Origin of the sequence: Allobosea sp. RAF48, assembly GCF_052114025.1 — a bacterium.
Taxonomy (GTDB): domain Bacteria; phylum Pseudomonadota; class Alphaproteobacteria; order Rhizobiales; family Beijerinckiaceae; genus Allobosea.
Map to the genome: position 1 here is coordinate 450,539 of NZ_JBFRDZ010000002.1, position 55,932 is coordinate 506,470.

The following is a 55,932-nucleotide window of genomic DNA, read 5'->3' on the forward strand; positions in this document are numbered from 1 at the left end:
AGCCTTGAGATTGTCTGGAGCGGGCGAAGGGATTCGAACCCTCGACCCCAACCTTGGCAAGGTTGTGCTCTACCCCTGAGCTACACCCGCATCCGAGACAGCGGCGCCGTGGCGGCGCGGTCGGGTTATTGCCCCAAAGCGCGGCGGAGTGCAAGCACCTGACGAAAGTTTTTTGCCGGCCGTTGATAACCCGCTCTCTGACGCGACATCTTGCCGTCTGCGCAAGGTGAGGTTAGGCATCGCGAATGGCACGCTTTCCCCGGCCGACGTGGTGGAAACGTGCCATGCCAGACCGATTCCGACGCTTGCGATCACCGGCCTCCCCACGATGAACACGCCCGTCACTCCCGAACAGCTCTGCGAACATCTCTCCGCGCGCGGCATCGCCTTCCATCGGATGGACCATCCCGCGGTCTTCACCGTCGCCGAATCGACTGTTCATCGTGAGCCGCTGCAGGGCCTGCACACCAAGAACCTGTTCCTGAAGGACAAGAAGGGGCGGCTGTTCCTCGTCTCGGCCGAGGCCGATGCCCGGATCGATCTCAAGCGCCTGCATGAGCGGATCGGCGCCAGCGGCAGGCTCTCCTTCGGGTCGGCCGAGCTGCTGCTGGAGAAACTCGGCGTCACGCCGGGCTCGGTCACCGCCTTCGCCGTGATCAACGACCGCGCCGGCGACGTCACCATGGTGCTCGACGCCAATCTGGTGACGGGCGAGGACGTCAACTTCCACCCGCTGATCAATACGGCCACGCTCAGGGTCGGGCGCGACGATTTCCTCGCCTTCCTCAGGCAGACCGGCCATGAGCCGCTGATCGTCGATTTGCCCGTCCCACCCGATGGACAGAACAGCTAAAGCTCCCCATCTATGGGGCGACTGCGCAGGCGGCCGCATCGGCGCGCCGGCGCCTCTACGAAGCATCACGAAGGGCGACCCATGCTGGTCAATGGCGAGGCGGCCGAGCAATCCGGCCTGATCAAAGACACCACGACGCAGGCCTTCCGCCAGGACGTCATCGCTGAATCGATGAAGCAGCCGGTGCTGATCGATTTCTGGGCCCCCTGGTGCGGCCCTTGCAAGCAGCTTACCCCTGTCATTGAGAAGGTCGTCAAGGCCGCCGGCGGCAAGGTCAAGCTCGTCAAGATGAACATCGACGAACACCCGCAGATCCCCGGCCAGCTCGGCATCCAGTCGATCCCCGCCGTCATCGCCTTCAAGCAGGGCCAGCCGATCGACGGCTTCATGGGCGCCCAGCCGGAAAGCCAGGTGAAGGCCTTCATCGAACGCCTGGTCGGCCCGATGGGCCCCGGCGCGACGGAGGAACTGATTGCGGCCGCGCAGGCCGCCGCCGAGGCGGGCGACCCGGCCGGCGCGAGCGAGCTCTATGCCGGCGTGCTCCAGGCCGAGCCCGACAACCTCGCCGCCATCGCGGGGCTGGCACGGCTGCACCTCGACACCGGCGATACCGAAGGCGCCAAAGGCATCCTCGCCATGACGCCGCAGGACAAGGCCGGCGACCCGGCCATCACGGCCTTGCGCGCCGCGATCGAGCTCGCCGAGCAGGCTGCCTCCCTCGGCGACACGGCGGAGCTCGAGGCAAAGGTCGCTGCCGATCCGAAGGATCACCAGGCGCGTTTCGACCTGGCGCTGGCGCTCAATGCCCGTGACAGACGCGACGACGCGGTCGACCATCTGATCGCCATCATCAAGGCCGACAGGAAGTGGAACGACGACGGTGCACGCAAGCAGCTGCTCCAGCTCTTCGAGGCCTGGGGCCCGATGGACGATGCAAGCGTTACCGGCCGCCGCAAGCTGTCGACCCTGTTGTTCTCCTGACCGCCGAGAGGACGGAACCGCGCATGGGCATGAACGCCGTCTATGAGGGGGCCGGGGATTGCCCTGAGGTGATCCCGCTCTTCCCCTTGAGCGGCGCGCTGCTCCTGCCGCGCGGCCAGATGCCGCTCAACATCTTCGAGCCGCGCTATCTCGCCATGATCGACGACGCGCTGAAAGGCGAGCGCGTCATCGGGATGATCCAGCCCGAGCCCGAGGTTGGCCGCCAGCCGGAGATCCCTCCGTTGCTCAAGGTCGGCTGCCTGGGCCGCATCACCCAGCTCGCAGAGACCGGCGACGGGCGCTACATCGTCACCCTGACCGGGATCAGCCGGTTCCGGCTGCTGGACGAACTGTCGGTCACCACGGCCTATCGGCAGGCACGGGTCGACTACCAGCCCTTCGCCGCCGATTTTGTCGCCCGTACCGGCGAAGAGGAAGTCGACCGCAAGGGCCTGCTCAAGGCGCTCAAAGACTTCGCCAAGGCGAACGACCTCAAGATCGACTGGAAGGGCGTCAACGAGGCGCCGAACGAGGCCCTGGTCAACGCGCTCTCGATGATGTGTCCGTTCGGACCGCGGGAAAAGCAGGCCCTGCTCGAGGCGCGGACGCTGAAGGACCGGGCCGAGGTACTGGTCGCGATCACCGAGATCGAGCTTGCCCGCGGCGGCAGTGATCCGGACACCACCCTGCAGTGACCGTATCCACGCCGCCCGCCGAAGCCCCGCCGAAAGTTTGGCCGCCGCGCAGCGCGGTCACGGCGTGGCTGTTCTTCGACTGGGCGGCGCAGCCCTTCTTCACGCTGATCACCACCTTCGTCTTCGCGCCCTTCTTCGCCTCGGCGCTCGCGAAGGATGCGGCCGCCGGCCAGGCCCTCTGGGGCTATGCCACCGGCTTTGCCGGCTTCTGCATCGCCCTGCTCTCGCCCCTGCTCGGCGGCATCGCGGACAGGACCGGGCCGCGCAAGCCCTGGATCGCGGCTTTCGGCGCGCTGCTCGTCATCGGCTCGGCCATGCTCTGGTTCGCCGTGCCGGGCTCGGCTTCGGCGGTGCCGATCGCGCTCGCCGGCTTCATCGTCGCGACGGTCGGCGCGGAGTTCGCCACCACCTTCAACAACGCGATGATGACGCGGCTGGTGCCACCGGAGCGCCTCGGCTGGCTCTCCGGAACCGGCTGGGCCATCGGCTATCTCGGCGGGCTCTTGTCGCTCGCGATCACGCTCGGCCTTCTCGCGGCGGAACCTCAGACCGGCAAGACGCTGGCGGGCATCGCGCCGATCTTAGGGCTCGATGCGGCCGCGCGCGAGGGCGACCGCTTCTCCGGCCCGCTCACCGCACTATGGTTCGTGGTCTTCGTCACGCCGATGTTCCTGTTCACGCCGGATTCCAGCAAGACGGGCCTGAGCCTCGCCGAAGCGGCAAAAGGCGGCGTCGGGCGGCTGAAGGCTACGCTGGCCGAGTTGCCGAAGCTGCCTTCGCTCGGCCGCTTCCTGCTCGCCAACATGATCTACCAGGATGCGCTGGTCGCCCTCTTCGCCTTCGGCGGCATCTATGCGGCCGGCGTCTTCGGCTGGCAGACCATCGAGCTCGGCATCTTCGGGATACTGCTCACCGTCACCGGCACGCTTGGCGCCTGGCTCGGCGGCAAGCTCGACGACACCATCGGCGGCAAGCCGGTGATTCTGGGCTCGATCGCCTGCCTGCTCTTTGCCTGCCTGGGCATCCTCTCGCTCAGTGCAGACCATATCCTGTTCGTGATCCCGGCCGCCCCGCACGCACCCGGCGACGGGCTCTACGCAACGCTGCCGGAGCGGGTCTATCTCGGCCTCGGCTTGCTGATCGGCCTCGTTGCCGGACCATTGCAGGCCGCTTCGCGCAGCCTGATGGCGCGGCTCGCTCCACCCGGCCGCATCGGCGAGTTCTTCGGGCTGTTCGCCCTGTCAGGCAAGGTCACGTCCTTTATGGGCCCGACGCTGGTCGCGCTGGCGACAAGCGCCTTCTCCAGCCAGCGTGCCGGGCTTGCCGTCCTGATCGTCTTCTTCCTGGCGGGCGCGGCGTTGCTCGCCGGCGTCACAGTGAAACGGGCGCCGTAGCGCCCGTTTCGGTTCCTCAGCGAACCAGGATGTTCCGGAACTGCCAGGGATCGCTGGTATCGATATCCTCCGGGAACAGGCCCGGGCGGCCATCGAGCGGCGTCCAGTCGGTGTAGTAGCCCTTCACCGGCCCGAGATAAGGCTGCTGGATCTCGAGGCAGCGATTGTAATCGAGCTCCTCGACCTCGACGATGCCGGCGCGCGGGTTCTCCAGCGCCCAGACCATGCCGGCCAGCACGGAAGAGGTGACCTGCAGGCCGGTCGCGGTCTGATAGGGCGCGAGCGAACGCGCCTCCTCGGTCGAGAGCTGCGAGCCGAACCAGTAGGCGCCCTTGTCGTGGCCGTAGAGCAGCACGCCGAGCTCATCGATGCCGTCGACGACCTCCTTCTCCTCGAGGATGTGGTGCTCCTCCTGCGGCCGGCCGGCATTGCCGAACATCTCGTGCAGCGAGAGCACGGCATCGTTCGCCGGGTGGTAGGCGTAATGGCAGGTCGGCCGGTAGGTCGCCTTGCCGGTCTCGTCGCGCACGGTGAAATAATCCGCGATCGAAATCGACTCGTTATGCGTGACCAGGAAGCCGTACTGCGCGCCCGGTGTCGGGCACCAACTGCGGACCTTGGTCTCGGCGCCGGCCTGCATCAGATAGATCGCCGCTTGCGAGCCTGTCTCGTGACCATGGGCATTCGCCGGCATCCACTTCTCGTGGGTGCCCCAGCCGAGCTCGGCCGGCTGAACGGCCTCGGCGATGAAGCCCTCGACAGACCAGGTGTTGACGAAGACGTTCGGCGGCTTCGGGTTCCGCGAGCGCTGCGTGTCGCGCTCGGCGATGTGGATGCCCTTGACGCCGACGCGGTGCATCAGCGCCGCCCATTCCTCGCGGGTGATCGGCTGCGTCGCATTGAGGCGCATGTCGGCGGCGAGGTTCGTCAACGCCCGCTTCACCAGCGAGGAGACCATGCCGGGGTTGGCGCCGCAGCAGGAGACCGCCGTCGGCGTGCCGGCCGGCCGCGCTCGCTTGGCGGCAAGCGTCATCTCGCGCAGCGCATAGTTCGAGCGCTCGGCCGGCCCCTTGCTGTCGTCGAAATAGAAGCCGAGCCAGGGTTCGTTGACCGTATCGATATAGAGCGCGCCGAGGCTGGAGGCGAACTCCATCAGGTCGCGCGAGCCGGTGTCGCAGGACAGGTTCACGCAGAAGCCCTGCCCGCCGCCGGCGGTCAGCAGCGGCTCCAGGATTTCCTTGTAGTTAGCCGGCGTCAGCGCTTCCTGGATGAAGCGGATGCCACGCTCGTCGAGGAGATGGCGGTTGGAATCATCTGGAGCAATGACGACGAAGCGGCTCTTGTCGAACTTGAAGTGCCGTTCGAGCAGCGGCAGCGTACCGCGGCCGATCGAGCCGAAGCCGATCATCACGATCGGGCCGGTGATCTCGCCGTAGACGGGCCAATTCGTCATTCTCTGTAACTCCTGGGTTCTGGGGATAAAAAGGTCGAAAGGGTCGTATGAGCGCAAAATCGCGCCGTCAATCGCCTGGGACGCCTTCCACGCGGGTGAGCGCATGGAAAGCGCCGGGCGATGACGGCGCGATGACGAATGTCTGAAGCGTCAGGCGGCCTGCGCCACCTCTTGCACTTCGAAGGCCGCGGGAATGGCAACGCCAGTGGCGACCAGCACGCCGCTTGCACTGTCGAGCGCGCCATCGCGCAGCTCGATGGCGAGGAAGCGCTCGCGCTCGACCGGGCCGGGCATGGCGAGCCCGCGCGTCAGCGCCGGATCGAAGCCGAAGCGGGCGTAGTAGGGCGCGTCGCCGACAAGGATGACGGCGCCGTGCCCGCGGCAGGCGGCGCGCCAGAGCGCCTCGCGCATCATCGCCTTGCCCAGCCCTTCGCCCTGCAGCTCGGGCTTGACCGCCAGCGGGCCGAGCAGCAGCGCCGGCACGCCATTGGCCTCCACATGCCAGAGCCGGACGGTCGCCAGCAGTTCGCCGTCGCGTTCGGCGGTCAGGGCCAGGCCCTCGGCCGGCAGACGGCCCTCGCGCAGGCGCTCGCTGGACTTGGCGGTGCGGCGCTCGCCGAGGCAACGGTCGAGCAGCGCCTCGCGGGCGGGAATGTCGGTGGCGAGCTCGTCGCGGATCGTGATCATGACGCACCTCCTGCCGGAGCGCCTGCTTTCACGCAGACCTTCCCGGCGCCGCGCGAGCGCGGCCACAAGCGGATGGGTTGTGTGGAAGGGGGTCCGGCGGGAGCCACGCCCGCATCTCCGTTCTGGAGATACGAACGCTCCGCCCGTTTGACCGGGCAGCCTGCCGTCTCAGACAGGGCGCTTCGCCGGACCCGATAGTTGAGGAAGGAGCTCGCGCTCCTTCCGACGTCAGATGACGTACTGCTTCAGCGGCGGGAAGCCATTGAAGGCGACGGCCGAATAGGTCGTCGTATAGGCGCCCGTGCCCTCGATCAGCACCTTGTCGCCGATCTCCAGCGAGAAGGGCAGCATGTACGGGGTCTTCTCGTACATGACGTCGACCGAGTCGCAGGTCGGACCGGCGAGCACGCATGGGACGGTCGCATCGCCATCGCGCGTCGTGCGGATGGGGTAGCGGATCGCCTCGTCCATGGTCTCGGCGAGACCGTTGAACTTGCCGATGTCGAGATAGACCCAGCGGACCTCGTCCGACTCGGCCTTCTTCGAGATCAGCACGACCTCGGCCTCGATCAGGCCGGCCTCACCGACCATCCCGCGGCCCGGCTCGATGATCGTCTCGGGCAGCTGGTTGCCGAAATGCTTCGACAGCGCCCGGAAGATCGCGTCGCCATAGGACGGCACGCCCGGAATCGGCTTCAGGTAGCGCGCCGGGAAGCCGCCGCCGAGGTTGACCATCGACAGCGAGATGCCACGGGTAGCGCATTCCTTGAAGATCGCCGAGGCCGAGGCCAGGGCGGAATCCCAGGCATTCACATTCGCCTGCTGCGAGCCGACGTGGAACGAGATGCCATAGGCCAGCAGGCCGAGGCGATGGCCGTGCTCGAGCACGTCCGCGGCCATTTCGGGCACGCAGCCGAACTTGCGCGAAAGAGGCCAGTCGGCGCCGGCGCCGTCGCAGAGGATGCGGCAGAAAATGCGCGCATCCTTCGTGCCGGTCTTCTCGGCGGAACGGGCGACCTTCTCGACTTCGGCCGTGCAGTCGACGGCGAAGAGGCGCACGCCGAGCTCCATGGCGCGCGCGACGTCGCGCTCCTTCTTGATGGTGTTGCCGAAGGAGATGCGGTCGGCGGTAGCGCCGGCAGCCAGCGCGAGCTCGATCTCGACGACCGAAGCGCAGTCGAAGCAGGAGCCGAGCTTGGCCAGCAGGGCAAGCACCTCCGCCGCCGGGTTCGCCTTCACCGCGTAGAAGACGCGGGTGTCGGGCAGCGCACGGGCGAAGGCATGATAATTCTCGCGCACGACATCGGTGTCGATGACGACGCAGGGCCCGTCCTCACGTCGGGTGCGAAGAAACTCACGGATGCGGTCGGTCATGAGACGCGACTCCCCTACGACGCAAGCGGCGTCGATGCGATGTATCGCCGGAATGAGTCGTTCGCGGTCGCAAGGCGCTGTGGAGACGCCTGCTACAGCGGACGAAACGTCCGGACCCGAAACACCGTTCGATTGGGGAAAACCCCGCACGGCCGGCAATGAAGGACAAGCCTCTTCGGTGCCGGCCTGTGGAAAGCCGGCGAGACCAAAAAAGCCCGCTCCGTCGTTGCTTTAAGCTGCGTCCCCCGTGGAGATTCGGGGTTCGCCGGTTTTGCCTCCGGCTGCTGGTCTGTGTCGGGGAACAATCTCCTTGCGGAGACTGGGAGGCGTGATTTGAGGGATGTCCATCCCCTCCATCCGTCCTCCAACCCCTGGCGGCTGTCCGGCCTCTTGTCCGAATGCCCACCGACCAGCACGCGGCCACAGGCACGTGCGAATTGGGTGAAGGCGATATACGGACCGCGACTCCCGACTACAAGTGTTTTGTGAGCCCGGAGCCGCATTTTTTTGCAGGGCCGATCCGCACCCGGGCCAGAGCGGGTTCACGGCCGAAACCGCTTCGCTGGCTATGGGTTAGTCGCGCTTCTCGCAGAAGCGGATCCGGTTGCCGAACGGGTCCGGCACTTCAAGCGTCCGGCCACCCGGCCCGTCCTCCTGAATGCCCGGCCGCGAATAGGAATAGCGCTTGCCGATCAGCTCGGCGCGATAGGCGTCGACGCCCTGCATCCAGACGAAGACGGTCGAGCCGGGGCTCGCGTCGCCGTGATGCTCCGAGAGATGGAGCTGCAGCCCGGAGCGCGACACCTGCATATAGAGCGGCATGTCCGGCCCGAAGCGATGGTCCCAGTCCATCGAGAAGCCGAGGAAGTCGAGATAGAATTGCTTCGCCTTGGCCTCGTCGAAGATCCTGAGGACGGGAATCCCCATCTGCAGGCGCACCGCTTCATCCGTCGCCGCGGCCGACACATCGGGCGCAGCCTCGCCGATCTTTGCCGCCAGCACGTTCCAGTCGTCATAGCCGAACTGGCGCGCCACGATTTCCAGCGCTTCGGAATGGGAAAGCGGCACCTGCCTGGCGACCATGGTCTCGCGCAGGCTTTTCGCCATCAGCTTCGCATCGCGGAAGCTACGCATCGTCGTGATCCTTCTCGCTGCGGACGGTGGGATCGGGGCTCGCCTTGCCGATATCCGTCCACGAGTCGATCGGGATCAGGACAGGGACTTGAGGGATGCGTTCACCTTGCCCTTTAGGGCGCGAGCGGCTGGCCGCATCCGGCCGGTCGCGAAGGTTGCGATATCTTCATCTCCTGTCAATGGCGGATGCCCTAGACCGGCCCTATTTGATGGCCTTAAGTCTTGGCTGCCGCCTATTTTGCGCAGCCGACGCGACGGGGAAGACGGACCACGCATGACCACGACAGATCGCCGCCGGGTTTTGGGCGGACTCTCAGCCGCGCTCTGCCTCTCGGCAGCGCCCTCCGTCCTTTTGGCGCAGCAGCCGCGGCCTCAGACACCGCCGCCGCAAGGTCAGCCGCAGACGCCGCCTCCTCAGAACGCGGCGCCGCAGCCGCGCTTCAGCTTCGAGGACGTGCAGCGCCGGGCACGCGAGATCGCTGCCGTCGCCTATGAGCCGAGCGCGAGCCTGCCCGAGGCGCTGGCGAAGCTCGACTACGATTCCTGGCGCGACATCCGCTTCCGGCCGGAGCGGGCGCTGCTGGCGCAGAACGGCTCGCCCTTCCGCATGCAGATGTTCCATCCGGGCTTCCTGTTCACCCGGCCGGTCACGGTGAACGTGGTGCGCGACGGCGTGCCGACCCCTGTGCCCTATGCCGCCAACCTATTCGATTACGGCAAGGTCAAGTTCGACAAGCCTTTGCCGGTCAATCTCGGCTTCGCCGGCTTCCGCCTGCACTTTCCTCTCAACGACCCCCGCGTCTTCGACGAGCTGATCTCTTTCATCGGCGCGAGCTATTTCCGCGTGCTCGGTCGCGGCCAGCGCTACGGCCTCTCGGCACGCGGGCTGTCGATCGGCGCGGGCACCGCGAGCGAAGAGTTCCCGATCTTCCGTGAATTCTGGATCGAGCAGCCTGCCGCCGATGCCGAGCGCGTCATCATCCACACGCTGCTCGATTCCCCCTCGGTGACCGGCGCCTTCCGCTTCACCATCTATCCCGATCTCGACACGGTGATCGATGTCGCGGCAACACTTTATCCGCGCGTGCCGATCGAGAAGCTCGGACTCGCGCCGCTGACCTCGATGTTCTTCACGGGGGAGAACGACCGCCGCTTCTTCGACGACTTCCGCAGCGAACTGCACGATTCGGACGGGCTGATGATCCATTCCGGCAGCGGCGAATGGATCTGGCGCCCGCTGCGCAATCCCAAGCAGCAGGCCGTCTCCTCCTTCGTCGAGCGCAATGTCCGCGGCTTCGGCCTGATGCAGCGCGACCGCACCTTCGAGCATTATCAGGATCTCGACCTCGCCTATGAGCTGCGCCCGTCCTACTGGATCGAGCCGCAGGGCGACTGGGGCGAAGGCGTCGTCGAGCTGATCGAGATGGCGACCGCGGACGAGACCAACGACAATATCGTTGCGCTCTGGGCGCCGAAGACACCGCTCGAACCCGGCCGCGAATTCTCCTTCGCCTACAAGCTCACCGCCATGCTCGATTCCAGCGATCTGCATCCGGGCGGCCGGGTGATCAACACCTACCAGGCCAAGCCAAAGGCGCTGGGTTCGGGCGAGCCTGTGACGGAGGGCGCCCGGCGCTTCATTGTCGATTTCGCCGGTGGCGACCTCGATTATCACGTCAAGCAGCCCGAAAAGGTCGAGATCGTGCCATCGATCGCCTATGGCCGGATCGACCGCGCCTTCATTGTGCCGAACCAGAAGACCAAGGGTTTCCGCGCCTTCATCGACGTGGTGGTCGAGCCTGGCCAGCTGGCCGAGATGCGGGCCTTCCTAAGGAGCGGCGGCAAAGCGCTCACCGAAACCTGGAGCTACCCCTGGCGCTCCGAAGCGCAAGGCTGATCTGGAGGAGCCGACCATGGACGTCGTCGAGAATCCCGAACAGAACCGGTTCGAGCTGTCGCTCGACGGCGGCACGGCCATCGTCGCCTACCGGCAGGACGGCAACCGGCTCGTGCTGATCCATACCGAGGTGCCCGAGCAGTTCGCCGGGCAGGGCATCGGCTCGCGGCTCGCGAAGGGCGTCTTCGAGCTGATCCGGGCGAGCGGACGCAAGGCGGTGGTCCGCTGCGAGTTCCTCAAGGGCTGGATCGCGAAGCATCGCGAATACGACGACATCATCGACGGCTAAAAGCATCGGCCTAGGCCGCAGCGCGTCAGCTCTGCTTGCGGCTCTTGCGCACCGCCGGCGTCTTGGCCGGTTGCTTCTTGCGGCCATAAAGCTCCAGCCGGTGCCGGACGAGCTCATAGCCGAGCTCGGCGGCGATACGCCGCTGCAGCTCCTCGATCGCGTCCGAGGAGAATTCGATCACCTCGCCGGAATCGATGTCGATCAGATGGTCGTGATGCTCCTGGCCGGCATGCTCGTAGCGCGAGACGCCGTCCTCGAAAGCGTGGCGTTCGATCGCCCCTTGCGACTCCAGCACCTTCATCGTGCGGTAGACGGTCGAGAGCGAGAGCGTCGGATCGAGGGCGAAGGCACGGGTGAAAATGCCTTTCGCATCGGGGTGATCATCCGCCTCCGCCAACACGCGCAGGATCAGCCGCCGCTGCTGCGTCATGCGCAGCCCGGCTCCCTTGAGCTGGCTTTCGAAAACGGCAACGCGCCGGTCCACTTCGATCATGTCACGGAGATACCGCGAACGAGCGAATTTGCAAATTCGCCTATACGATAATCACTCTCATTTGCATTATTATTGCAAATGCTTTGCTATCGCAACGACTGTCGCGGCCGTCATGCTGCGCAACATCGCGCAGCATGACGGTGCCTTCGGCAGGCCTGCCGTTCTCAGGCTGCGCCCCGAACCGCGCCGAGATCGGCCGCGATTCCCGCCACCAACTCGAAGGAGCGCTTGCGCTTCTCGTGGTCGAAGATCGGCGCGGTGATCATGATTTCGTCGGCGCCGGTCTCGCGGATGAAGGCTCCGAGCGAACGCTTCAGCGTCTCCGGCGAGCCGATGAAGGCATAGCGCAGCATCTGCGAGACATGCGCCTTCTCCGCCGGCGACCAGTACTGCTCGATATCGTCGATCGGCGGCTGCAGCTTGCCGCGTGCGCCGCGGACCATGCCGACGAAGCGCTGCTGCAGCGAGGTCGCGAGATGGCGCGCCTCCTCATCGGTCTCTGCGGCGACGACATTGATGCCCGGCATGGCATAGGACGCCGCAAGCTGCTCCGACGGCTTGAAGCGCTCGCGATAGACGGCGAGCGCCTGCAGCAGCGCATCCGGCGCGAAATGCGAAGCAAAGGAATAGGGCAGGCCGAGCTCGGCGGCGAGCTGCGCGCCGAACAGGCTGGAACCGAGGATCCAGAGCGGGACGTTCAGCCCCTCCCCCGGCACGGCACGGATCGCCTGGTTGGGACCGGCCGGCGCGAACAGCGCCTGCAGCTCGAGCACGTCCTGCGGGAAGCTGTCGGAAGACATCGGGCTGCGCCGCAGCGCCCTGAGCGTGAGCTGGTCGGTGCCGGGCGCGCGGCCGAGACCGAGATCGATGCGGCCGGGGAAGAGCGCCTCCAGCGTGCCGAACTGCTCGGCGATGACGAGGGGCGCATGGTTCGGCAGCATGATGCCGCCGGCGCCGATCCGCATCGTGCTGGTCGCCGCCGCGAGCTGGCCGATGACGACCGAGGTCGCCGCACTCGCGATGCCGACCATGTTGTGGTGCTCGGCCACCCAGTAGCGGCTGTAGCCGAGCTTCTCGGCGTGACGCGCCAGATCGATCGACTTGAGCAGCGCCTGGCGCGGCCCCTCCCCTTCGACGACGGGAACGAGATCGAGGACGGAGATCGCGACCATGGCGGCCCTGCTGGCTGGCGCCGGACGACCGCCGGCGGGAAGGCTGAGCTTCACCAGATGGGAAGGCTGCGCGCCCTGGTCCAGAGGCAGGCCCGCTTCGTCATGGCGCGCCTGCGCTGGCGTTCTGGCGGAACGCCCATCGCCCTGCGGCGTTGATCTGCAAAGCCATCCGCGCCGAAGGAGAGACCATGAACACAACAGCCAATCCGGCCAAGGAAAGCCTGCGCAAGGAGCAGAAGGAACAGCGCAAGGCCGAGCGCGAGCACGGCAAGGACGCTGAGCTCGACCGGGCGCTGAGGGACACCTTCCCCGCCAGTGACCCCGTCGCGGTGGAAACGCCGACCAAACCGGGGGGGCGCGACTGAGATGCCTTCCCCGGCGCGTCAGTCGCGCTGATAGAGCAGCCGAGCGCGGATCGTGCCGTCGAGGGCACGGATCTCGCGCAGGATGTCCCGCGCCTCTGTGATCGAAACCTTGTCGGCCTCGATGACGACATAACCGACCTCGCCGTCGGTATGGTAGTTCTGCGCGGCAATGTTGACCTGCCGGTTCGCGAAGACGTCGTTGAGGCGCCGCAGCATGCCCGGCACGTTGCGCTGGACATGAATGAAGCGCGTGCCCACAGCGCGGACCGGAATCTGCACCTGCGGAAAGTTCACCGCGCCGACCGTCGAGCCGACATCGGAATAGTCGACGAGCTTGCGCGCAACCTCCGCGCCGATGCGCTCCTGCGCTTCCTCGGTCGAGCCGCCGATATGCGGCGTCAGGATCACGTTGGCGCAGCCTTGCAGCGGCGAGACGAAGCGTTCCGCGTTGGAGGCGGGTTCGACCGGGAAGACATCGACCGCGGCACCTGCCAGATGACCGCTGTTCAGCGCCGCCGCGACCGCGTCGAGATCGACGACGGTGCCGCGCGAGTTGTTGATGAGGTAGGCGCCCTTCTTCATCTTGGCGACCTGGGCGGCGCCGATCATGCCGGCGGTCTGCGGCGTCTCCGGCACATGCAGCGAAACGATGTCGGCTGCAGCGAGCAGGGCGTTCAGGCTCTTCGTCGGCTCGGTGTTGCCGTGCCGCAGCCTATCGGTGTGATCGTAGTAGATCACGCGCATGCCCATCGCCTCGGCGAGCGTCGAGAGCTGGCTGCCGATATTGCCGTAGCCGACGATGCCGAGCGTCTTGCCGCGCACCTCGAAGGAGCCGTTGGCCGACTTGTCCCAGCCGCCATCATGAGCCGAGCGCGAGCGGTCCGGAATACGCCGGAGCAGCATCACGATCTCGCCGATGGTGAGCTCCGCGACGCTGCGGGTGTTGGAGAACGGCGCGTTGAAGACCGGCACGCCCTGCTGGCGCGCCGCCTCGAGATCGACCTGATTGGTGCCGACCGAGAAGCAGCCGACGGCAAAGAGCCGGTCGGCAGCGGCGAAGACCTCCGGAGTGAGATGCGTGCGCGAGCGGATGCCGAGCACATGCACGCCCTGGATCGCCTTGAGCAGCGCCTCGCGGTCGAGCGCCTTGGGCAGCCGCTCCAGATTGGAGTAGCCGGCCTGCTCCAGCAGTTCGACGGCGGAATCGTTGATACCTTCCAGCAGCAGGACCTTGATGCGGTCCTTCGGAAGGGAAAGGCGTTCGCTGAGGCTGGTCATGGTGGCTGCGCTCGTGAAGGAGCGGTTGCTATAGTCCTCATGGCGCGCGAGGGAAACGCTTTCCGTGCAGGTCCGCGGCGAAAACGCTTGGCAGACTCACGCCTTCTCGACCACCAGCGTCGCGCCCTCGACCCGCACCACCTTGATCTCCGTGCCCGCCAGAAACTCCGGCCCGATCACGCGCCAGGAGGAATCGCCGACGCGGATGCGACCCTCGCCGCCGGTCATCGTCGCCTCCAGCCTGAAAACCTTGCCGATCAGCTGGCGGCCGCGATCGTTGAGCCCGGTCGCGGCGTCCGGTTCCTCGCTCCGGCGGCGCGTCAGCAACCGCCCCGCGGCGACGCAGGCGACGGCGAGGATCGCGAAAACGATGCAGGCCGCCTGCCAGCCGAAACCGAGGACGCCGACCACCGCGCCGGTGACCAGCGCGGCCACGCCGAGCCAGATCAGGAAGACGCCGGGTGCCAGCATCTCCCCGCCGATCAGCAGCAGGCCGAGGATCGCCCAGAGCCAGCCGCTATGTGTCATCAGCCAGTCCGGCATGACCACCTCAGACGCCCGTCCGGCCCGAAGCCGGCACCGAGCCGGAGCCGCGGCGCTCGGCCACCGCCTCCTCGCCGAAGACGGCCTTGGTGAGCTGGGCGATGCCGCCGACCGTGCCGGCGAGCGCGGCGGCCTCGATCGGTACGATCACCACCTTGCTGTTCTGGCTCGAGGCGATCGCCTTCAGCGCATCGGTGTAACGCTCGGCGATCAGGAAGTTGGCGGCCTGGATGTCGCCGCGGCCGATCGCCTCCGAGACCATGGCGGTCGCGGCCGCCTCGGCTTGCGCCAGCCTTTCGCGCGCCTCAGCATCGCGCAGAGCCGCCTCCTTGCGGCCCTCGGCGGCGAGGATCTGCGACTGCTTCTGGCCCTCGGCCTTGAGGATTTCGGCTTGTCGCAGGCCTTCGGCCTCCAGCACGGCGGCGCGCTTCTCGCGCTCCGCCTTCATCTGCCGGTTCATCGCGCCGGCGATATCGGCCGGCGGCAGGATGTCCCGGATTTCGATACGGGTCACTTTGACGCCCCAGGGCGAGGCGGCGGCGTCCATGACGCGCAGCAGCCGCTCGTTGATCTCGTCGCGATGCGACAGGAGCTGGTCGAGGTCCATCGAGCCGACCACGGTGCGGATATTGGTCATGGTCAGGACCATCAGCGCATCATTCAGCGACGAGACCTCGTAGCAGGCCTTGGCAGCGTCGAGCACCTGGAAGAAGGCGGCGGCATCGATGCGAACGCCGGCATTGTCCTTGGTGATCGCTTCCTGCGAGGGAATGTCGAGCACCTGCTCCATGACGTTCACCTTGTGCCCGATGCGGTCGATATAGGGCACGATCAGGCCAAGGCCCGCGCTCAGCGTGCGCGAATAGCGGCCGAAACGCTCGACGGTGTAGTTGTAGCCCTGTGGGACTGTGCGGACGCCGCGCGCGATCGTCAGGACGACCAGCGCCACGACGACGATGACGGCGATATTGTAGCCCGACAGTTCCATCCCACACCCCTTGCGGCGGCGACCGGCCCGGCCTCCGACGACGCCCAAACTGGCGGTTGCCGCGAGCGGATGCAAGCTGCGGGCGTGGTCAGGAGCTGCCTTGCGCTGGCTGGCCTTCGCCATCGGACGGGGCGACCGCGAACGTCATGCTCGCCCTGGTGGCGGACATCGGGTAGCATCAACCGGCCTGAGCATAACGGTTGCCCGGCACGAAGCGATGGCCGGGCCGCATCCCGCGCGGGAGGGCGCCATGCGATTCATCGCCGGTTTCATCACAGCCTTCATCGCCCTGGCCATCGCCGGACTCGCAGTTGTCTTCAGCGGCGTCGTCAATATTGCCGCCAGCGAGCCGCACAGCGCTCCGGTGTTCTTCCTGCTGCAGACCGCCATGCGTCAATCGGTGGCCCGCCAGGCGGCCAGGGTGCCGGCGCCGGCACCGTCCGCGGACATTGCCCGCGGGTTCCGTCTCTACAACGAGACCTGCGTTTACTGCCACGGCGGCCCCGGGAAAGACCCGGTCGATATCGGCAAGGGCCTCAATCCAGAGCCGCCGTTCCTGCCGGACACGATCCAGCGCTGGAGCGCCGCCGAGATCTTCTGGATCGTCAAGAACGGTGTTCGGATGACAGGCATGCCGGCCTTCGCGGAGTCCCACAGCGACGACGAGCTGCGGGCCGTCGTCGCCTTCGTGCAGAAACTGCCGGGCATGTCGGCGGAGCAATATGCCGCCTATGAGAAGGAGCAGTGAGCCTCATCCCCACGAAACCTTGATGATCTCAAACCGATGCGGCCGGCCCGCGCAAGCCATGGCCGCTCGGGACAAGGCAGGGCGCGAAGCCGCGCGCGCCCTTGCCGAAAGCTTAACGGCACCCGATCCTATCCGGACGCAATCATAACCCCCTGCTAAGCCGGCCGTGCGAGGCTCCGGTTGGAGGAACCGGCATCATGGCTGAAACGACTGCATCGCCCCAGCGCCCGGCCGGCGGCCGCATCGGCTGGGTCGATACGGGCAAGGGCATCTGCATCATCCTGGTCGTGCTGATGCATGTGGCCGGCGGGCTCGAAGGCGCCACGGGGCAGGAGAGCTGGATCGATCCGCTGATCGCCTGGGCGAAACAGTTCCGCATGCCCGGCCTGTTCCTGCTCTCGGGGCTGTTCGTGCCGCGCCTCGTCGGCCTCGGCTGGAGCGCCTTCGACGATCGCAAGATCGTGCCGCTCGCCTATTTCTATCTGCTCTGGTTCAGCATCAACACGTTGATGCGCTCCCCGCCCTGGGGTGAGGCAGGCCTCTCGGGCTTCGTGCAGAACTATGCGCTGGGCCTCGTCGACCCCTTCGGCGTGCTCTGGTTCATCTATCTGCTCGCCATCTTCTTCGTCGTCGCCAAGGCGGTGTGGCGCTGCCGCCGCGTCGCGCTGATGATGGCCGCGCTGCTGGCGATGGCACCGCTGAGCACCGGCTGGATGGTGCCCGACCAGTTCACCGCCTATTTCGTCTTTTTCCTCGCCGGCGCCGTGTTCTCGGCCGAGATCCGCGCCGCCGCCGACCGGGCCGCGGACCATAGTGGCAAGACCTTTCTGTTCTGGGCCGGCTGGTTCGCCGTCAGCGCCCTGGCCACGCCCTTCCTCGGCCACGACGTAGAGATGGCACCACTGGGCGTGCATCTGCTGCTGGGTGTCGCAGGCGTCGCCGGGATCCTGCTCAGCGCGGTGCTGCTGGCCGGGCGCCTGCCCTGGCTCGACTATTGCGGGCGCAACTCCCTGCCGATCTACCTCGCCTTCTTCCTGCCGATGGTGATCGGCCGGACCGTGCTGCTGCGCTCGGGCATCCCGCTCGATCCCGGCGTCGCCGCGCTGCTGCTGACGGCGATCTCCGTCGCCGTGCCGCTGCTGATGCACCGGCTTGTCAGGGGCACGCCCCTGGCCTTCCTGTTCGCGCGCCCGGCCTGGCTCGGCCTGCGGCCGCGCGCGGCCGGGCAGCGGGAGCTCGGCTCCTCGCTCTGACCGACGGCAGGTCGCCGCGATCTCCCGCGCACGCCCCGAAACGCAGCGCGCCCGGCACAAGGCCGGGCGCGAAGAGCGTGAGCGGGAGTGGCGGCCTCAGGCGAACTGGCCGTGGCAGTGCTTGAACTTCTTGCCGGAGCCGCAGGGGCAGGGCTCGTTGCGGCCGACCTTGCCCCAGGTCGCAGGATCGGCCGGGTTGCGGTCCAGCACCTCCGTATCGGCATCGACAGCGGCGAACTGCACACTGCCGCCGCCATAGTCACCGCCGCCGAAGCCCGAACCGGCGCCATCCTGCGCCAGCAGCGGTGCCTGCTCGTCTTCCGGCTGCTCGAAGCGGACCTCGACGCGCGAGAGATGGCCGGTGACCTGCTGCCGAAGCTGGCCGATCAGCCCGTCGAACAGTTCGAACGCCTCCTGCTTGTACTCCTGCAGCGGGTCGCGCTGGGCGAGGCCGCGCCAGCCGATGACCTGTCTGAGATGGTCGAGCGTAACCAGATGCTCGCGCCAGAGATGGTCGAGGGACTGCAGCAGCACCTGCTTCTCGACATAGGTCATGACCTCGTCGCTGTTGCGCTCGATGCGGCCGGCATAGTCCTCGTCGGCGAGCTTGCGGATGCGCTCGCGGATCTCGCTGTCGGCGATGCCCTCTTCCTTCGCCCAGTCCTCGACCGGCAGGTCGAGGTTGAGATACTGGATCACCTCCTGCTTGAGGCCGGCGGTATCCCACTGCTCGGGATAGGCCTCCTCCGGGATGTGGCGGGCGACGACATCCTCGACCACACCGTGGCGCATGTCGTCGATCGTCTCGCGCACGCTGGCTTGGCGCATGAAGTCGCGGCGCTGCTCGAACACGACCTTGCGCTGGTCGTTCATGACGTCGTCGTACTTCAGGATGTTCTTGCGGATGTCGAAGTTGCGTGCCTCGACCTTGCCCTGCGCCTTCTCGACCGCCTTGTTGATCCAGGGATGGACGATCGCCTCGTCCTCCTTGAGGCCGAGCTTCGTCAGCATGCCGTCCATCCGGTCGGAGCCGAAGATGCGCATCAGGTCGTCCTGCAGCGACAGGAAGAACTTCGAGCGACCGGGATCGCCCTGGCGGCCGGCGCGGCCACGCAGCTGGTTGTCGATGCGCCGGCTCTCATGGCGCTCGGTGCCGACGATGTAGAGGCCGCCGGACTTGAGCACGCGCTGCTTGAACTCGGCGACCTCGACGCGGATCGCCGCCGCCTTGGCGTCGCGCTCCGGGCCCGGCTCCATGCCGGCGAGGTCGTGGTTGATCCGCATCTCGGCATTGCCGCCGAGCTGGATGTCGGTGCCGCGGCCGGCCATGTTGGTGGCGATGGTGATCGCGCCGGGCACGCCGGCCTGGGCGACGATATAGGCCTCCTGCTCGTGGAAGCGGGCGTTCAGCACGGCGAAGGCCTTGGTGGTCTTGCCCTCGCGCGCCGCCTGGTAGACAGGCTCCAGCGCCGTCGGGTCGGTGAAGTCGAGCAGCTTGTAGCCCGCCTTCTCCAGCATGTCGGCGACGAGCTCGGAGCGCTCGATCGAGGTGGTGCCGACCAGGATCGGCTGGCCGTTGGCCTGCGCCGCCTGGATCTCGCGGATGATGGCGCGGACCTTCTCCTCGAAGGTGCGGTAGACCTCGTCATCCTCGTCCTTGCGGGCGACCGGGACGTTGGTCGGAATCTCGACGACCTCGAGCTTGTAGATCTGGAAGAACTCGTCGGCCTCGGTCGCCGCCGTTCCGGTCATGCCGGCGAGCTTCTTGTAGAGGCGGAAATAGTTCTGGAAGGTGATCGAGGCCAGCGTCGCGTTCTCGGGCTGGACGGTGACGTTCTCCTTGGCCTCCAGCGCCTGGTGCAGGCCTTCCGAATAGCGCCGGCCCGGCATCATACGGCCGGTGAACTCGTCGATGATGACGACCTCGTCGCCACGGACGATGTAGTCCTTGTCGCGGGTGAAGAGCGTGTGGGCGCGCAGCGCCTGGTTGACGTGGTGGACGAGCGTGACGTTGTGAGCGTCGTAGAGATCGCCCTCGGTCAGCAGGCCCGCCTCGCGCAGCAGCTCCTCGATATGCTCGTTGCCGGCCTCGGTCAGCGCAACCGTGCGCTGCTTCTCGTCGACCTCGTAATCACCGGCGACGAGCCCCGGCAGCACCTTGTCGATCGCGACATAGAGATCGGACTTGTCGTCGAGCGGGCCGGAGATGATCAGCGGCGTGCGAGCTTCGTCGACCAGGATTGAGTCGACCTCGTCGACGATGGAGAAGTGGTGGCCGCGCTGGCTCATCTGCGCGACGTCGTACTTCATGTTGTCGCGCAGATAATCGAAGCCGAACTCGTTGTTCGTGCCGTAGGTGATGTCGCAGGCATAGGCGCGCTGGCGTTCCTCGTCGTCGAGGCCGTGCACGATGATGCCGACCGTGAGGCCGAGGAAGTTGTAGAGCTTCGCCATCCACTCGGCGTCGCGCCGGGCGAGGTAGTCGTTGACGGTGACGACGTGGACGCCCTTGCCCTCGAGCGCGTTGAGATAGGTCGGCAGGGTCGCGACCAGCGTCTTGCCTTCGCCCGTCTTCATCTCGGCGATCGCACCCTCGTGCAGCACCATGCCGCCGATGAGCTGCACATCGTAGGGGCGCTGGCCGAGCACGCGCTTGGCGGCTTCGCGCACCGTGGCAAAAGCCGGAACGAGCAGGTCGTCGAGCTTGGCCCCGTTGGCGAGCTGCTGCCTGAACTCGTCGGTGCGCGCCTTCAGCGCCTCGTCGCTCAGCGCCGACAGCTCGTTCTCGAGGGCATTGATTGCAGCGACGCGGGGCTGGTAGCCCTTGACGCGGCGGTCATTCGACGAGCCGAAGAGTTTCTTTGCGAGCGCGCCAAGCATGTTGGGCCTTTCAGGTGATGCTTGGGCCCCCGGCCGCGCGGTCTGGTCCGCGCTCGGGTCGGAGGCCCGGTATTCTCGAATGCGACCGCGTGTTTAGACGCGTGCGCGGGCAGGGTCCAGCGTGCGTTTCGTCCAATCGGCAGCGAAACGGCAAGTGAATTCGGGTGTGGATGTGGGGTTTTTCCCGGCCGCTTCCAAGGGCGGAACCCTGAGATCGCGCGACGTCGCGGCACCATGCCCCTCGGCCGGGTGGCGCAAAGCTGCGTGATCGACCTCCGCAATCGCTTGAACCGCCTTGCCTTTGCCGCGTTCAACTGGCAGTGCAGCCGCCAAAGCGTCTCGGGTTTTCCGACGAAAGGCCGTCACTCATGAACTCAGCCCGTTTCATCGCCGTCCTCGGCTTCGCGCTGCTGGCGGGACCGGCCTTCGCGCAGGCCGACAAGGTCGTTGCCAAGGTCGACGGCATCGCGATCACCGAGAAGGACATCCAGCTCGCCAGCGAGGATCTCGGCGAGCGCCTTGCCCAGCTCCCCGAGGACCGCAAGCGCGACGAGGTCATCAACTACCTCGTCGACCTCAAGCTCGGCGCCAAGGCGGCGGCCGATGCCAAGATCACGGATTCGCCGGACTTCACGGCCCGCCTCGCCTATTACCGCGAGAAGGTGCTGCTCGACGAGTACCTGACCCGCGAGGGCAAGAAGGCCGTCACCGCCGACGCCGCCAAGAAGCTCTTTGACGAAACCACCAAGGCGATGACGCCCGAGGAAGAGGCTCATGCCCGCCACATCCTCGTCGAGGACGAGGCCCAGGCCAAGGCCGTGGTCGAGCGACTGAAGAAGGGCGAGGATTTCGCCAAGGTCGCCGCCGACGTTTCGAAGGATCCGGGCTCGGGCAAGGAGGGCGGCGATCTCGGCTGGTTCACCAAGGACCGCATGGTTCCGGAATTCGCCGAGGCCGCCTTCAAGCTGAAGAAGGGCGAGGTCTCGGAACCGGTGAAGAGCCAGTTCGGCTGGCACATCATCAAGCTGGAGGACAAGCGCACCAAGCCGCTGCCGGACTTCGCCGCGGTGAAGCCGCAGATCGACCAGTACCTCGAGCGCAAGGCCCAGCAGGACCTTGTGGTGGCGCTGCGCGAGAAGGCCAAGATCGAGCGCCTCGACAAGCCGGCCGCTCCGGCAGCTCCTGCGCCCGCCGCTCCGGCTGCCCCGGCCGCGCCGAAGAAGAACTGATCCAGCCTCGTCATTTTCGGGCGAAGCGTGGCGCAGACCCGAGAATCTCCGGCGAGGGATGCTCGGGTCGAGCCCGCGCATGACGCAGACCCTCAATTTCGCGGGCGGCCCTTGCGGCCGCCCTTCTTGTTTTCGTCACCGGCCTGCGGCAGAGGGACTCTCGAACGAGACGCACTGCCCGGCGAGCGAACGATTCGCCGGTCTTCGAGCAGTGCTCCGCAGGAGGAGCTCCGATGGCCGGCAAGGATGTCCCCGTTTCCCCGCTCGCGCCGAAGCGCCAGCCCAAGGTCCCGCCGGTTCCGGGCGTGCGCTTCGCCACCGCCGAGGCCGGCATCCGCTACAAGGGCCGCACCGATGTCTGGTTCGCGCTGCTCGATGCGGGCACGCAGGTCGCCGGCGTTTTCACACGCTCGAAATGCCCGTCGGCTCCGGTCGACTGGTGCCGCGATAATCTGAGCCAAGGCTCCGCCCGCGCCGTCGTCGTCAATTCCGGCAATGCCAATGCTTTCACCGGCGTGAAGGGCCGTGATTCCGTCAAGCTGACGGCCGAGATCGCGGCCAAGGCGGCAGGGTGCAAGCCGCAGGAGGTGTTCATCGCCTCGACCGGTGTGATCGGCGAGCCGCTCGACGCGACCAAGTTCAAGGGTGTGCTCGACGATTGCGCCAAACGCGCCGCCGACGGTCCCTGGATCGACGCCGCCAAGGCGATCATGACCACCGACACCTTCCCGAAGGCGCTGACCCGCAAGGCGAAGATCGACGGCAAGGAGGTCGTGATCGCCGGCATCGCCAAGGGCGCCGGCATGATCGCGCCGGATATGGCGACGATGCTCTCCTTCGTCTTCACCGATGCCCCGATCGCTGCGCCCGTGCTGCAGGCCCTGCTCTCCAAGGGTGTGAAGGGCTCGTTCAACGCGGTGACCGTCGACAGCGACACGTCGACCTCGGACACGCTGATGCTCTTCGCCACCGGCAAGGCGGCCGAGCGCGGCGTCCCCGCGATCACCGAGGTCAACGACCTCAGACTCTCCGGCTTCAAGCGGGCGCTGAACTCGATCCTGCTCGAGCTCGCCCATCTCGTCTGCAAGGACGGCGAAGGCGCCCGCAAATTCGTCGAGGTGCGGGTTACCGGCGCGGCTTCCGCCCGCTCAGCCAAGCGCGTCGCGCTCTCGATCGCCAATTCGCCGCTGGTCAAGACCGCCGTCGCCGGCGAGGACGCCAACTGGGGCCGCGTCGTCATGGCCGTCGGCAAGGCCGGCGAGCCGGCCGACCGCGACAGGCTCGACATCGGGTTCGGCGACATCGTCGTGGCCAAGCAGGGTGCGCGTGCTCCGTCCTATGACGAGGTCGCGGTCTCCGACTACATGAAGGGCGATAACATCGTCATCACCGCCGATCTCGGCATCGGACGCGGCAAGGCCACGGTCTGGACCTGCGACCTGACCAAGGCCTATGTCGAGATCAATGGCGACTATCGCTCCTGAGGGCGCGCCGTCGCAGGAGCCCAGCCGCAGCTTCATCGCCGTCAACCTGCTCATCTGCTCCCTGCTCTGGGGGTCGAGCTACCTGTTCATCAAGCTGATGAGCGGGGAGGTTTCGGCGCTGGCGATCGCCGCCAGCCGGGGCCTGCTGGGCACCGCCGTGCTGTCGCTCTGGAGCCTGGGGCGCGGCCGCAGCCCGCTGCCACGGCGCGCCGAGATCCTGCCCTGGATCGTGCTCGGCACCACCAATGGCTGGCTGCCGAACGTGCTCGTCGGCTACGCGCTGGTCCAGCTCGCCAGCGGGCCGGCAGCGATGATCCAGGCGGCGGGGCCGCTCGTCACCGCGCTTGCGGCCCATCTCATCTTCTCCGAGGAGCGGCTGAGCCCGCGTCGCTTCGGCGGCATCCTCCTCGGCATGGCCGGCGTTGCCCTGCTGATCGGCCCGCGCCTGTTCGAGGGCGGCGGCACCGCGCTCAGCGTGCTCGCCATGATCGGCGCAACGCTGAGCTACGCCACCGCCAACCTTTATGTCCGCACCGTGCCGGCCGCGACGGGCGATCCCGCCCGGCTGGCATTGGGCCAGCAGATGTTTTCCGGCACCATCGCCACGACGCTGACGCTCGCTGTGCTCGGTCCTGCGGCCTTCCTGCCGCTCGGCGACCATCTGCCGGCGATGCTGGCGCTCGGCATCTTCGCCACCGCGATCCCGGTCACCGTCTTCATGCGGCTGATCCGGGCGGCAGGGCCGACGCGGGCCGCGATGACCGGGTATCTCGTGCCGACGGTAGCCGTTATCCTCGGCGTGGTCGTCCTCCATGAAAACCTGGGGTTGCATCAAATCCTCGGCGGTTGCATCATCCTGGCCGGCGTCTTCCTCGTCACGACGGCGCCGCGCAGGGTGGGGGCCATATGAGGATCGAGACTATCGCGGCGGTCATTCTGGCCGGCGCCGTTATGGCCGGTTGCGTCGAGCGCAAACCGGCAACGGTGGCCTTTTCCGCCGAGGAGGCCGCCTACATCAAGAAACCGGGAACCGGCGTCATCGTCGGCCACGCCTTCCGCACCAAGCCGAGCGGCGTGGTGGTCAATGCAGCCGGCCAGGTCGTGCGCCTCATCCCGGCCACCGGCTTCGCCCGCGAGCGCTTCGCCAATTTGTACGGCAACGGCAAATTTGTCCCGTACCGCAACTTTCCGGCCAGTGACGTGGTCGACCCCGACTATGCCGAATACACGCGCACGACCAAGGCCGAGTCCAATGGCCGCTTCGCCTTCGACAAGGTCGCGCCCGGCAGCTATCTCATCACCACCCAGGTCATCTGGGGCGATGAGAACGCCTTCACGCGGGAGGGCGGCTTGGTCTATGACAGCGTCACGGTGACGGGCAAGGAAACCGAGCCCGTCCAGGTCATCCTTTCCGGCAACTGAGTCACGTCCCCTTGAAGCTGCTCCTCGTCGTCGCCTGCGCCCTGATCGATGCCGACAACCGCGTGCTCGTCACCCAGCGTCCGGAAGGCAAGGCGCTGGCCGGGCTCTGGGAATTCCCGGGCGGCAAGCTCGAAACCGGCGAGCGGCCCGAGCCGGCGCTCATCCGCGAGCTTCAGGAAGAACTCGGCATCACCGTGAAGGAGGATTGCCTCGCGCCGCTGACCTTCGCCAGCTACGCCTATCCCGAGTTCCATCTGCTGATGCCGCTCTATATCTGCCGGCGCTGGGAGGGAACGGTGATCTCCGGCGAAGGGCAGGCGCTGAAATGGGTCCGCCCCGGCAAGCTGCGCGACCTCGCCATGCCCCCGGCCGACGAACCGCTGATCCCGTCGCTGATCGATCTGCTGGGCGCCTAGAGCCTACCGGGATTTGACGGAACAACGCCGTCAAATCAGCATGCTCCAAGTCACCCGCTCAATGCACGGCCGGCAGGCCGAGCGTCTGCCAGCGGGCCTGCGGTATGGGGTCCCCGACCTGGAAGGCGAAGGCCGTCACCCGCTTGAGATCGACGGAAATCGTGCATTCGAAACGCAGCCCATACCAGCGCCGCCGGCTGCGGAAGGCAGCGCCCTCCGCCTGCAGGATATGGCCGGCATAGCGGATGTCGGCCGTGGCGTAGGCGGTGACCCGGTCGGGTTCGTAGCTGCGCTGCCAGGCATGGATCTGGCCCATCGCCTCCAGCCCGCAGAGCTGCTCGACGCGCTCATCCGGTGCCAGGCGCGGCAGCATCGCCAATGTCTCGCGGCTGCGCGGATCGGCGAGAACCTGCTGCGACAGCAGGCGCCGCGGCCGGACGAGCCCGTCCGGCTCGGCAGAAACCGGGGGTTGCGCGGGTATCGGCGCGGTTGGCACGGAGGGCGGCGGTGCCGGCTCCGGCACAGGAGCGGACTCGGCCGGCGGCGCGAGTGGCGGCGGTGGCGGCGGGCGGATCATCGCCTCGAACTGCTCGGGCGTCTGCAGCTCGACATCGACGCTCTGCTCGACGAAGGCCGGCATCTCGTCAAACTGCTGGATGGCGACGGAAGCGAGCCAGGCCAGCAGCGCCGCATGGATGAGCGATGCGACCGGCAGGCCGGGATCGGGCATCGCCCAGCGCGTACGGCTCGCGGCCGGCACGGCTCAGGCCGCATCCTGCAGCGGCACGAAGGCACCGGTCCGGAATTTCGCTGCCATCGGCTCGTTTCGCGCCCTTCGCCCCTGAAGAGCGCAACAGCGCCGATCAAGCCGACATTTTTGTGATCTCGGGCAGCGGCTCCAGCTCGGCTTCGCCCCGCCCGAGCTGGAAGCGCTCGAAGCGCTGCAGCTCCTCCTCGATCGCCGCCTTGAGTGGCGGTGCCTCATGGCCGTCGAGCCAGCTCCATTGCTGCAACAGCAGCTTGCCGGCGGCCCGGTCTGTCTTGAGGTCGAGCACCGCGACGATCCGGTCCCCCGCCAGCACCGGGAGGCCGAAATAGCCGTAGACGCGCTTCTCCTTCGGCAGATAGGCCTCGAAGATATGGGCGTAATCGAAGAAGAGCTTCGCCCGCTTGCGTTGGATCATCAGCGGATCGAAGGGCGAGAGGATGTGGATCAGCGTCTCCTCCGGTGCTTGCAACAGCTCCAGCGATGCCGGCGTCGCCCAATGCTGCGTCTTGCCGGCCCCCTCCACCGCGACCTCGACCAGTTCCTTGCGCTTGGCGCGGGCGGCGATCAGCTCCGCCACCGCCTTCTTGCTCGGCGCATCGAGATGGCAGGCGGAATCGAGGCTGACGAGCCCCTGCGCGCGCAGCGCCCGGTCGAGCTTGTAGGCCGTGACCTGCCGCTCGCTCGCGGGTGTCGGCTTCTTCTCCCACTGGAAGTGCCGGTCGAACAGCTCATAGGTCTTGAGCATGCCCGCGCGCGCCGCGATCGCAAGTTCGCCATCGTAGAAGGCGCGTTCCAGCAGACCCTTGGACGGCTTCTTGCTGGCCCAGAGATGCGCCTTCTCGATCAACTCCTCCTCGATGTCGCGGATCGTCAGCGCCCCGTCCCTGCGGATGCGGCGCAGGAGCTTGCGCGTCTCCTCGCGGGCGCCGACCGCCGACCAGCGCTTCGGCTCCTCGCGATGCGCCTTCATCTCGGGCAGGAAATAGCGGATGTCGCGGGTCGGCACATATGACAGCGCATGCGTCCAGTATTCGAAGACGCTCTTCTCGGCCGCTTGCAGATGGGCGAGGTCGGCCCGGCGATAGCCGGGGATGCGGGCATAGAGAATGTGATGGTGGCAGCGCTCGATCACGTTGATCGTGTCGATCTGCACATAGCCGAGTTGCTCGACCGCCTTCCGCGCCGCGGCAGGCCCGGCCCCGAAGGGCTCGCGCGTGTCGAGGCGCTGGGCGTGGAGCCAGATGCGCCGGGCCTGTTCGGTCGTCAGAGAATGGGGCTTGCGGGGTCGCGGAGGCATGACCCGCAGGCTAGCCCCGTCCGCGCCGCGCCGTAAGGGGCGCAGCTCGCGGCCGCTGACAGCCCATGGCGGGAGCGCGAGAGCCTCGGCCGCACGCCCTCACGGCGCGACGATCAGCGCCCAGTAGACCTGATATTTCGAGCCCGGTGCATAGGCGGTCGCGATGCCCATGCGCTTGGCCCTGGCATCCTTCATGACGCGGTCATGCTGGGGCGAATCCCGCCAGCCGGAGAAGGCCTCGGCAAGGCGCCGGTAGCCGGCGGAGAGATTGGCCTCAGCCCCCGGCTGGCCTTCCTTGGCAAGCCGCGCCTTGACCGCATCGGCCTGCACCGGCTTGTCGGACGCCGCCATCGCCGCGGCCTCGCGCTGCGCGGCCTCGACCAGCGCCGGGTCGAGCGTCAGCGTGCCGAGCCCGGCATTGAGGCGATAGGCCGAGATCATCGCCCGCGCCTGCTCGGCATCGACCTGGGCCGAGGCCGAGCCGAGATCGCGATAAAAGGCGGGCTGGCCCTGGCGCTGCGGCTCGGTGCAGCCCGCGACACCGAGAAGGGCGAGCGCGCCGACCAGCGCAGCCGGGCAGGTCATCGCGCGCGAACCCGCGGCGCGGCGCAAAAAGCTGGGCATCCGATCATTCCTTGCTGTCTTCTTTGGCGGGCTCGAGCGCCGGGAGCGGTGCGGGCTTCGCCGCTTCGGCGGCCTCCTCGGTCTCGTCAGCCTCGACCGGCTTGCGGGAACGGCGAGCAGCGGCAGACGCGGCCGGCTTCGTAGCCGCCCGCTTCGCCCGCCCGCCTGCATCTCCCCGCCCGACTGCCGTAGCGATGCTGTCGAGGGAGTGCTCGACGCCTTCCAGCCCACGCACGATCAGCTGCGGCGTTTCGGCAACCGGCTCCATCTCGGCGAGGCGCTTGTGGATGGCGAAATTGAGATCGCTGGTCACACGTCCGACGATCTCGACATCGCCCACCACGCAGACCAATTCGAAATCCATCGTCGTGGTGCCGAGCTTCTTGAACTGCACGACCGGCGGCGGCTTCTGCATCACGTCGCCATGGTTCGCGGCCACTTCGGACAGCATGGCCCGGACCTGCCCGGCCTCCAGGGAGCGCGGGACCGAGAGCGCAATCAGCACACGGCCGGTCCGATCGTTGCGGACGCGGTTGCGCACCACGCCGGAAATCAGGTTCGAGTTCGGGACGATCACCGTCGAGCGGTCGAAGGTCGCGATTTCGGTCGAGCGGACGTTGATGCGTTTGACGATGCCTTCGATGTCGCCGACCAGCACCTGATCGCCGACGCGGATCGGCCGCTCCCAGAGCAGGATGAGCCCCGAGACAAAATTCGACACCACCGACTGCAGGCCGAAACCGATACCGACGGACAGGGCCGAAGCGACCAGCGTCAGACGCTCGAGGCTCAGGCCCACCGCCGAAACCGCGATCGCCACTGCGCCGATATAGCCGACATAGCCCGCCGCTGTGCTGATCGAGTTGCGCAGGCCAGGATCGAGTGCAGTCGTCGGCAGGAACTGGTTGTCGAGCCACCGCTGCAGCGCCCGCGTCGCGGCGAGGCCGAGCCCGAAGACGAAGGCGAAGACAACGATGGTCGAGAGCGAGATCGTGACGCCGCCGACCTGGAACCCGAAGAAGGCAGCCCGCAGCGAAACCAGGAAATCGGTCGATTCCAGGCCCCAGGGCGCAAGCACCATGAGGACCGTGACGGCGATCAGCAGCAGCTTCAGCGCGCCGACACCGATCACGGCCACCTTGTCCAGGGTGGTGCTGCGCAGTCCCATTCCAGCCTTGAGCGTGAGGGCAAAGCGGCCCTTGCCGGTCAGGAGACGCGGAACACCGAGATCGATGAACTGGAAGGCCAGCAGGAACAGGCAGGCGACGATGCCGATCCAGAGCGTCTGCTCGGCCAGAAAGGCGGCGAAGACGACATAGCCGCTAAGTGCCGAGGCGATGATGAGGAAGCCCATAACCCAGCCGAGGATTCGGACCGGGCCGAGACTCGCTCCATCCACCGGCACATAGGGGCCGAGACACGCCTCCTGCTCGACCTCGTCGTCGTCGCGGATCTGGTAGAGCCCGGCGATCAGCGTCAGCGCGAAGAGAATGGCGAAGAGCGCCTTGACGATGATCGAGATCGCGAGGCCGGCCGCGATCGCCTGCAGCCAGGCTTCGAAGACCTTGCCGACCGACATCACGAGCGCCAGCGAAGAGGCGATCCAGACGGCGCTGCGCGCCGTGGGGTCCATCACGCTGATCATGCGCCGCTGCGGGCTGGACGGCGCGAACAGGGCGTCGGCCAGGGCCTGGACGAAGGCGAAGAAGGCAAGGCCGACGACCACGGCCCAGATCACCGGCTGGATGCGCGGCGGCAAGAGCCCGGTCGTGCTCAGCGCCTTGTAGATCAGCCAGCTCGCCAGCACCGGCGGCGCGGCACCCGCGACGATATGGGCCAGCGCGATATAGAGGCAGTGCAGGTTACCGGTGTCCTGCGTGTTGCTGAAACGCGCCTTGAAGCGCGGCAGATAGCGCGCCCTGGCGACATAGAGCAGGATGGCACCGAGAAAAGCGAGCGCGACCACGCCGCCTCGCGTGCCGGAGAAGGCATCGCTCACGCCTTCCAGCCAGCCGCCGAAGATATAGCCGGAGGCCCGCAGATCCTCCGGCGCCGTGGCGATGGCGTTGCCCCAGACTTCGGGGTTGGCAACGGAAGGTCCGGCGGCAAAGAGCGTCTTGGCGAAAATCTCGCGGCGCTTGTCGCCGATCGCGCTCTGCAGCTGCTCCGCCTGCAACAGCGAGGCCTTGGCGATCTTCAGGATCTCGTCGGCGTCGGCATAGGCCTTGGCGCGGGCCTCGCGATCACGCGTAATCTCGGCGCTCTCGGGCGGCGCATTGGCGTCGGGCTTCGCACCGAGCTGGTCGAGCCGGAGCTTGGCCTGGTCGACACGCGGCGTCTGCTCGTCGATGATGACGCGCAGCTGGTCGAGCGAGGGCTGCAGGCGGACGCGCTGCCTCTGCAGTTCCGTATCGCTCGCCTCCGGAGATGCGAGGGTCGTCTCGATCTGCGCGAGCTCGGTGCGGATCGCATCGAGGCGCGCCCGGGGACTGCCGGGTTCGGCTGGCGCTGCCGTCGTCTGGGCAAGGGAGGGCATTGCCGCCGCCATGGCCAACGCAAGCCAGAGCAAGCATGTGACCAGAACGCGCGTGAGGTTTTGGAACGGCGTTTGCGCCACGCGTGCTGCCATGGTGGTGCCGCCCTGCCCCCTGGAATGATTCGCCTCGGGCTCGACCCTCGGCACAGCCGTGCCCGCAAGGCAAGACGGAGAGCGGAATTCGGCGGCCAACAAGGCTGAGGCTCCTCGAATAACGGCGGGGCTGATGAGCCGGAAGCGGCTCCGACCCGCTCATCGCCGCAAAACACGACCTCAAGATGGCATCGCGCTGCAGCGTGCCGGGATCAGCGCTTGCCTTCCGCCTTGTCCTTCTTGCCAGCCTTGACCTTGTCGCGGTTGTGGTAGCTGGCATTGCCGAGCCCCGTCCCGATCGTCAGAACCGCCCAGTTCTCGACATCCTGCATCGCCGGCATCTCGCTCAGCCCCTGGATGACGGCGTCGTTGTGCATCACGATTTCCGTCTCGTGGTCGCCGATCGCGGGAACGAGTTGGCGGATGCTGTCGACGAGGTTGAAGCGGCTGCTTTCCCAGTTGCCCGGAAGGTTCTGCGCGCCGCGCTCGATCGCCCCGTCCGGCTGGATCAGGCCGGGACAACCGACACCGATAAAGGGCGCGACCCTCAGGCCCTCCTTCTCAGCATTCTCGATCTGGTCCCGCAGCATCTTGCCCAGCCGCTTGATCGCCTGATCGCGGCTCGGCTCCTCGTCGGCATGGCGCCAGAGCTCGGATTTCCAGACCCGCGCCTTGCTCAGATCCGGCGACTTCTTCTGCCTGAGCTCGACGATGCCGGCGCGGATGTTCGAGCCGCCGATATCGACCGCGACGAGACTGTCATAGGCCTCGAACATCCATTTCGGCGCAAGATGCGCGCTGCCGACAAGGCCGGCTTCGTCCGGGTGATGGCTGACCGGTACGAGATCGAGCGCGCGCCCGTCGGTGCGCAGGATGATGGCGGCGCGCGCAATGGCGAGTTCGCCGACACGACTCTCCCGGAAACCGCCGCCGACGACGATGCGCTCGACCAAGGCCCAGCTCTTCAGGCGAGCGAAGCGGCGGATGACGAAGGCGAGCGATTGAGCGAAGCCCTCGACCGCGCTGAGCACCAGGGCGGCCTCCGCGGCATCGCCTTCCTTGATCAGGGCATCGAGCTCCCTCTTGCTGATCTCGGCGGTCTTGCCCTTCAGCGGGTCATCGCCATTGCGCCTCAAATGGTTGCGCAGCGCATCCAGATGCCCGACGAAGGCGCTGCGGCTCGCCTTATCGCCGACGAAGCCGTCATCGTCCCGAACCTCCAGATTGTAGCTGGTAATCGCGACCGACGGCAGCTCGGTCGCACCATGCGGCCCGGTCGCGGCGTTGCGTGTCTCGGCGGTTGCCGTGGCCATGGAGGGTCCCCTCAGTCAGCGCGGATTCGTCAGGGCAAACCCCGCAGGGCAGGACGCGGTTCCCAAGCCCGGGCGATGCGCCGCATGCAGCACACCCCCGCATGTCCGGACCCGCCCCACAGTTGACCGACGCACCAATCACCGCTCCAACCAGTCGAGCCATGTCGTGTGGCCTGAGGGGATAAAGCGTGTCTGATCTGATTTTGCGCATGATCGTCATCGGGGCCGGAGCGACGGCGCTCACTGATCTGTGGGCACAGTTCCTGCGGCTTTTCGGGCTGCCCAAGCCGAACTGGGCGATGCCGGGGCGCTGGTTCGCCCATCTGCCGCGCGGCCGCGTCTGGCATGACGACATCGCCAAGTCCGAGCCCGTCGCCGGCGAGCTCGCGATCGGCTGGATCTGCCACTATCTGGTCGGCATCGCCTTCGCCGGCATCGTGCTGGCGATCTGGGGCGCGGACTGGGCTCGCAACCCGACCTTCCTGCCGGCACTGATCGTCGGCTGGGCAACGATCGGCTGCGGCTGGTTTGTTCTGCAGCCGGGCATGGGCATGGGTGTCGCCGCCTCCAAGAAGCCGAATGCCGGCCAGATCCGCCTGCTCAACTTCGTCAGCCACACCCTCTTCGCCATCGGCCTCTACGGCACGGCGCTGCTGATCCGGTGATCTCCTCCGTCATGTCCGGGCTTGCCCCGGGCATCTCGTGACGCGGAGGCTCGGGTGCCTCTTCCGGCCGTCATTCTCGGGTCAAGCCCGAGAATGACGGCCTGGACAGTCTCAATCGAGAATACGCGTCTCGTACTGGTAGAGCGTGCGGAAGCCGAGGCTGCCATAGAGATTGATCGCGACCGCGTTGCTCTGTTCGACCTGCAGATAGGCGCTGTGGCAGCTCATCGCGCCGGCCCAGCCCATCAGCCCGCGGACGATCCTGCGGCCGAAGCCATGGCCGCGATGGCCGGGATGAACGCAGATCAGGCCGATCTCCGCCATGCCGCGCTCGGCCACGCTCATGCCGAAGGCGACAGCCTCGCCCTCGACCAGCCAGGTGGCGAAGGCGGCCGGCAGCCTCACGCGCTCGACGATCGCCGCGAGATTGCCGGCATGGGTCTTGATTCCGCTCTGAAGGGCGGCGACGCCGGCAATCCATTCGAGGCTCGGCCGCGCCTCGATCTGCAATTCAGGCTCCTCCGAGGCGGCGATGTCGGCGAGTGGCGCCATCTGGCCGAAGGACTTGTCCTTGACCCGGTAGCCGCGCTCCAGCACCGCGGCGCGGGTCGCATCAGTGACGAGCGGGGTCAGCCTGATGCTCGGCGCCAGCCCATCGGCGCGATAAAGTTCCGCGATCAGGTCGAGCGTCGCATCGTCGAGCTCGGCGCCATAAACCAGCGGCGTCGCCGAATTGGCACGCCCGGAATAGCCGTTGGCAAAGCGCAGCGCCCAATCGCCGACGATGAGCGTCGAGAGGGCCGGCCAGGCATTGACGATCCGCCGCTCGCAGCCGAGCACGAGCGCGCTGTCTTCCGTCTTTGTCAGCATGTCATCCCCCAGCCGGCTTGCGCGGCGTCGGCCGCCAGCCCGGCGGCGCCATCTCGAAACCCGAAAATTCGAACCCCGGCGCGACCGTGCAGCCTACCAGCGTCCAGGCGCCGAGCGAGGTCGCGCTCTGCCACCAGCCGGCCGGCACCACGAATTGCGGCCGCTGGCCGGTGGCAAGCTCGGTGCCGAGGTGATGGGCCGAGGCGTCATGACCGTTGGGTGAGACGGTGATGACCAGCGGCGCGCCGGCATAATGATGCCAGATCTCGGCAGCATCGACGCGATGCCATTCCGAGGTCTCGCCGGTGTCGAGGAGGTAGTAGATCGCGGTCGAGAAGCCCCTGGCCTCCGGCCCGGTCGGATCGCGGAAGGTCTCGCGGTAATGGCCGCCCTCGGGATGGGGCTTGAGTTCGAGCAGCCGGATGACCTCGGCCGCCGTCAGCCCGTCGAGCCGCATCGACATGGTCAGAACCGGTTCTTGGCTTCGCGCAGCGCCGCGAAGACCTTGTCGGCCGAAGCGCCCACCAGCCCGACGGCAGCGGCGAGAGCGCCTTCGCCCGCACGGAAGAACGGGTTGGTCGCCCGCTCGTCCGCCACTGTGGTCAGCGCCCAGAAGCGGCCGTCGGCCTTGGCCTTCTCGGCCTCGGCGAAACGCGCCTTGAGCCCCTCGTTCGCCGGATCGACGGAGCGGGCGAAGCGGGCATTGGCCAGGGTGTAGTCATGGCCGCCGAGGAGACGCGTATCGCCCGGCAGCGCCATCAGCCGCGACAGCGAGGTCCACATCCGCTCCATCTGTCCCGGCTGGACGCGCCCGCAGCCCATGACGAAAACAACGTCGCCGACGAGGGCGAGCTTCGCACCGCGCCCGACATAGCTGAGATGCCCGTCGGAATGACCGGGCGTATGCCAGATCTCGAAGCGCTCCCCGCCGAGCGAGACGGCATCGCCCTCGCCGACCACCTTGTCGAGCGGCGCGCTGGCGCGAGCGTCGGCCGGGCCGATGACCGTGGCACCGGTCACCTGCTTCACCTCCGCGACACCCTGCGTGTGATCGTGATGCGCGTGGGTGATGAAGATGTCGCTGATCGTCCAGCCCTTCTGCCGGGCGGCGGCCAGCATCTCGCCGGCATCGGGCACGTCGATGGCCGCGCAGGCGCCGGTGGCGGGATCGTGGAGCAGCGCGCCGGCATTGTCGCTAAGCGTGCGGAAGACGTGAAGGTCGAGCGGCATGGCTTCCTCCGGGAGGGTCGGCCCGTCGCGCGGGCGGATGATCGCCTTCCTGAATGAGCCATGCCCGGCCTCCGATCAACCCGCAACGACACAGCAGGCACCTGCCGCCGCCGCCCTGCCCTTGCGTTCGGCCGCGCGGCGTTCCATCTCAAGCGCCATGCCTCTCGACGTCGTCGACCTGCGCGCCTTCTATGCCAGCCCGCTCGGCCATGTGGCCCGGCGCTTCATCGGCCGAACGATGCTGCGCTTCTGGCCCGACTGCTCGCGCCAGCGCCTCCTCGGCCTCGGCTTTTCGACGCCCTATCTTTCCGTGCTCGGCATCGATGCCGAGCGGACCATCGCCTTCATGCCGGCGGCGCAGGGCGTGGTGAACTGGCCGGCGCCCGGCCTTTCCGCCTCGGCTCTGGTCGAACCCACCCTGCTGCCGCTGCCGACCGCCTCGATCGACCGTGTCGTCCTCGTCCATGCGCTGGAGGAGACGGAAAGCCCGGACGACCTGCTCGACGAGGTCGCGCGCGTCCTCAATCCCGGCGGGCGGATGATCCTCGTCGTGCCGAACCGGCGTGGACTCTGGGCCCGGATGGACGGCACGCCCTTCGGCCAGGGCCGCCCCTTCAGCCGCCGCCAGCTGTCGGCGCTGATGCGCGCCGCCGAATTCTCGCCAGAGCATTGGGCCGAGGCGCTCTACGTCCCGCCGCTGCAGCGGCGGCTCCTGATGCGTTCCGCCCCTGTCTGGGAGCAGATCGGCGCCGGCCTGTCCCTGCCCTTCGCGGGCGTGCATGTCATCGACGCGACCAAGCAGTTCTACCGGCGCGCGCCCCTGCGCGCGACGCGGCGCAGCTTCGCGCTGCGTCCAATCCTGCTGCCGCAGCCCGCTCCCACCCCGCGCGCGGCGGCCCCGCCGACGGAAAGCCGGACGGGTTGACTTTTTTGCCGGGGCGCGGCCAAGGTCCGCCGCCTTTCGCGCCGGTTGTGCCGTAAACCGCTGTTCCGCCCGATTTTCGCGCGGATTCTGAACTGGATCACGATGCGTAGCTATCTGGATTTCGAGAAACCGGTCGCCGAACTGGAGGCGAAGGCGGATGAATTGCGGGCCCTCGAGGCACGCGGCGACGGCATTTCCCTGTCAGAAGAGATCGGCAAGCTCGACGCCAAGGCCAGCCAGGCGCTGAAGGACATCTATGCCGCGCTGACGCCCTGGCAGAAGACGCTTGTGGCGCGCCATCCGCAGCGCCCGCACTTCAAGGATTACTGCGCCGGGCTGATCGAGGAATTCACGCCGCTCGCCGGCGACCGCGCCTTTGGCGAGGACGAGGCCATCGTCGGCGGCTTCGGCCGCTTCCGCGGCGAGCCGGTCTGCGTCATCGGCCAGGAGAAGGGGGATTCGACCGAGACCCGCATCCGGCACAATTTCGGCATGCCCAAGCCCGAAGGCTACCGCAAGGCCGTGCGCCTCGCGGAGATGGCCGACCGCTTTGGCCTGCCGGTGCTGAGCTTCGTCGACACCGCCGGCGCCTATCCCGGCATCGAGGCCGAGGAGCGCGGCCAGGCCGAGGCCATCGCCCGCTCGACGGAAACCTGGCTGGGGCTGCGCAGCCCCAGCGTCGCGCTCGTCATCGGCGAGGGCGGCTCGGGCGGCGCCATCGCCATTGCCGCAGCCAGCCGCGTGCTGATGCTGGAGCATGCGATCTATTCGGTGATCTCGCCCGAAGGCGCAGCTTCTATCCTCTGGCGCGACACGGCCCGCGCGCAGGACGCAGCCACCGGCATGAAGATCACGGCGCAGGACCTGCTGAAGTTCGGCGTCATCGACCGGATCGTGCAGGAGCCGACCGGCGGCGCCCATCGCGACGCGCACGCGGCGATCAGCCGCGCTGGCGACGCGATCGCCGCTGCGCTGGGCGACCTGGCTGGCCTCAGCGGCGAGGATATCGTTGCGAAGCGGGCCGAAAAGTTCCTCGCGATCGGGCGCAATCTCTGAGCAATCTCGGAACGGGATATCTCCCTCGGCGAAGACGGGGGCTCTTTACCGGCCGTTGACCATGTGGCCAGACTCGGCGGGCCTATGGTAAGGAACCCTCAAGGCTAACGCTTCTACAACGAGTCGACGGGCACAATTTGGCCGTCTTGCGAAGTCACAGGTCGCACCTCGGCCTGCCGTTCGATGGGATTGACGACGTGGCAATCAAGCAACTCGCGCTCGTGGCTTTTGTTGCATTGACGCTGGCGGCCTGTGAGGAGGAGCGTTATCGCGGCTCCGCCCGGCACAACATTCCGATCCCGACCGCGACCTACGCGCTGATGTCCGAGAAGGGCATGAGCAAGGATCAGCCGATCCTGATCCGCTCCTACAAGAAGGAATCGGAGCTCGAGGTCTGGAAGCGCAAGGCCGACGGTCAGTACGCCCTGCTCAAGACCTTCCCGATGTGCCGCTGGTCCGGCCAGCTCGGCCCGAAGGTGCGCGAGGGCGATCGCATGGCTCCCGAGGGCTTCTATGCCATCGCGCCTCAGCAGATGAACCCGAACTCGTCCTATTACGTCTCGTTCAACATGGGCTACCCGAACGCCTATGACCGGGCGCATGGCCGCACCGGCGCGCATCTGATGGTCCACGGCGCCTGCTCCTCGGCCGGCTGCTACTCGATGACCGACGACCAGATCGGCGAGATCTACGCGCTGGTGCGCGAGGCGCAGAACGCCGGCCAGCGCGCCGTGCAGATGCAGGCCCTGCCCTTCCGGATGACGCCGGAGAACCTCGCCAAGCATCGCCTCGACCCCAACATCGCCTTCTGGAAGAACCTGAAGGAAGGCACGGATTATTTCGAGGTCACCCGCGACGAGCCCGCCGTCTCCGTGGCTGGCGGCCGCTACGTCTTCAACGGTGGCTCGGCTCCGGCCGCCGTCGCCGTTAAGCGCCAGCAGGATGAGGTCCAGGTCGCCTCGCTCGTCGCCAAGGGTACGCCGGCGATCAAGCTGATCTATGACGACGGCGACCAGCACTCGTCCTTCAAGCAGACCCTGCTTTCCGGCGGCTCCGATGCGCTCAACCGCTCGGCGTCCTGGGGGTCCAGGGATGTCGGCGTCAGCCGCGTCGATGCCCTCTCGGTCGGCCCGCGCGTCGTCGTCCTCGACGACTCGGGCAAGGCGAAGGCGACCGTCCGCGCTGCCTCGGCCGACAATGACGCCGTGCTCGCCGCCATCGCCGCCGCCCCTGCGGAAGAGGCGGCCAAGCCCGAGCAAAAGCCTGCCGCTGCACCGCGCCCGGCAGCAGCCCCGGCCGCGGCGCAGCTCGCCAAGGTCGCCCCCGGCAACGCCCTCCAGGCGCCTGTGCTGGCGAGCGCGGCTTCGACGCCGGTCGCCCCGGCCGCACCCGCCGAGGAAAAGCCCCTGCTGCAGCGCGCGCTCAGCTTCATGCCGGTCTTCGGCGGCGGTTCCAGCGCCACGGCTGACCAGGGCAGCGCGCCCATCGCTTCGGTCGTCCCGGCAACGCCGACCAGCACCAGCGCGCCGCTGCCGCCGCGCCGGGCCAATGGGCTGAAGACGTCGAGCCTCGACCAGTCGATGGCCGGCTACGCGAGCCAGCCGACGACTCGCTGAGCCCAGCGCTGCCGTCGCGCACTGTGACTAAAACAGCACAACACACGCTATAATTGAATTTGCCTGCTTCGCAGGCGCGAAGGCCCTCGTTTCGAGGGCCTTTGCTTTTTGCGTGGGCGGAGCGCCCAAAATCTCGCCTTGCCGGCAAACCGGCCTCGCCCGCTTGATGCGACGACAGCGCAATCAATGCGCGGCGAGGGGTTTCTGCAGATGTCCGATTTCTTCCGTTCCTCGATTCTGGGTTTAAGCCTGGCGACTGCGATGGGCGCAGCCCAAGCCTCGGACCTGCCGAGCAAAAAGGGGCCGCCGCCCGCCCCGGTCGTCCCGGCGATCACCTGGTTCGATGTCGCCTTCAGCGTGAAGGGCATGACCGACTACAACTTCCGCGGCATTTCGCAGACCGATCGCAAGCCGGCCATCCAGGGCGGCGCCGAACTTCAGATCTACAACAATCTGTTTTATCTCGGCGTCTACGGCTCGAACGTCGATCTCGCCACGAGCCCCAATGCCGAGATCGACTTCTACGGCGGCATCCGGCCGAAATTCGGCGACCTCTCCTTCGACTTCGGCGTCTGGCAATATTACTACCCCGCCGAAAAGCAGCTGATCGACGGTGCCGGCGTGTTCTGGACGCCGAAGAACACCGACTTCACCGAGGTCTACGGCAAGGTCTCCTACACCTTCGCCGAGAGCCTGACGCTCGGCGCCAACGTCTTCTACGCCTGGGACTGGCTCGGCACCGGCGCGAGCGGCACCTATGCTTCGCTCACGGCCAAGTACAACCTGCCCTTCCTCGAAGGCTTGTCGGTCTCCGGCGAGCTCGGTCACTACTGGCTCGGCACCACCAACCTCGCGATCTGGTCGACCGTGCCGCCGACCAACCTGCCCGACTACACCTACTGGAACGCCGGCGTCTCCTATACCTGGAAGAACGTCACCGCCGACCTGCGCTATCACGACACCGACCTGTCCAAGAACGACTGCTTCCTGCTGACGGCTGATCCGCGCGGCATCGCCACCGGCACGGGTCGTTCCAATTGGTGCGGTGCCGCCGTCGTCGCGACGCTCTCCTTCGACATCACCGCGAGCAACCTCGGCGTCTTCGCGACGAAATAAGGCGAAGACCGACCACGCAAAACACCGGCCGCCCCACGGGGCGGCCTTTGCGTTTCGGCCGACGCAGCCTCGTCGTCAGACGATCTCGGAAACCAGCTTGGCGATCAGGCTGTTCGACAGGATGACCGGCAGACCGGCTTCCGCCGCCTCCCGGCGATGCCGCTCGACGAAGCCCATGCAATCCATCAGCAGAATCTCGGCGCCACGCCCGGACAACCCGCGTGCGGCTTCCGTGACCGACGCACCGTCGCCGCCATAGGGCGAGGCAGCGGCAAAGAACGGAGCACGGCCGAGCGGCGCCCATTTGCCGGCCTCCGAGGAGATCTGCTCGGCCAGAGGCACGATGATCCCAAGTTGCGCGCCTTGCGTCAGCGCTGCCACGGCGGGCGGCAGGATGCGGTCAGGCTCGACGAGCCGCGCCTTCTCCGTATTCAGGCTCTCGAAATGGCCCGTGCAGAGCATCAGGATGGTGCTGCAGCCTTCGTCCTCCAGCATGGCGAGCTTGCGCTGAGCGGCCTTCTCGGTGCGGGCACGGTCGATGACGACTGCGCTGCCGTCGAGCAGCTTCGTGATCAACACCGGCCGGCTCGGCTCTGCCGCGAAATCGCGTTCGATCTCGGAGCGGCTGAAACCGTCCAGTACGCCGGCATGGCGTCGCGGCAGGTTCGCATCGAGCACCGCATCCAGGATCGGCGTGATGTCGGCCCGCGGCGCCTGGCCGATGGTGAGGGTTCCGAGCTTGCTCATGGTCTCGCGCTTTCCCGATTCGAAAGGCCCGGGCGGTCTCCCGTCCGGGCCTCGGTCCCTCAACGCTTCCAGAAGTTCTTCGAGACGGAGTCGAAGAAGGAGAAGATCGCGTCGCCGGCGATGACGCCAGCGGCGAAGACCTCCATGTCGCCCTCGCCGCTCTTGCCGCGCAGCTTCTCCCAGACCACCCGGCAGAGGATGCCGGCCAGCACCGCCCAGCCCGCCATCGGGAAGTTGATCAGGAGGCCGGTGGCGAAGAGCACGCCGATCTGCCGCTTCGGCCCGCCGATGAACTGCAGGATCGCGCCGGGGATCGCCCAGAGGAAGAGCTGCCAGGCGACGCCATCAGCCACGCCCGCCTTGATCGTCGCGGCATAGACCTTGTTCACGGGTGCGACGAGGTTCTGATCGAAGAAGGACTGGTAGGAGAACAGCACGACCGCGCCGGCGACCACGAAGGCGAACATCGCGGCAAAGAGCTGCTGGCGGCGACCATCGAGCTCGAAGGCGGGGTCGGCACCATTGCCGCGCAGCAGATAACCGGCCTTCAGGTCATAGCCCATATCGGCAAAGGCAGGGCCGGTTGCGGCCGAGAAGCCGACGAGCAGCGCCAGCGCCGGCATCGGGAAGCCGATCAGCATGCCGATGATCAGCGTGATCAGCGCCACCGCGAAGGCCGGGAACCAGCCCGAATGCATCGCGGCGAGGCCGACGATCAGCTCATGCACATAGGCCGCGAAGGCGGCGTAGAGCACGAACAGGATCAGCATGCCGATCGACATGTCGCTCATCAGGCCCCCGACGGCCGCGATGAAGATGGCGATGGCGAGATAGCCGACGGTGCCGAGGCCGAGCGCGCGGCGCACCTCCGCATCGCTGACACCGGCCCTGGCTTCGTCAGCCTTGGCGGCATCGCTGCGCCGGAACAGCAGCAGCGCAACCTGCATGAGTGCGACGAGGCCGGCGCCGATCATGAAGCCATGCGGGATATAGGCAGCCATCAGGTCGCCCTTCGGGATGATGGTCTCGAACAAAGGTCCGCCGAAGAGCGGGCCGGAATAACCGCGCAGCAGCAGGCCGACGCCGAACATCAGCAGCGCCCAGATATTGCCGATGAAGGCGACGCCGAAGGCCGACATCGGGATTCCGGTGACAGCGGCCGAGCCCGCGAAGCCGATCCAGGCGAGCGGGATCTTGATGAAGGAGGCGACGACGCCGGTGCCGAAGCCGATCCCCATCAGCACCGCCTTGCGGCCGCCCTCGTCGCCGGCCTTGATCGCCTCGGCTGCGGCGACGCCCGGCGGCCAGGCACCGGTCGCCGGGAAGACGCGGGAATCGAACATCCGGTAGAGCAGATAGGCGTCGAGCAGCATGGCGAAGAAGGCGCCCGCCAGCATCGGCAGCACGAGGTCCGGTCGGCCGAGCAGCCAGGGAATGCCGACCGGCAGGAGCAGGCTGTTCGCCGCGCCGAAGGTGGCCGAGGAGATCGCGCTCTGGGCCAGGTTCTGCACATGGATCGAGCGGTAGCGGGCGAAGATCGTGAGCGGCACCCGCGCCAGCGCCATGGCGGCGAGCGCGCCGATCAGCGAGGTGTTCGCAGTGATGCCGAGCGACACCAGAAGCTGCATGCCGATGATCGCGCCGAAGACGCAAAGAATGGCAATGAGCAGCAGCGTCGCCGGCTCGAATAGGCTCGGGTGCCGCTGAGGCACTCCTCCAGTCGGATTGTTCATGCCTCAGTCCCCATAATCGCCCCTTGCGGGCTGTTTGCGTTTCGATGCAGCCCGTCAGGCAACCAGGATGCCGGCCTTGGCCTCGCCAACGTCCTGCGTGGCATGCGTTCCCTGCACGCCGTAATCGCGCTTGGCGGCTTCCGGCGAAACGAGGCCGAGCGCGACGTCGCGGGCGGTCGCCTCCCGCGAGCGCTCCGAGGCCGGGCCGTAACCGGCGCCGCCGGCCAGCACGAGCTCGACGATCTCATGTGGTTGCCTGACCTGGACGAGCTCGCCGGTGCCGACGTCCTTCAGCACATGGCCCTGCTCGTCGATGACCCGGCCCGAGGCCCCGCCGCCGGCCTTGCCGCCGAACAGGCCCGGAATCGGGTTGTTGACCCCCTCCGGATAGAGCGAGACCAGCGTCGGCAACCCGTCGTCGGAGAGCTTGCGCAGCCGCACGCGCTGGCCGAGGCCGCCGCGATGCTGGCCGGCGCCGCCGGAGTCGGTGAGATAGGTCTTCTCGACCACCAGCACCGGCACCCGCGACTCGAAGGTCTCGATCGAGGTGTTGGCCGCCGAGGTCGGGTAGAGCAGGCCGGACTTGCCGTCGCCCTGGGCCGAGCCGCCCTGGCCGCCGCCGCAGAAAAGCATGTCGGAATAGGTATCGCCGGCCGCATCGCGGCCATAGACGCTCGCCGCCACCGGCAGGCCGGTGAAGGCCTGGACCTGCTTCGGCGCCGCTTCCGACAAGGCGCGGAAGATGTTCGGCGCCAGATACCAGCCGGTACGGGTGCGCAGGTTCACCGCCAGCGGCTTGTCGCAGTTCAGGATCGAGCCCTTCGGGGCCTCGACCGTAAAGGCGCGATAGCAGCCGGCATTGCCGCGGACATTCGGCGTCAGCATGCATTTCAGCGGATAGGTCGCATGCGCCATCGTGTAGTTGAGCGTGCAGTTGAGCCCGCCCTGCGCGAGCTGCGGCGGCGCCCCGGCGAAATCGAGATGGATCGTGTCGTCCTTCACCGTCAGCGCCAGCGGGTAATGCATCGGCGTGCCCAGCGGATTGTTCGAGGCGGTGCCGTGATAGACCCCGTCCGGAATGGCGCGGATGGCGTCGCGCATCGCCTTCTCCGAGCGGCTCTGCACGACATGGGCGAGCGCCCTTAGGTCCTGCATGCCGTAATCGGTGAGGAAGGACTGCAGGCGCTCGGCGCCGATGGCGTTGGCGGCGACGAAGGAGTGCAGGTCGCCGAGCACCTGCTCGGAGTTGCGCACGTTCTCAGCCAGCAGGCGCACCAGCGTCTCGTTGATCCGGCCGGCCTCGTAGAGCTTCATCGGCGGGATCTGGAAGCCCTCCTCGTAGATCTCGCGGGCCCGCAAGCTGTCCTTGGTGCCGCCGATATCCGAGACATGGCCCACCGTGCCCATCAGCCCGACGACGCGATCGCCGAGGAAGACCGGCGTCACCACCGCGATGTCGAAGAGATGGCCGGCGCAGAGCCAGGGATCGTTGGTGATCAGCACGTCGCCGGGCTTCAGCGTGTCGGCCGGATAGCGCTCCAGCAGCGCCTTGACCGCGCGCGGCAGCGTCAGGTTGAAGACCGGCATGGCGCGGGGCGAATGCGCCAGCGTCTCGCCTTCGGGATCGAGCAATTCGCAAGCGAAGTCCTGCGCTTCCGAGATCACCAGCGAGAAGGCGGTGCGGCAGACCGTCAGCCACATCTCCTCGACGACGTTGATCATCCGGCTCCACATGATCTCCAGTGAGATCGGATCGGCCTCGATCCGGCGCGCGGCCTCGGCCAGCGGCATGTCGGCGGTGATCGTGGTCTCGGCCGCATTGGCCTGTCCGACATGAACCAGCAGGTTCAGCACATCGTCGATGGCGACGCTGTCGCCAGGCGGGACGATCGTGGTCGCTTCGCGCTCCTCGATGATCGCCGGTCCCTTGATGCTGTCGCCGGAGCGCAGCGCGTAGCGGTCATAGACGGTGGCCTCGCTCCAGCCGCCCTCGAACCAGGCCTTGCGGGTACCCTTGATCTTGTTGGTGGCATCGCCACCACCGGCCGCGCCGGAGAGCGAGAGCGTCGGCACCGGGCCGGCGCAACGGACGCGGAAATTGATCGCTTCCAGCCGCGCACCCTCATAGACCGAGGTGTAACGGACGGAATAAGCCTTGCTGAAGGCGGCGCGGATCGCTTCCAGGCTGGAAGCATCGATGGTGCCGGCCGGCAGCGGCACGGCGATATCGTGCATCTGGCCGACGAGGCGCATATCGCCTGAGCGCTCGACCGTGACGTCCTCCGGCTTCACCCCGGCCTCGATCAGGTGCTTGCGGCCCTCAGCCTCGAGGTCCCTGAGCACGGCGTTGACGGCCTCGGCATCGAAGCCCTCGGAAAACTCGACCGGCAGCGAGCGCACCATGTCGAAGGAGAGCGGCGCAGCGAGGAAGCCGAGCGCGGACGCCGCGCCCGAGGCCGGCGGGATGATGACCTGCCTGACGCCGAGCACGCGGGCGACATCGACGGCATGCGCGGGACCGGCACCGCCGAAACCGACCATGGCGTAATGGCGCGGGTCCTTGCCCTTCTCGACGAGATGAACGCGAGCGGCGGCGCCCATGCTCTCGACCACGACCTTGTGGATGCCCCAGGCGGCTTCCTCGATCGAAAGGCCGAGCGGCGCAGCGACGGTCGAGACCGCCTTGCGCGCCGCCTCAAGGTCGAGCGCCATGCGCCCGCCGAGGAAGAAGCTGGGATCGTAATAGCCGAGCACGAGATTGGCGTCGGTCACGGTCGGCTTGGTGCCGCCCATGCCGTAGCAGGCCGGGCCCGGATCGGAGCCGGCCGAATGCGGGCCGACCTTGAGCAGGCCGACCTCGTCGATCGCCGCGATCGAGCCGCCGCCGGCGCCGATCTCGATCATGTCGATGACGGGAGCCTTGATCGGCAGGCCGGACCCTTTGGCGAAGCGGTTGACGCGGCCGGCTTCGAGCATCGGCGCGATCTCGGCGCGGCCATCCTCGATCATGCAGGCCTTGGCGGTGGTGCCGCCCATGTCGAAGGAGATCACGTCCTTATGGCCGGCGAGCTCGCCGAACAGGGCCGTGGCAAGGCCGCCGCCGGCCGGACCGCTTTCGAGCAGGCGGATCGGGAAGGTGCGCGCCGTCTCGGGCGAGACGAGGCCGCCGGCCGAGTGCATGAGCGTCAACGAGCCGCGGAAGGAGCGGGCGGCGAGCTCGCGCTCCAGCCGCTGCAGGTAGCGCCGCATCAGCGGCTGCACATAGGCGTTGGCGGCTGTGGTGACGAAGCGTTGGTACTCCCAGATCTCGGCCACGACCTCGCTCGACAGCGAGACGGTGAGCTCCGGGCAGGTCTCGCGGACGATGCGGCCGGCTTCCTGCTCATGTGCCGGGTTGCGGTAGCTGTTGAGCAAGCAGACCGCGATCGCCTCGCAGCCGGCAGCCGCGAGTTCGCGAGCCGCATTGCGCACCGCGTCGGCGTCGAGCGCGGTCACGACCTTGCCGTCGCGGTCGATGCGCTCGGCCACTTCGAGGCGATGTTCCCGCGAGACCAGCGGATCGGGGAAGGTCAGGAACAGGTCGTAGATGTCGTAGCGCTGCTCCGTCCCCATTTCGAGGATGTCGCGGAAGCCCCTGGTGGTAATCAGGCCGAGCTTGGAGCCCTTGCGCTCGATCACCGCGTTGGTGACCAGCGTGGTGCCGTGGACGATGTCGCCGACATCGGCGAGCGTGATCCCGGCCATCTCGGTGAGTTCGCCGAGGCCGATCAGCGCGGCCTCGGACGGGTCGTGCGGCGTCGTCAGGCGTTTGTGCAGCCGAACCGAGCGCTCCTGCGAGTCGTAGAGGATGAAATCGGTGAAGGTGCCGCCGATGTCGAAGCCGATACGCCAACGATTGCTCATGGATCGATCTCCGCGATGGGAAGGTTCAAGGGAAGGAAGCGCTTGTCCTGGGTCAGGGCCGCGATCTCGGCGGCGCCCTCCCCCAGCAAGCGGATGATGGCGAGGCGCTCGGCCGGCTCGACCGTGGCAGCCGGGAAGGAGATGCAGATCGCAACCTCGTCGCCGGTAGCTGGATCGCCGACGGCGACCGAGATGGCGCGCACGCCGCGCACCGCCTCGTCATGGGATTCGGCGAAGCCGGCGCGCCGGACCACGGCGAGGCGGGCCATCAGCTCGTCCATGGTCTGCGGCGCGGTTTCGGAGGGAGCGGTGAAGTCCGCCGGATAGAGCGCACGGACCTCGTCGTCCGAGAGCCTGGCGAGCAGGGCGCGGCCGGTGCTGGAAGCGAAGGCGGGGATGCGGTCGCCGATCGCGGTGACGACGCGCAGCGCGTGGCGCCCGGGATGGGCGGTGACGCCGACGATCTCGTTGCCGCGGCGGACGCTGATATAGCCGGTATGCCCGATCTGGTCGGAGATCTTGCCGACCACCGCATCGGCGCGGTCGATCAGCGAGGCCGCAAAGCGATAGAGATGCCCGACCTGGTTGAGCAGCAGCGAGGGGCGATAGCGCTTGCTGTCACCGACCGTTTCGAGAAGCCCCTCGTCCCGCATCGCCCGCAGCAGCCGCGAGGCGTTGCTCTTCGGCATGCCCAGCAGAGAAACGAGATCGGTCACCGTCACGTCGTGACGGGTGCTCGAGAAGCAACGAAGCACATCCACGGCCGACGACAGGATGGACATCGGGATCAGCCTTAGAAGTTCCATTAAATGGAACTTAAGTTGCAATAATGGGAACGATACGCCGGTCAATGAGGATGTCAATCCTGTGATCGCACGCGGCCGCTGCGCGTTCCGCCGTCTCGACGCCCGCCATGCTCGGCTGTATCCCCGACTTTAGGTCGGCTTTCTCCGGCCGCCGCGCCTTGCCGCTACGGAGTTCTCGGGATGAGCGACACCCTGCTTTATCTGTCGCGCGAGGACGTCCGGGCCCTGTCGATCCCGCCCGCCGCGGCGCGGGAAGCCGTGCTCCAGGGCTTTCGCCACCATGCTGCCGGGCTGAACCGCAGCCTGCCGAAGAGCACGCTGACGCTAGGCCACGGCCACGGCTTCCAGGCGATGACGGCGGCGTCCTCCCCGCTGGGGATCGCCACGGTAAAATGGGTGGCGATGGCGCCCGTCGCTGCCGGCTCTCCACTGCCGGCGGTGAGTGCGCTGATCTGCGTCAGCGACTACGAGACAGGCCAACCGCTCGCCGTCCTCGACGGCGACGAGATCACGCTGATGCGCACCGCGGCGATCAGCGCCGCCGCGGCATCGCTGCTGGCGCCAGCCGCACCGCAAACCATCGGCTTCGTCGGCTGCGGCTTGCAGGCTCACGCCCATCTCGCCGCCTTCCACGACCTCTATCCCGGCCTGACCAACGCGCTGATGCTGAGCCGCAGCCGCTCCTCAGCCGAGCGCCTCGCCGAAGCGGCGCGCGCAGCCGGCCTTGCTGCTGCGGACATCGTTGATGATGCCGACGCACTCCTCGCCCGCAGCGACATCGTGATCTCGATGGTGCCGGGCGCAGCGGGCATGACGCCCTTCCTTGATGCGAAGCGCCTGAAGCCGAACGCCTTGGCGGTCGCAGTCGATACCGGCCGTAGCTGGAAGCCGGAGACGCTGCCGGCCTTCGACCTTCTGGCCACCGACAGCCTCGAACAATCGCGCGCCCCCTATGGCGCCGACGGCAACCCCGTCACCACTGTCACCTTCCAGCAAGACCTGATCGGGCTGGCCGCGGCACCGCAGCCGAACGCTGCGACCGGCCGCGCCCTCTTCGCCTTTCGCGGCGTCGCCTTCGCCGACCTGGCACTTGCGCATCTTGCCGTCGCGCGGGCCCGCGCGCAGGGGCTCGGAACGGCGCTGCCACGCTGAGGCTAGCCCTTGCCGAGCAGTTCGAAGGTGCGCGGATCGGCAATCCCGTCGAAGAAGCGGCGCAGCACCGCACGATGGGGGTTGGCGCCGTCCCCGCTCGCGACATCGAACAGCGTCATCGAGGAGCACAGCTTCCGGTCGTGGGGCGAGCCGAAGATTGCGTTTGCGCTGCGGCCCTCATGCGCCAACACCGCCTCCGTGATGGTTCGGAGGCGCGGCCCGAGAACCGGATGCGCCAGATAGGCCCGCGCCTCGTCGAGCGAGCCGATGCCGTAGAATTCGGAGTTCGGGGACAGACCCAGACCCCGCATCTGCGGGAACACGAACCAGATCCAGTGGCTGCGCTTGCGCCCGGCCTTCACCTCGGCGAGCGCATCGTCCCAGACGGGTTCTTGCGCATCGAGAAAGCGCTGCAGATGGAATGGATCGGACATCGGCACACTCCCTGCTTCGCCATCCCCAACGCACGAGCCGCCTCGCCGTTCATTCGGCTGCGCCCAGTGCGCTTGAGCCGGCGCGCGCCCATGCTATTCCCGCCGCACGGACCCAGCGAGACCCGACACCATGACCCAGCGCCTGCGCGATTTCGGCCTCTCCTGCGGCATCATGCAGCCGGGCCTGCTCAACGCCATCACCGACGTGCCGGGCGTGAAGCTCGGCCACTGCACGCTGCGCGAAGGCGACACCCTCACCGGCTTCACGGCGCTGCTGCCGCATGACGGCAATCTCTTCCGCCGCAAGCTGCGCGCGGCGGTCGAAATCATCAACGGCTTCGGCAAAAGCGCGGGGCTGATGCAGCTCGCCGAACTCGGCCAGATCGAAACGCCGCTCCTGCTCTGCAACACGCTCGCAGTCGGCACCGGTTTCGACGCTCTGGTCGCCCGCGCTCTCGCTGCAAACCCCGACATCGGCCGCGAGACCGGCACGGTCAATCCGGTCGTGCTCGAATGCAATGACGGCTATCTCTCCGACATCCGCGCTCGCGCGCTGACGCAGGAACACGCCTTCGCCGCGCTCGACGCCGTCGCCTCAGGGCCGGTCGCGGAGGGCGCGGTCGGCGCCGGCACCGGCATGAGCGCCTTCGGCTTCAAGGGCGGCATCGGTACCGCCTCGCGGCGCTTCGATCTCGATGCGGCCAGTTGCACGCTTGGCGTGCTCGCGCTGGCGAATTTCGGCAATGCAGGCGACCTCGTCCTGCCCGACGGCCGCCGCCCGGTTCCGCCGGAAGGGAGGCCGCAAAGCGAGCGCGGCTCGGTCATCCTGGTCATCGCGACCGACGTGCCGCTGGAGTCGCGGCAATTACATCGCGTCGCGCGGCGCGGCGGCGCCGGCCTCGCCCGGCTCGGCGCCTTCTGGGGCAATGGCAGCGGCGACATCGCCGTCGCCTTCTCGACTGCCGATCCGATCGACCACGATCAGCCGAACGACCTCGTCGCGCTGCGCGCCCTCAACGAGAGCCGCATCGACACGCTCTTCCGCGCCGCCACTGAAGCGACGCAGGAGGCCGTGCTCAACGCGATGATCACGGCCCCGGCCACGACCGGGCGGGACGGGCATCATCGCCCCTCGCTCGGGGACTGGCTGAGGGCGAACGCCGGCTAAAACAGAACCACCCCGTCATGCTCGCCCTTGTGGCGAGCATCCACGTCTTGAACGCCGTCCGGCATCGGTGAAGACGTGGATGGTCGGGACAAGCCCGACCATGACGGACAGCGAACCGATCCAGGCCGCTCAGGCCCACTCGCCCTTGCGGAACACCGGCACGCGGCGCCCATCGGCATGGACGCCATCGATATCGACCTCGCCGGAGCCGATCATCCAGTCGATATGGATCAGGCTCTTGTTGCCGCCCTGCGCCGCGATCTGCTCCGGCGTCAGGTTGGCGCCGTCGACGAAGCATTTCGAATAGCACTGCCCAAGCGCGATATGGCAGGAGGCGTTCTCGTCGAAGAGCGTGTTGTAGAACAGGATGCCGCTCTTCGAGATCGGCGAAGAATGCGGCACCAGCGCGACTTCACCGAGCCGGCGGGCGCCCTCGTCCGTGTCCAGCACCTTGTTGAGCACGGCCTCGCCGCGCGCGGCCTTGGCCTCCACGATCCGGCCACCCTCGAAGCGCACCTGGATGTCGTCGATCAGCGAACCCTGATAGGAGAGCGGCTTCGTGCTCGACACGTGACCCTCGACCCGGCGCGCATGCGGGGTCGTGAAGACCTCCTCGGTCGGGATGTTCGGGTTGCAGACGATACCGTTCTTGGCCGGCGAGGCGCCGCCCTGCCAGTCATGGCCATCGGCCAGGCCCACGGTGAGATCGGTGCCCGGCCCGGTGAAATGCAGCGAGGCGAAGCGCTGGCCGTTCAGCCAGTCGCGGCGCGCCCGCAGCGCCGCGTTATGCGCCGCCCAGGCCGCGACCGGATCGGCCTCGTTGATGCGGGAGGCGGCGAAGATCGCTTCGGCCAGCTTGCCGATCGCAACCTCCTCGGCATCGCCCGGGAACACCTGGCGAGCCCAGGCCGCGCTCGGATAGGCCAGGATGTTCCAGTTGATGTCGAAGCCGGCGATCTTCTCCAGCGCCGGCTGGTAGGCGACGGAATTCGCCTTGCTGGCGCGGCCGACCTTGGCCGGATCCTCATTCGCCAGCAGCATCGGATTGTCGCCGACGACGGCGAGCCGCGCGGTGTTGGCCGAGAAGGCCTTGGCGACGCCCTCATAGAGCCAGCCCGGCGCCTTGTCGAAGCTCGCATCCGGCGCATAGCGATAGCGCGCGAGCGTGATCTCCTCGTCCGCCAGCATCGGCGTCACAATGCCGGCGCCAGCCTTGTAGGCGTGCTCGGCGATGCGCCGCACCAGCGGCAGCGCCGCGACCGGCGCGGTGAGGAACAGGTCCTGCCCAGGCTGCAGATTGAGGCCGACGCGGATGGCGACCTCCGCCAGCTTGTCCAGCTTGGCGGCATCGATGGCTTGCCGGGTCTCTTGGGGACGCTGATGAACAGTCATGGCACTCAACCTGTCGGATTCGGGATATCAGCCATTGCTCGCCCAAATCGCCGCCGGGTCAACCGTCCCGGCGGCAAGGCAGCCATCCGGTGACCGGGCGGCGAGCGATCACGCGGTCGTTTCAGCCTGCTTCGTGCCCAGCCTGAGCTTGCTCGCCCGCAGCAGATGACTGCGCATCAGCGCCGAGGCGACCTCGTTCTCGCCCGCCTCAAGGTGATCGAGCATGGCCATATGCTCCGTGCAGTTCACCTGCACGCGCTCGAAACCCAGGCCCCAGTCGTAGTTCGAGAGGCGCCGGAGCTGGTTCTGGCGCCGCACGGCCGAATGGAAATAGCGATTGCCCGTCGCCGCGGCCAAGCCTTCGTGGAAATCGGCATTCATTTCGTAGAAGGCGATGCTGGAGGATTCGCGCCAAGGTCGTTGCAGGGCGTCGACATGCCGCGCCCGCATCTCCGCGATCCAGCCGGGCTCGAGGCGGAAGCCCGGTTCGAGCATCCCCATCGGCTCGATCACCATGCGGAAGCGATAGCTCTCGTCGCGAAGGCGCTTGTCGCGCGGCTCGTGCAGGAAGCGCCAGCCATAGCCGGGCTTGCGCTCGACCATGTCGAGATCGGCGAGGCGGGCGAGCAGTTTCTGCGCCTCGGGCCGACCGAGATCGTAGCGCCGCATCACCTCGAGCTCGGAAACCTCGTCCGGTAGCAGCCCGTTCTCGCGCTCATGCGCCAGCCGGACAATGGCGAGATCGATCGCCTCCGGCGGCAAGGCGCCGTCGCTCTCGGCAGGCAGCTTCAGGATCTCGACGCCCTTGTTGAGATGGCGCCGGACGATGCCCTGCTCGGCGAGATGGTCGAGCGCCGCGCGCACCGGCGTCCGTGACACGCCGAGGCGGCGCGCCGTAGCGTTCTCGTTCAGCCAGGCACCGGCATCGAGCGCATCGTCCCGCACCAGTTGCAGGATGCGCCCGGCGATCTCCTGCTGCAGCCGGGTCGGCATTGCCATCGGAAAGCCCTTGCCTGTTTTAGTTTGCGATGAAATACATTACAGATCGATGTCACGCCAGCATATCGGAAAGTTGTGCGCCATGGTCCAGCCCTGCCCCTTCGTCGACGTTTCGGGCTCGCCCTATGAACGCGGCCGCCAGCATGGCGCGGCCGTGCCGCAGCGCGTGAAGCGCTCGATCGAGCTCTATGGCGGCCAGCTCGGCGATCTCGGCTACGACGCCAAGGCCAAATCGGCGCTGATCGGCGAGTTCGCCAGCGAGATCCAGGCCTTCGGCGCCCATTACATCGAGGAGATGCGCGGCATCGCCGACGGCGCTGGCGTCGCGCTCGAAGACATCATCATGGTCAATGCCCGCACCGAGGTCATCGCCAAGGCGCGGATGGTCAAGAACAAGCCCGTTGAGGCGACAGAAGAGCTCGACGACGGCTGCACCGGCGCGATCATCCTGCCCGAGCGCAGCGCCACCGGCGAGCTGATCCACGGCCAGAACTGGGACTGGCGGGCCGAATGCGCGGAGACCGCGATCGTGCTGCGCGTGCGCCGCGACGACGGGCCGGATTTCCTGACCTTCGTCGAGGCCGGCGGCCTCGCCCGCTGCGGCATGAACGCGGCCGGCATCTCGATCACCGCCAACTATCTCGAATGCGAGCGCGACTTCACCCAGACCGGCGTGCCGCTCGCCCTGATCCGCCGCAAGGTGCTGGAGCAGGAGCACCTCGCCTTCGCGATCAAGGCCGTGGCGGCGACGCCGAAGGCCTGCTCCAACAACATGATGCTCTCGACCGTGAAGGGCTTCGGCATCGATTTCGAATGCGCGCCGGACGAGGCCTTCCCGATCTATCCGGAAGACGGGATGATCGTTCACGCCAACCACTGGGTCGGCCAGATCGCCTTGACCAAGGTGAAGAACACCAGCATCCCGCGCGTGCCGGAGAGCTTCTACCGCGACTGGCGGGTCAAGAAGCTGCTCGATGAAGCCGGCCGCAAGCTGACCGTCGACGATCTCAAGCAGGCCCTCTTCGACGATTTCCTGACGCCGTATTCGGTCTGCCGTCCGGCGCGCCCGAACGAGCAGGGCAACCTCTCGGCGACGGTCGCAATGGTGATCATGCAGCCGGCGAAGGGGATCATGGAGGTCGCGCCGCTGCCGGCCGAGAACCGCGTCTTCACCCGCTACAGCCTGACCGAGAATCCCGTCCTGCTCGCCGAAGCGGCCGAATAGTTCGATCCCGGTCCCGCGTCACAACCGAACAAAAAACAGGGGAACATGATGCGCAGAACCACCAAAACAGCCCTTGCCGCCGCGCTTCTGTGCGGCGGCCTCGTTCAGGCCGCGGGGGCGAGCGCGCTGCGCATCCAGCTGCGCGCCGATATCCGTTCGATCAATCCGGGCGTCAATCGCGACGCCAATACCGATGGCGTCGTCGTTCAGATAGTCGAGGGCCTCGTCGCCTATGGCGAGGACGCTCTGCCCAAGCCTTTGCTGGCCGAGAGGGTCGACATCTCCCCCGACGGCAAGAACTACACCTTCACGCTGCGCCAGGGCGTGAAGTTCCACAACGGCGCAGCCCTGACCGCAGCCGACGTGCTGTGGAGCTGGAACCGCTATATGGACCCGAAGACCGACTGGCGCTGCCTCTCGGAATTTGACGGCCGCGGCCAGGTCAAGGTCGAGAAAATCACCGCGCCTGATGACAAGACCGTCGTCTTCGAACTGGACAAGCCGAGCGCGCTCTTCCTCTCGGCGCTCGCCCGCACCGATTGCGCGATGACCGGCATCCTCCACAAGGACTCGGTCAAGGCCGACGGCAGCTTCGACAAGCCGATCGGCACCGGCCCGTTCAAGTTCGCGGAATGGAAGCGCGGCGAGTACATCCGGCTGGAGCGCTTCGCCGACTATGCCTCGCTGCCCGGCAAGATCGACGGGCTGACCGGCGCCAAGAAGCCGCTGGTTGACGAGGTGCGTTTCCTCATCATTCCCGACAACGCGACGGCCAAGGCCGCCCTGCTGAAGGGCGATATCGACGTCGTCCCGGATATCGCCAACACCGACATCGCCGAGCTCAAGAAGAACGACAAGGTCAAGACCTCCGTCGTCACCAGCATGGGCCTCGTCGGCCTGATCATCCAGACGCGCGACCCGCTGCTGCAGAACCTCAAGCTGCGCCAGGCGATCGCCGCCGCGATCGACTCCAAGGAGCTGGTCGCCGCCGTCAGCGACGGCATCGGCACGCCGAACAACTCGATCGTCCCGGCTCTTTCGGCCTATTACGGCCCGGTGCAGAAGGAAGGCTGGAAATACGACCCGGCCGCCGCCAAGAAGCTCATCGCGGAAGCCGGCTACAAGGGCGAGAAGATCGTGATGCTCGCCAACAAGCGCTACCCCGAAAGCTTCGACGCCGCCGTCGTCGCCCAGCAGATGCTCCAGGCTGTCGGACTCAACGTCGAGATCGAGGTGCTGGAATGGGCGACGCAGCTCGACCGCTACAGCAAGGGCAACTACACGATCCAGGCCTTCCCCTATTCGGGCCGCATGGACCCCGCCCTGAGCTACGAGTCGATGACCGGCCCGAAGGACAAGCAGCCGCGCAAGCTCTGGGACAATCCGGAGGTGCAGGCCGAGCTCGACAAGTCGATGGTGGTGACCGACCGCGCCGAACGTCAGAAGATCTTCGACGGGCTGCACAAGCGCTTCCTCGCGGAAGTGCCCATGGTGATGCTCTACAACGGCATCGTCGGCGGTGCGATGGGCGCCAAGACCAAGGGCTATGTCTCGACCGTGAGCTCGCTGCCGCGGGCCTGGGAAGTCACTGTCGGCGAATAGCGCTCAAACCGCCCCATCTTCGGGATCTCCCGCGACATCGAGGCATGCCCGCACAGGGCGTGCCCTGACGGCATGGCAGTAAGGGGAACGAGAATGATCCGCATTTCAGCGCCTGCTCTCGCGCTCGCACTTATCGGCGGGGCGGCCCAGGCACAGACGATCAACGTCGCGCTCAACGCCGACATCCGCAGCACCAATCCGGGCGTCAACCGCGACGACAATACCGACGCCGTCGTGCTGCACATGGTCGAGGGCCTCGTCGGCTATCGCGAGAATGGCGCTGTCGCGCCGCTGCTCGCCGAGAAGATCGAGATCTCGCCGGACGGACGGACCTACACTTTCCACCTGCGCAAGCGCGTGAAGTTCCACAACGGCGCCGAGATGACCTCGGCCGACGTTTTGTGGAGCTGGAACCGCTACATGGATGCGAAGACCGACTGGCGCTGCAAGGCGGAATTCGACGGCCGGCTCGGGCTGAAGGTCATTGAAGCGGCCGTCCCCGATGCAACGACCTTCGTGATGAAGCTGGAGAAGCCGAGCGCGCTCTTCCTCGACACCATGGCCCGCACCGACTGCGCGATGGTCGCGATCCTGCACAAGGACTCGGTCAAGGCCGACGGCAGCTGGGACAAGCCGGTCGGTACCGGCCCGTTCCAGCTCGCCGACTGGCGCCGGGGCGAATTCGTGCTGCTCAAGCGCTTCGATGCTTACGCTTCCCCGCCCGGCGAGAAGCGCGACGGCTATGTCGGCTCCAAGCGCCCGCTGGCGCAGGAGGTCAAGTTCCTCTCGATCGCCGATGGTGCGACGGTCAAGGCCGGCCTGATGTCGGGCGCGCTCGACGTCGCCGATGTGCCGGACGAGGACGTGCCGGAGATGAAGAAGAGCGGCCTGCAGGTGCTGACCGCGCCGAGCGCGACCAAGCACACCATCCTGATCCAGACCAGCGACCCGCTGCTGTCGAATGTGAAGATGCGCCAGGCCATCGCCTCCGCGCTCGATCTCGACGAGATCGTCGGTGCCGTCTCGAACGGCCTGGGCAAGACCAATAATTCGGCGGTCTACATCACCTCACCCTTCTACGACGAGGTCCAGAAGAAGCGTTACACGCACGATCCGGCGCAGACGAAGAAGCTGCTGGCCGAAGCCGGCTACAAGGGCGAGACGATCAAGCTGATCGCCAACAAGCGCTCGACCGTGCCGAGCTACCCCGTCGCGATCATGGCGCAGGCGATGCTGCAGGCCTCCGGCATCAAGGCCGAGATCGAGATCCTGGAATGGGCGACGCAGCTCGACCGGTTCTCGAAGGGCAACTACCAGATGATGTCCTTCAGCTATTCCGCCCGCATCGATCCGGCCCAGAGCTACAATCAGTTCTCCGGCCCGAAGGACAAGCTGCCCTCCAAGGTCTGGGACAATGCGGAGGCCAACGCCCTCATCGAGAGGGCGACGCTGGTCAATGACGAAGCCGAGCGGAAGACGATCTTCGACCAGCTGCATGTGATGATGCTGGCCGATGCGCCGCTGATCTTCCTCTACAACCAGGTCGACACGGCCGTCGTTTCCAGGCGTCTGCAGGGCTTCGCGCCCTGGGTCGCCTCGAAGCCGCGCCTCTGGGAGGTCAGCGTCGCCAGGT

At 67.2% G+C, this 55,932-nt stretch carries 48 protein-coding genes, 1 tRNA gene and 2 pseudogenes (1 of these 51 running past the window's edge); 24 read left to right on the forward strand and 27 right to left on the reverse strand.

Annotated elements, in window-relative coordinates:
* Nucleotides 1–15 precede the first annotated feature (15 nt).
* Nucleotides 16–90: transfer RNA gene (locus AB4Z10_RS05490), tRNA-Gly, on the reverse strand.
* A gap of 238 nt (nt 91–328) precedes the next feature.
* Here AB4Z10_RS05490 and AB4Z10_RS05495 point away from each other — a divergent pair.
* From AB4Z10_RS05495 to AB4Z10_RS05510, 4 genes are all read left to right on the forward strand, one after another.
* The gene (locus AB4Z10_RS05495; protein ID WP_441469366.1) at nt 329–853 is read left to right on the forward strand and encodes a prolyl-tRNA synthetase associated domain-containing protein; all 525 of its coding nucleotides are present in this window, start codon (nt 329–331) and stop codon (nt 851–853) included.
* An 81-nt stretch (nt 854–934) separates the two neighbouring features.
* Nucleotides 935–1,834, forward strand: a complete 900-nt coding sequence (gene trxA, locus AB4Z10_RS05500; protein ID WP_441469367.1) for a thioredoxin — start codon at nt 935–937, stop codon at nt 1,832–1,834.
* Between the two features lie 23 nt (nt 1,835–1,857).
* On the forward strand, nt 1,858–2,529 hold the full coding sequence (locus AB4Z10_RS05505) for an LON peptidase substrate-binding domain-containing protein (protein ID WP_441469368.1): 672 nt from the start codon (nt 1,858–1,860) through the stop codon (nt 2,527–2,529).
* Nucleotides 2,526–3,923 (forward strand): MFS transporter, encoded by a 1,398-nt coding sequence (locus tag AB4Z10_RS05510; protein ID WP_441469369.1) that lies wholly within the window; start codon nt 2,526–2,528, stop codon nt 3,921–3,923. The genes AB4Z10_RS05505 and AB4Z10_RS05510 overlap by 4 nt, the downstream gene beginning before the upstream one ends.
* 16 nt (nt 3,924–3,939) lie before the next feature.
* Here AB4Z10_RS05510 and AB4Z10_RS05515 read toward each other — a convergent pair whose 3' ends face one another.
* The 4 genes from AB4Z10_RS05515 to AB4Z10_RS05530 form a co-directional block, all read right to left on the reverse strand.
* Nucleotides 3,940–5,376 (reverse strand): homospermidine synthase, encoded by a 1,437-nt coding sequence (locus AB4Z10_RS05515; protein WP_441469370.1) that lies wholly within the window; start codon nt 5,374–5,376, stop codon nt 3,940–3,942.
* Nucleotides 5,377–5,526: 150 nt separating this feature from the next.
* Nucleotides 5,527–6,063 (reverse strand): GNAT family N-acetyltransferase, encoded by a 537-nt coding sequence (locus AB4Z10_RS05520; protein WP_441469371.1) that lies wholly within the window; start codon nt 6,061–6,063, stop codon nt 5,527–5,529.
* 228 nt (nt 6,064–6,291) lie between these two features.
* Complete coding sequence (locus tag AB4Z10_RS05525) at nt 6,292–7,437, reverse strand: type III PLP-dependent enzyme (RefSeq protein WP_441469372.1); 1,146 nt, start codon at nt 7,435–7,437, stop codon at nt 6,292–6,294.
* A gap of 573 nt (nt 7,438–8,010) precedes the next feature.
* Entirely contained in the window at nt 8,011–8,571 is a 561-nt protein-coding gene (locus AB4Z10_RS05530; protein WP_441469373.1) for a glyoxalase superfamily protein, read from the reverse strand.
* 274 nt (nt 8,572–8,845) lie between these two features.
* Here AB4Z10_RS05530 and AB4Z10_RS05535 point away from each other — a divergent pair, with 274 nt between their 5' ends.
* Complete coding sequence (locus AB4Z10_RS05535; RefSeq protein WP_441469374.1) at nt 8,846–10,468, forward strand: OpgD/OpgG family glucan biosynthesis protein; 1,623 nt, start codon at nt 8,846–8,848, stop codon at nt 10,466–10,468.
* Nucleotides 10,469–10,484: 16 nt separating this feature from the next.
* A complete protein-coding gene (locus AB4Z10_RS05540) occupies nt 10,485–10,757 on the forward strand; it encodes a GNAT family N-acetyltransferase (RefSeq protein WP_441469375.1) in 273 nt (90 codons plus the stop codon).
* Between the two features lie 25 nt (nt 10,758–10,782).
* Here AB4Z10_RS05540 and AB4Z10_RS05545 read toward each other — a convergent pair whose 3' ends face one another.
* Both AB4Z10_RS05545 and AB4Z10_RS05550 read right to left on the reverse strand, forming a co-directional pair.
* A complete protein-coding gene (locus AB4Z10_RS05545; protein WP_441469376.1) occupies nt 10,783–11,250 on the reverse strand; it encodes a Fur family transcriptional regulator in 468 nt (155 codons plus the stop codon).
* A 164-nt stretch (nt 11,251–11,414) separates the two neighbouring features.
* A complete protein-coding gene (locus tag AB4Z10_RS05550; protein ID WP_441469377.1) occupies nt 11,415–12,422 on the reverse strand; it encodes an LLM class flavin-dependent oxidoreductase in 1,008 nt (335 codons plus the stop codon).
* A 188-nt stretch (nt 12,423–12,610) separates the two neighbouring features.
* Between AB4Z10_RS05550 and AB4Z10_RS05555 the strand changes: the two genes are divergently transcribed.
* Nucleotides 12,611–12,787 (forward strand): hypothetical protein, encoded by a 177-nt coding sequence (locus tag AB4Z10_RS05555; protein ID WP_441469378.1) that lies wholly within the window; start codon nt 12,611–12,613, stop codon nt 12,785–12,787.
* A gap of 18 nt (nt 12,788–12,805) precedes the next feature.
* On the opposite strand, the gene serA is transcribed toward AB4Z10_RS05555, so the two are convergent.
* From serA to AB4Z10_RS05570, 3 genes are all read right to left on the reverse strand, one after another.
* Complete coding sequence (serA, locus tag AB4Z10_RS05560; protein ID WP_441469379.1) at nt 12,806–14,065, reverse strand: phosphoglycerate dehydrogenase; 1,260 nt, start codon at nt 14,063–14,065, stop codon at nt 12,806–12,808.
* Nucleotides 14,066–14,161: 96 nt separating this feature from the next.
* On the reverse strand, nt 14,162–14,608 hold the full coding sequence (locus tag AB4Z10_RS05565) for an NfeD family protein (RefSeq protein ID WP_441469380.1): 447 nt from the start codon (nt 14,606–14,608) through the stop codon (nt 14,162–14,164).
* A 7-nt stretch (nt 14,609–14,615) separates the two neighbouring features.
* Nucleotides 14,616–15,596, reverse strand: coding sequence for an SPFH domain-containing protein (locus tag AB4Z10_RS05570; protein ID WP_441469381.1), 981 nt, complete (start codon nt 15,594–15,596; stop codon nt 14,616–14,618).
* Between the two features lie 250 nt (nt 15,597–15,846).
* Between AB4Z10_RS05570 and AB4Z10_RS05575 the strand changes: the two genes are divergently transcribed.
* Both AB4Z10_RS05575 and AB4Z10_RS05580 read left to right on the forward strand, forming a co-directional pair.
* Nucleotides 15,847–16,344: a c-type cytochrome gene (locus AB4Z10_RS05575; protein ID WP_441469382.1), complete on the forward strand. Its 498-nt coding sequence runs from the start codon at nt 15,847–15,849 to the stop codon at nt 16,342–16,344.
* A gap of 197 nt (nt 16,345–16,541) precedes the next feature.
* Nucleotides 16,542–17,597 carry an acyltransferase family protein gene (locus AB4Z10_RS05580; protein ID WP_441469383.1) on the forward strand — a complete coding sequence of 352 codons (1,056 nt, stop codon included), beginning with the start codon at nt 16,542–16,544 and terminating at the stop codon, nt 17,595–17,597.
* A 96-nt stretch (nt 17,598–17,693) separates the two neighbouring features.
* Here the strand turns inward: AB4Z10_RS05580 and AB4Z10_RS05585 are convergent.
* Together AB4Z10_RS05585 and secA are read right to left on the reverse strand one after the other, a co-directional pair.
* Nucleotides 17,694–17,888, reverse strand: a pseudogene (locus tag AB4Z10_RS05585) (SEC-C metal-binding domain-containing protein); the annotation flags it as partial.
* 47 nt (nt 17,889–17,935) lie between these two features.
* Nucleotides 17,936–20,477: pseudogene (gene secA / locus AB4Z10_RS05590) on the reverse strand (preprotein translocase subunit SecA); the annotation flags it as partial.
* Nucleotides 20,478–20,845: 368 nt separating this feature from the next.
* Here secA and AB4Z10_RS05595 point away from each other — a divergent pair.
* The 5 genes from AB4Z10_RS05595 (at nt 20,846) to mutT (ending at nt 25,028) form a co-directional block, all read left to right on the forward strand.
* Nucleotides 20,846–21,706 carry a peptidylprolyl isomerase gene (locus tag AB4Z10_RS05595; protein ID WP_441469384.1) on the forward strand — a complete coding sequence of 287 codons (861 nt, stop codon included), beginning with the start codon at nt 20,846–20,848 and terminating at the stop codon, nt 21,704–21,706.
* A gap of 233 nt (nt 21,707–21,939) precedes the next feature.
* Nucleotides 21,940–23,190 (forward strand): bifunctional glutamate N-acetyltransferase/amino-acid acetyltransferase ArgJ, encoded by a 1,251-nt coding sequence (gene argJ / locus AB4Z10_RS05600; protein WP_441469385.1) that lies wholly within the window; start codon nt 21,940–21,942, stop codon nt 23,188–23,190.
* A complete protein-coding gene (locus AB4Z10_RS05605; protein WP_441469386.1) occupies nt 23,171–24,100 on the forward strand; it encodes a DMT family transporter in 930 nt (309 codons plus the stop codon). The genes argJ and AB4Z10_RS05605 overlap by 20 nt, the downstream gene beginning before the upstream one ends.
* Nucleotides 24,097–24,612, forward strand: coding sequence for a peptidase associated/transthyretin-like domain-containing protein (locus AB4Z10_RS05610; RefSeq protein ID WP_441469387.1), 516 nt, complete (start codon nt 24,097–24,099; stop codon nt 24,610–24,612). The genes AB4Z10_RS05605 and AB4Z10_RS05610 overlap by 4 nt, the downstream gene beginning before the upstream one ends.
* A gap of 11 nt (nt 24,613–24,623) precedes the next feature.
* Nucleotides 24,624–25,028: an 8-oxo-dGTP diphosphatase MutT gene (mutT, locus tag AB4Z10_RS05615; RefSeq protein ID WP_441469388.1), complete on the forward strand. Its 405-nt coding sequence runs from the start codon at nt 24,624–24,626 to the stop codon at nt 25,026–25,028.
* A gap of 58 nt (nt 25,029–25,086) precedes the next feature.
* Here mutT and AB4Z10_RS05620 read toward each other — a convergent pair whose 3' ends face one another.
* From AB4Z10_RS05620 to AB4Z10_RS05640, 5 genes are all read right to left on the reverse strand, one after another.
* A complete protein-coding gene (locus AB4Z10_RS05620; protein ID WP_441469389.1) occupies nt 25,087–25,788 on the reverse strand; it encodes a DUF930 domain-containing protein in 702 nt (233 codons plus the stop codon).
* A gap of 103 nt (nt 25,789–25,891) precedes the next feature.
* Nucleotides 25,892–27,094, reverse strand: coding sequence for a winged helix-turn-helix domain-containing protein (locus tag AB4Z10_RS05625; protein WP_441469390.1), 1,203 nt, complete (start codon nt 27,092–27,094; stop codon nt 25,892–25,894).
* A 99-nt stretch (nt 27,095–27,193) separates the two neighbouring features.
* Nucleotides 27,194–27,718, reverse strand: coding sequence for a CAP domain-containing protein (locus tag AB4Z10_RS05630; RefSeq protein ID WP_441469391.1), 525 nt, complete (start codon nt 27,716–27,718; stop codon nt 27,194–27,196).
* A gap of 4 nt (nt 27,719–27,722) precedes the next feature.
* Entirely contained in the window at nt 27,723–30,254 is a 2,532-nt protein-coding gene (locus AB4Z10_RS05635) for a DUF3772 domain-containing protein (protein WP_441469392.1), read from the reverse strand.
* A 305-nt stretch (nt 30,255–30,559) separates the two neighbouring features.
* Entirely contained in the window at nt 30,560–31,660 is a 1,101-nt protein-coding gene (locus tag AB4Z10_RS05640; RefSeq protein WP_441469393.1) for an ROK family protein, read from the reverse strand.
* Between the two features lie 188 nt (nt 31,661–31,848).
* On the opposite strand from AB4Z10_RS05640, the gene AB4Z10_RS05645 reads away from it, so the two are divergent.
* Nucleotides 31,849–32,325, forward strand: coding sequence for a DUF2938 domain-containing protein (locus AB4Z10_RS05645; RefSeq protein WP_441469394.1), 477 nt, complete (start codon nt 31,849–31,851; stop codon nt 32,323–32,325).
* Nucleotides 32,326–32,436: 111 nt separating this feature from the next.
* On the opposite strand, the gene AB4Z10_RS05650 is transcribed toward AB4Z10_RS05645, so the two are convergent.
* From AB4Z10_RS05650 to gloB, 3 genes are read right to left on the reverse strand one after another with little or no spacing between them, the layout of a single operon-like run.
* Nucleotides 32,437–33,195: a GNAT family N-acetyltransferase gene (locus AB4Z10_RS05650; protein ID WP_441469395.1), complete on the reverse strand. Its 759-nt coding sequence runs from the start codon at nt 33,193–33,195 to the stop codon at nt 32,437–32,439.
* 1 nt (nt 33,196) lies between these two features.
* Nucleotides 33,197–33,652, reverse strand: coding sequence for a cupin domain-containing protein (locus AB4Z10_RS05655; RefSeq protein WP_441469515.1), 456 nt, complete (start codon nt 33,650–33,652; stop codon nt 33,197–33,199).
* Nucleotides 33,653–33,660: 8 nt separating this feature from the next.
* Nucleotides 33,661–34,425, reverse strand: a complete 765-nt coding sequence (gene gloB / locus AB4Z10_RS05660; protein ID WP_441469396.1) for a hydroxyacylglutathione hydrolase — start codon at nt 34,423–34,425, stop codon at nt 33,661–33,663.
* Between the two features lie 157 nt (nt 34,426–34,582).
* Between gloB and AB4Z10_RS05665 the strand changes: the two genes are divergently transcribed.
* The 4 genes from AB4Z10_RS05665 (at nt 34,583) to AB4Z10_RS05680 (ending at nt 39,138) form a co-directional block, all read left to right on the forward strand.
* Entirely contained in the window at nt 34,583–35,350 is a 768-nt protein-coding gene (locus AB4Z10_RS05665; protein ID WP_441469397.1) for a class I SAM-dependent methyltransferase, read from the forward strand.
* A gap of 102 nt (nt 35,351–35,452) precedes the next feature.
* Entirely contained in the window at nt 35,453–36,406 is a 954-nt protein-coding gene (locus tag AB4Z10_RS05670; protein WP_441469398.1) for an acetyl-CoA carboxylase carboxyltransferase subunit alpha, read from the forward strand.
* A 197-nt stretch (nt 36,407–36,603) separates the two neighbouring features.
* Nucleotides 36,604–38,022: a L,D-transpeptidase family protein gene (locus tag AB4Z10_RS05675; RefSeq protein ID WP_441469399.1), complete on the forward strand. Its 1,419-nt coding sequence runs from the start codon at nt 36,604–36,606 to the stop codon at nt 38,020–38,022.
* 210 nt (nt 38,023–38,232) lie between these two features.
* Nucleotides 38,233–39,138, forward strand: coding sequence for a TorF family putative porin (locus AB4Z10_RS05680; RefSeq protein WP_441469400.1), 906 nt, complete (start codon nt 38,233–38,235; stop codon nt 39,136–39,138).
* 75 nt (nt 39,139–39,213) lie between these two features.
* Here the strand turns inward: AB4Z10_RS05680 and AB4Z10_RS05685 are convergent, their stop codons facing one another.
* From AB4Z10_RS05685 to AB4Z10_RS05700, 4 genes are read right to left on the reverse strand one after another with little or no spacing between them, the layout of a single operon-like run.
* Nucleotides 39,214–39,885: an AroM family protein gene (locus tag AB4Z10_RS05685; RefSeq protein ID WP_441469401.1), complete on the reverse strand. Its 672-nt coding sequence runs from the start codon at nt 39,883–39,885 to the stop codon at nt 39,214–39,216.
* Nucleotides 39,886–39,944: 59 nt separating this feature from the next.
* Entirely contained in the window at nt 39,945–41,618 is a 1,674-nt protein-coding gene (locus AB4Z10_RS05690; protein WP_441469402.1) for an OPT/YSL family transporter, read from the reverse strand.
* 54 nt (nt 41,619–41,672) lie between these two features.
* Entirely contained in the window at nt 41,673–45,521 is a 3,849-nt protein-coding gene (locus AB4Z10_RS05695) for a hydantoinase B/oxoprolinase family protein (RefSeq protein WP_441469403.1), read from the reverse strand.
* Nucleotides 45,518–46,303, reverse strand: a complete 786-nt coding sequence (locus tag AB4Z10_RS05700; protein ID WP_441469404.1) for an IclR family transcriptional regulator — start codon at nt 46,301–46,303, stop codon at nt 45,518–45,520. Before AB4Z10_RS05700 ends, AB4Z10_RS05695 begins: the two co-directional genes overlap by 4 nt.
* A gap of 204 nt (nt 46,304–46,507) precedes the next feature.
* On the opposite strand from AB4Z10_RS05700, the gene AB4Z10_RS05705 reads away from it, so the two are divergent.
* The gene (locus AB4Z10_RS05705; protein WP_441469405.1) at nt 46,508–47,479 is read left to right on the forward strand and encodes an ornithine cyclodeaminase family protein; all 972 of its coding nucleotides are present in this window, start codon (nt 46,508–46,510) and stop codon (nt 47,477–47,479) included.
* A 2-nt stretch (nt 47,480–47,481) separates the two neighbouring features.
* On the opposite strand, the gene AB4Z10_RS05710 is transcribed toward AB4Z10_RS05705, so the two are convergent.
* Complete coding sequence (locus tag AB4Z10_RS05710) at nt 47,482–47,913, reverse strand: DUF1810 domain-containing protein (protein ID WP_441469406.1); 432 nt, start codon at nt 47,911–47,913, stop codon at nt 47,482–47,484.
* Between the two features lie 130 nt (nt 47,914–48,043).
* Between AB4Z10_RS05710 and AB4Z10_RS05715 the strand changes: the two genes are divergently transcribed.
* Nucleotides 48,044–49,081 (forward strand): DmpA family aminopeptidase, encoded by a 1,038-nt coding sequence (locus AB4Z10_RS05715; protein ID WP_441469407.1) that lies wholly within the window; start codon nt 48,044–48,046, stop codon nt 49,079–49,081.
* Between the two features lie 129 nt (nt 49,082–49,210).
* Here AB4Z10_RS05715 and AB4Z10_RS05720 read toward each other — a convergent pair whose 3' ends face one another.
* Together AB4Z10_RS05720 and AB4Z10_RS05725 are read right to left on the reverse strand one after the other, a co-directional pair.
* On the reverse strand, nt 49,211–50,473 hold the full coding sequence (locus AB4Z10_RS05720) for an aminopeptidase (RefSeq protein ID WP_441469408.1): 1,263 nt from the start codon (nt 50,471–50,473) through the stop codon (nt 49,211–49,213).
* A gap of 108 nt (nt 50,474–50,581) precedes the next feature.
* The gene (locus AB4Z10_RS05725; RefSeq protein ID WP_441469409.1) at nt 50,582–51,472 is read right to left on the reverse strand and encodes a GntR family transcriptional regulator; all 891 of its coding nucleotides are present in this window, start codon (nt 51,470–51,472) and stop codon (nt 50,582–50,584) included.
* 82 nt (nt 51,473–51,554) lie between these two features.
* Between AB4Z10_RS05725 and AB4Z10_RS05730 the strand changes: the two genes are divergently transcribed.
* From AB4Z10_RS05730 to AB4Z10_RS05740, 3 genes are all read left to right on the forward strand, one after another.
* On the forward strand, nt 51,555–52,697 hold the full coding sequence (locus tag AB4Z10_RS05730; RefSeq protein ID WP_441469410.1) for a C45 family autoproteolytic acyltransferase/hydolase: 1,143 nt from the start codon (nt 51,555–51,557) through the stop codon (nt 52,695–52,697).
* A 48-nt stretch (nt 52,698–52,745) separates the two neighbouring features.
* Nucleotides 52,746–54,299, forward strand: a complete 1,554-nt coding sequence (locus AB4Z10_RS05735; RefSeq protein ID WP_441469411.1) for an ABC transporter substrate-binding protein — start codon at nt 52,746–52,748, stop codon at nt 54,297–54,299.
* A 93-nt stretch (nt 54,300–54,392) separates the two neighbouring features.
* On the forward strand, nt 54,393–55,932 hold the 5' portion of the coding sequence (locus tag AB4Z10_RS05740) for an ABC transporter substrate-binding protein (RefSeq protein WP_441469412.1). It continues 2 nt past the right edge of the window; only the first 1,540 of its 1,542 coding nucleotides appear in the window; it begins with the start codon at nt 54,393–54,395; only part of the stop codon is in view: it crosses the right edge, with 1 base visible at nt 55,932.

What these genes read in the sequence shown, in the direction of transcription:
- AB4Z10_RS05495 (WP_441469366.1), top strand. Translation starts at nt 329, where the DNA reads ATGAACACGCCCGTCACTCCCGAACAGCTCTGCGAACATCTCTCCGCG.
- trxA (WP_441469367.1), top strand. Translation starts at nt 935, where the DNA reads ATGCTGGTCAATGGCGAGGCGGCCGAGCAATCCGGCCTGATCAAAGAC.
- AB4Z10_RS05505 (WP_441469368.1), top strand. Translation starts at nt 1,858, where the DNA reads ATGGGCATGAACGCCGTCTATGAGGGGGCCGGGGATTGCCCTGAGGTG.
- AB4Z10_RS05515 (WP_441469370.1), bottom strand. Translation starts at nt 5,376, where the DNA reads ATGACGAATTGGCCCGTCTACGGCGAGATCACCGGCCCGATCGTGATG.
- AB4Z10_RS05520 (WP_441469371.1), bottom strand. Translation starts at nt 6,063, where the DNA reads ATGATCACGATCCGCGACGAGCTCGCCACCGACATTCCCGCCCGCGAG.
- AB4Z10_RS05525 (WP_441469372.1), bottom strand. Translation starts at nt 7,437, where the DNA reads ATGACCGACCGCATCCGTGAGTTTCTTCGCACCCGACGTGAGGACGGG.
- AB4Z10_RS05530 (WP_441469373.1), bottom strand. Translation starts at nt 8,571, where the DNA reads ATGCGTAGCTTCCGCGATGCGAAGCTGATGGCGAAAAGCCTGCGCGAG.
- AB4Z10_RS05535 (WP_441469374.1), top strand. Translation starts at nt 8,846, where the DNA reads ATGACCACGACAGATCGCCGCCGGGTTTTGGGCGGACTCTCAGCCGCG.
- AB4Z10_RS05540 (WP_441469375.1), top strand. Translation starts at nt 10,485, where the DNA reads ATGGACGTCGTCGAGAATCCCGAACAGAACCGGTTCGAGCTGTCGCTC.
- AB4Z10_RS05545 (WP_441469376.1), bottom strand. Translation starts at nt 11,250, where the DNA reads ATGATCGAAGTGGACCGGCGCGTTGCCGTTTTCGAAAGCCAGCTCAAG.
- AB4Z10_RS05550 (WP_441469377.1), bottom strand. Translation starts at nt 12,422, where the DNA reads ATGGTCGCGATCTCCGTCCTCGATCTCGTTCCCGTCGTCGAAGGGGAG.
- AB4Z10_RS05555 (WP_441469378.1), top strand. Translation starts at nt 12,611, where the DNA reads ATGAACACAACAGCCAATCCGGCCAAGGAAAGCCTGCGCAAGGAGCAG.
- serA (WP_441469379.1), bottom strand. Translation starts at nt 14,065, where the DNA reads ATGACCAGCCTCAGCGAACGCCTTTCCCTTCCGAAGGACCGCATCAAG.
- AB4Z10_RS05565 (WP_441469380.1), bottom strand. Translation starts at nt 14,608, where the DNA reads ATGCCGGACTGGCTGATGACACATAGCGGCTGGCTCTGGGCGATCCTC.
- AB4Z10_RS05570 (WP_441469381.1), bottom strand. Translation starts at nt 15,596, where the DNA reads ATGGAACTGTCGGGCTACAATATCGCCGTCATCGTCGTCGTGGCGCTG.
- AB4Z10_RS05575 (WP_441469382.1), top strand. Translation starts at nt 15,847, where the DNA reads ATGCGATTCATCGCCGGTTTCATCACAGCCTTCATCGCCCTGGCCATC.
- AB4Z10_RS05580 (WP_441469383.1), top strand. Translation starts at nt 16,542, where the DNA reads ATGGCTGAAACGACTGCATCGCCCCAGCGCCCGGCCGGCGGCCGCATC.
- AB4Z10_RS05595 (WP_441469384.1), top strand. Translation starts at nt 20,846, where the DNA reads ATGAACTCAGCCCGTTTCATCGCCGTCCTCGGCTTCGCGCTGCTGGCG.
- argJ (WP_441469385.1), top strand. Translation starts at nt 21,940, where the DNA reads ATGGCCGGCAAGGATGTCCCCGTTTCCCCGCTCGCGCCGAAGCGCCAG.
- AB4Z10_RS05605 (WP_441469386.1), top strand. Translation starts at nt 23,171, where the DNA reads ATGGCGACTATCGCTCCTGAGGGCGCGCCGTCGCAGGAGCCCAGCCGC.
- AB4Z10_RS05610 (WP_441469387.1), top strand. Translation starts at nt 24,097, where the DNA reads ATGAGGATCGAGACTATCGCGGCGGTCATTCTGGCCGGCGCCGTTATG.
- AB4Z10_RS05625 (WP_441469390.1), bottom strand. Translation starts at nt 27,094, where the DNA reads ATGCCTCCGCGACCCCGCAAGCCCCATTCTCTGACGACCGAACAGGCC.
- AB4Z10_RS05630 (WP_441469391.1), bottom strand. Translation starts at nt 27,718, where the DNA reads ATGCCCAGCTTTTTGCGCCGCGCCGCGGGTTCGCGCGCGATGACCTGC.
- AB4Z10_RS05635 (WP_441469392.1), bottom strand. Translation starts at nt 30,254, where the DNA reads ATGCCCTCCCTTGCCCAGACGACGGCAGCGCCAGCCGAACCCGGCAGT.
- AB4Z10_RS05640 (WP_441469393.1), bottom strand. Translation starts at nt 31,660, where the DNA reads ATGGCCACGGCAACCGCCGAGACACGCAACGCCGCGACCGGGCCGCAT.
- AB4Z10_RS05650 (WP_441469395.1), bottom strand. Translation starts at nt 33,195, where the DNA reads ATGCTGACAAAGACGGAAGACAGCGCGCTCGTGCTCGGCTGCGAGCGG.
- AB4Z10_RS05655 (WP_441469515.1), bottom strand. Translation starts at nt 33,652, where the DNA reads ATGCGGCTCGACGGGCTGACGGCGGCCGAGGTCATCCGGCTGCTCGAA.
- gloB (WP_441469396.1), bottom strand. Translation starts at nt 34,425, where the DNA reads ATGCCGCTCGACCTTCACGTCTTCCGCACGCTTAGCGACAATGCCGGC.
- AB4Z10_RS05665 (WP_441469397.1), top strand. Translation starts at nt 34,583, where the DNA reads ATGCCTCTCGACGTCGTCGACCTGCGCGCCTTCTATGCCAGCCCGCTC.
- AB4Z10_RS05670 (WP_441469398.1), top strand. Translation starts at nt 35,453, where the DNA reads ATGCGTAGCTATCTGGATTTCGAGAAACCGGTCGCCGAACTGGAGGCG.
- AB4Z10_RS05680 (WP_441469400.1), top strand. Translation starts at nt 38,233, where the DNA reads ATGTCCGATTTCTTCCGTTCCTCGATTCTGGGTTTAAGCCTGGCGACT.
- AB4Z10_RS05685 (WP_441469401.1), bottom strand. Translation starts at nt 39,885, where the DNA reads ATGAGCAAGCTCGGAACCCTCACCATCGGCCAGGCGCCGCGGGCCGAC.
- AB4Z10_RS05690 (WP_441469402.1), bottom strand. Translation starts at nt 41,618, where the DNA reads ATGAACAATCCGACTGGAGGAGTGCCTCAGCGGCACCCGAGCCTATTC.
- AB4Z10_RS05695 (WP_441469403.1), bottom strand. Translation starts at nt 45,521, where the DNA reads ATGAGCAATCGTTGGCGTATCGGCTTCGACATCGGCGGCACCTTCACC.
- AB4Z10_RS05700 (WP_441469404.1), bottom strand. Translation starts at nt 46,303, where the DNA reads ATGTCCATCCTGTCGTCGGCCGTGGATGTGCTTCGTTGCTTCTCGAGC.
- AB4Z10_RS05705 (WP_441469405.1), top strand. Translation starts at nt 46,508, where the DNA reads ATGAGCGACACCCTGCTTTATCTGTCGCGCGAGGACGTCCGGGCCCTG.
- AB4Z10_RS05710 (WP_441469406.1), bottom strand. Translation starts at nt 47,913, where the DNA reads ATGTCCGATCCATTCCATCTGCAGCGCTTTCTCGATGCGCAAGAACCC.
- AB4Z10_RS05715 (WP_441469407.1), top strand. Translation starts at nt 48,044, where the DNA reads ATGACCCAGCGCCTGCGCGATTTCGGCCTCTCCTGCGGCATCATGCAG.
- AB4Z10_RS05720 (WP_441469408.1), bottom strand. Translation starts at nt 50,473, where the DNA reads ATGACTGTTCATCAGCGTCCCCAAGAGACCCGGCAAGCCATCGATGCC.
- AB4Z10_RS05725 (WP_441469409.1), bottom strand. Translation starts at nt 51,472, where the DNA reads ATGGCAATGCCGACCCGGCTGCAGCAGGAGATCGCCGGGCGCATCCTG.
- AB4Z10_RS05730 (WP_441469410.1), top strand. Translation starts at nt 51,555, where the DNA reads ATGGTCCAGCCCTGCCCCTTCGTCGACGTTTCGGGCTCGCCCTATGAA.
- AB4Z10_RS05735 (WP_441469411.1), top strand. Translation starts at nt 52,746, where the DNA reads ATGCGCAGAACCACCAAAACAGCCCTTGCCGCCGCGCTTCTGTGCGGC.